At 70.1% G+C, this 57049-nt stretch carries 53 protein-coding genes and 1 pseudogene (1 of these 54 cut by a window edge); 28 read left to right on the forward strand and 26 right to left on the reverse strand.

Going from position 1 to position 57049, the window contains the following annotated elements:
- From FLL47_RS12735 to FLL47_RS12750, 5 genes and pseudogenes are all read right to left on the reverse strand, one after another.
- Positions 1-371, reverse strand: a pseudogene (locus FLL47_RS12735) (aminopeptidase N); the annotation flags it as partial.
- A gap of 18 nt (positions 372-389) precedes the next feature.
- On the reverse strand, positions 390-1703 hold the full coding sequence (locus tag FLL47_RS12740) for a M16 family metallopeptidase (protein ID WP_144120721.1): 1314 nt from the start codon (positions 1701-1703) through the stop codon (positions 390-392).
- Positions 1704-1731: 28 nt separating this feature from the next.
- Entirely contained in the window at positions 1732-3024 is a 1293-nt protein-coding gene (locus tag FLL47_RS12745; protein WP_144120722.1) for a M16 family metallopeptidase, read from the reverse strand.
- Positions 3025-3297: 273 nt separating this feature from the next.
- A complete protein-coding gene (locus tag FLL47_RS42865) occupies positions 3298-3468 on the reverse strand; it encodes a hypothetical protein (protein ID WP_186315695.1) in 171 nt (56 codons plus the stop codon).
- 83 nt (positions 3469-3551) lie between these two features.
- Positions 3552-3731, reverse strand: a complete 180-nt coding sequence (locus FLL47_RS12750) for a hypothetical protein (protein ID WP_144120723.1) — start codon at positions 3729-3731, stop codon at positions 3552-3554.
- Positions 3732-3985: 254 nt separating this feature from the next.
- Here FLL47_RS12750 and FLL47_RS44715 point away from each other — a divergent pair, with 254 nt between their 5' ends.
- The 7 genes from FLL47_RS44715 to FLL47_RS12775 all read left to right on the forward strand — a co-directional run bounded on the left by FLL47_RS44715 (position 3986) and on the right by FLL47_RS12775 (position 8953).
- Positions 3986-4111 carry a hypothetical protein gene (locus FLL47_RS44715; RefSeq protein WP_281286699.1) on the forward strand — a complete coding sequence of 42 codons (126 nt, stop codon included), beginning with the start codon at positions 3986-3988 and terminating at the stop codon, positions 4109-4111.
- 28 nt (positions 4112-4139) lie between these two features.
- Entirely contained in the window at positions 4140-4265 is a 126-nt protein-coding gene (locus FLL47_RS44720; protein WP_281286700.1) for a hypothetical protein, read from the forward strand.
- A 265-nt stretch (positions 4266-4530) separates the two neighbouring features.
- Positions 4531-5685: a 2,5-dihydroxypyridine 5,6-dioxygenase NicX family protein gene (locus FLL47_RS12755; protein ID WP_144120724.1), complete on the forward strand. Its 1155-nt coding sequence runs from the start codon at positions 4531-4533 to the stop codon at positions 5683-5685.
- Entirely contained in the window at positions 5682-6500 is an 819-nt protein-coding gene (locus FLL47_RS12760; protein ID WP_144120725.1) for a phytanoyl-CoA dioxygenase family protein, read from the forward strand. Before FLL47_RS12755 ends, FLL47_RS12760 begins: the two co-directional genes overlap by 4 nt.
- 49 nt (positions 6501-6549) lie before the next feature.
- On the forward strand, positions 6550-7839 hold the full coding sequence (locus tag FLL47_RS12765; RefSeq protein WP_144120726.1) for an MFS transporter: 1290 nt from the start codon (positions 6550-6552) through the stop codon (positions 7837-7839).
- Positions 7836-8672 carry a methyltransferase domain-containing protein gene (locus FLL47_RS12770; protein WP_144120727.1) on the forward strand — a complete coding sequence of 279 codons (837 nt, stop codon included), beginning with the start codon at positions 7836-7838 and terminating at the stop codon, positions 8670-8672. The genes FLL47_RS12765 and FLL47_RS12770 overlap by 4 nt, the downstream gene beginning before the upstream one ends.
- 11 nt (positions 8673-8683) lie before the next feature.
- Positions 8684-8953, forward strand: a complete 270-nt coding sequence (locus tag FLL47_RS12775; protein WP_144120728.1) for a hypothetical protein — start codon at positions 8684-8686, stop codon at positions 8951-8953.
- 2 nt (positions 8954-8955) lie between these two features.
- Here FLL47_RS12775 and FLL47_RS12780 read toward each other — a convergent pair whose 3' ends face one another.
- The 3 genes from FLL47_RS12780 to FLL47_RS12790 all read right to left on the reverse strand — a co-directional run bounded on the left by FLL47_RS12780 (position 8956) and on the right by FLL47_RS12790 (position 11456).
- Positions 8956-9954: a LuxR C-terminal-related transcriptional regulator gene (locus FLL47_RS12780; RefSeq protein ID WP_144120729.1), complete on the reverse strand. Its 999-nt coding sequence runs from the start codon at positions 9952-9954 to the stop codon at positions 8956-8958.
- Positions 9955-10290: 336 nt separating this feature from the next.
- A complete protein-coding gene (locus tag FLL47_RS12785) occupies positions 10291-10449 on the reverse strand; it encodes an alpha/beta fold hydrolase (protein ID WP_222106052.1) in 159 nt (52 codons plus the stop codon).
- Positions 10450-10475: 26 nt separating this feature from the next.
- A complete protein-coding gene (locus FLL47_RS12790) occupies positions 10476-11456 on the reverse strand; it encodes a helix-turn-helix transcriptional regulator (RefSeq protein WP_144120730.1) in 981 nt (326 codons plus the stop codon).
- Positions 11457-11521: 65 nt separating this feature from the next.
- Here FLL47_RS12790 and FLL47_RS12795 point away from each other — a divergent pair, with 65 nt between their 5' ends.
- From FLL47_RS12795 to FLL47_RS12805, 3 genes are all read left to right on the forward strand, one after another.
- Complete coding sequence (locus FLL47_RS12795) at positions 11522-11983, forward strand: hypothetical protein (RefSeq protein WP_144120731.1); 462 nt, start codon at positions 11522-11524, stop codon at positions 11981-11983.
- A gap of 99 nt (positions 11984-12082) precedes the next feature.
- Positions 12083-13234 (forward strand): sensor histidine kinase, encoded by a 1152-nt coding sequence (locus FLL47_RS12800; RefSeq protein WP_144120732.1) that lies wholly within the window; start codon positions 12083-12085, stop codon positions 13232-13234.
- The gene (locus FLL47_RS12805) at positions 13231-13917 is read left to right on the forward strand and encodes a response regulator (RefSeq protein WP_281286701.1); all 687 of its coding nucleotides are present in this window, start codon (positions 13231-13233) and stop codon (positions 13915-13917) included. The genes FLL47_RS12800 and FLL47_RS12805 overlap by 4 nt, the downstream gene beginning before the upstream one ends.
- Here FLL47_RS12805 and FLL47_RS12810 read toward each other — a convergent pair.
- The 7 genes from FLL47_RS12810 to FLL47_RS12840 form a co-directional block, all read right to left on the reverse strand.
- Complete coding sequence (locus FLL47_RS12810; protein WP_144120733.1) at positions 13914-16463, reverse strand: ABC transporter permease; 2550 nt, start codon at positions 16461-16463, stop codon at positions 13914-13916. The two genes, FLL47_RS12805 and FLL47_RS12810, sit on opposite strands and share 4 nt — an antisense overlap.
- 3 nt (positions 16464-16466) lie before the next feature.
- The gene (locus tag FLL47_RS12815) at positions 16467-17225 is read right to left on the reverse strand and encodes an ABC transporter ATP-binding protein (protein ID WP_144120734.1); all 759 of its coding nucleotides are present in this window, start codon (positions 17223-17225) and stop codon (positions 16467-16469) included.
- Positions 17226-17310: 85 nt separating this feature from the next.
- Entirely contained in the window at positions 17311-18174 is an 864-nt protein-coding gene (locus FLL47_RS12820) for a sugar phosphate isomerase/epimerase family protein (protein WP_144120735.1), read from the reverse strand.
- Between the two features lie 69 nt (positions 18175-18243).
- Positions 18244-19428 (reverse strand): substrate-binding domain-containing protein, encoded by a 1185-nt coding sequence (locus FLL47_RS12825; protein WP_144120736.1) that lies wholly within the window; start codon positions 19426-19428, stop codon positions 18244-18246.
- A 46-nt stretch (positions 19429-19474) separates the two neighbouring features.
- Positions 19475-20488: an ABC transporter permease gene (locus FLL47_RS12830; protein ID WP_144120737.1), complete on the reverse strand. Its 1014-nt coding sequence runs from the start codon at positions 20486-20488 to the stop codon at positions 19475-19477.
- A gap of 64 nt (positions 20489-20552) precedes the next feature.
- On the reverse strand, positions 20553-21554 hold the full coding sequence (locus FLL47_RS12835; RefSeq protein WP_144120738.1) for an ABC transporter permease: 1002 nt from the start codon (positions 21552-21554) through the stop codon (positions 20553-20555).
- A complete protein-coding gene (locus FLL47_RS12840; RefSeq protein WP_246157857.1) occupies positions 21551-23068 on the reverse strand; it encodes a sugar ABC transporter ATP-binding protein in 1518 nt (505 codons plus the stop codon). Before FLL47_RS12840 ends, FLL47_RS12835 begins: the two co-directional genes overlap by 4 nt.
- Before the next feature lie 450 nt (positions 23069-23518).
- On the opposite strand from FLL47_RS12840, the gene FLL47_RS12845 reads away from it, so the two are divergent.
- A complete protein-coding gene (locus FLL47_RS12845) occupies positions 23519-27079 on the forward strand; it encodes a ThuA domain-containing protein (RefSeq protein ID WP_144120739.1) in 3561 nt (1186 codons plus the stop codon).
- Positions 27080-27180: 101 nt separating this feature from the next.
- Here FLL47_RS12845 and FLL47_RS12850 read toward each other — a convergent pair whose 3' ends face one another.
- Together FLL47_RS12850 and FLL47_RS12855 are read right to left on the reverse strand one after the other, a co-directional pair.
- Positions 27181-27768 carry a DUF4240 domain-containing protein gene (locus tag FLL47_RS12850; protein ID WP_144120740.1) on the reverse strand — a complete coding sequence of 196 codons (588 nt, stop codon included), beginning with the start codon at positions 27766-27768 and terminating at the stop codon, positions 27181-27183.
- Between the two features lie 37 nt (positions 27769-27805).
- The gene (locus FLL47_RS12855) at positions 27806-29080 is read right to left on the reverse strand and encodes an AI-2E family transporter (protein WP_144120741.1); all 1275 of its coding nucleotides are present in this window, start codon (positions 29078-29080) and stop codon (positions 27806-27808) included.
- 243 nt (positions 29081-29323) lie between these two features.
- Here FLL47_RS12855 and FLL47_RS42870 point away from each other — a divergent pair, with 243 nt between their 5' ends.
- Positions 29324-29479 (forward strand): hypothetical protein, encoded by a 156-nt coding sequence (locus FLL47_RS42870; protein WP_186315696.1) that lies wholly within the window; start codon positions 29324-29326, stop codon positions 29477-29479.
- Positions 29480-29520: 41 nt separating this feature from the next.
- On the opposite strand, the gene FLL47_RS12860 is transcribed toward FLL47_RS42870, so the two are convergent.
- Positions 29521-30180 (reverse strand): ThuA domain-containing protein, encoded by a 660-nt coding sequence (locus FLL47_RS12860; RefSeq protein WP_144120742.1) that lies wholly within the window; start codon positions 30178-30180, stop codon positions 29521-29523.
- 97 nt (positions 30181-30277) lie between these two features.
- Here FLL47_RS12860 and FLL47_RS12865 point away from each other — a divergent pair, with 97 nt between their 5' ends.
- Positions 30278-31093 carry an NAD-dependent epimerase/dehydratase family protein gene (locus FLL47_RS12865; protein WP_144120743.1) on the forward strand — a complete coding sequence of 272 codons (816 nt, stop codon included), beginning with the start codon at positions 30278-30280 and terminating at the stop codon, positions 31091-31093.
- Positions 31094-31179: 86 nt separating this feature from the next.
- Here the strand turns inward: FLL47_RS12865 and FLL47_RS12870 are convergent, their stop codons facing one another.
- Genes FLL47_RS12870 through FLL47_RS12880 form a run of 3 tightly spaced genes read right to left on the reverse strand, consistent with a single transcriptional unit; the run spans position 31180 to position 33212 of the window.
- Complete coding sequence (locus FLL47_RS12870; RefSeq protein ID WP_144120744.1) at positions 31180-31932, reverse strand: class I SAM-dependent DNA methyltransferase; 753 nt, start codon at positions 31930-31932, stop codon at positions 31180-31182.
- A gap of 60 nt (positions 31933-31992) precedes the next feature.
- The gene (locus FLL47_RS12875; protein WP_246157859.1) at positions 31993-32436 is read right to left on the reverse strand and encodes a nuclear transport factor 2 family protein; all 444 of its coding nucleotides are present in this window, start codon (positions 32434-32436) and stop codon (positions 31993-31995) included.
- Positions 32433-33212, reverse strand: a complete 780-nt coding sequence (locus FLL47_RS12880) for an IclR family transcriptional regulator (RefSeq protein ID WP_144120745.1) — start codon at positions 33210-33212, stop codon at positions 32433-32435. The genes FLL47_RS12875 and FLL47_RS12880 overlap by 4 nt, the downstream gene beginning before the upstream one ends.
- Before the next feature lie 127 nt (positions 33213-33339).
- Here FLL47_RS12880 and FLL47_RS12885 point away from each other — a divergent pair, with 127 nt between their 5' ends.
- From FLL47_RS12885 to FLL47_RS12925, 9 genes are all read left to right on the forward strand, one after another.
- Entirely contained in the window at positions 33340-34671 is a 1332-nt protein-coding gene (locus FLL47_RS12885) for a sugar ABC transporter substrate-binding protein (protein ID WP_144120746.1), read from the forward strand.
- A gap of 28 nt (positions 34672-34699) precedes the next feature.
- A complete protein-coding gene (locus tag FLL47_RS12890; protein WP_144120747.1) occupies positions 34700-35677 on the forward strand; it encodes a carbohydrate ABC transporter permease in 978 nt (325 codons plus the stop codon).
- Positions 35677-36528 (forward strand): carbohydrate ABC transporter permease, encoded by an 852-nt coding sequence (locus FLL47_RS12895; RefSeq protein WP_144120748.1) that lies wholly within the window; start codon positions 35677-35679, stop codon positions 36526-36528. Before FLL47_RS12890 ends, FLL47_RS12895 begins: the two co-directional genes overlap by 1 nt.
- 46 nt (positions 36529-36574) lie before the next feature.
- Positions 36575-37498 carry a 5-dehydro-4-deoxyglucarate dehydratase gene (locus FLL47_RS12900; RefSeq protein WP_144120749.1) on the forward strand — a complete coding sequence of 308 codons (924 nt, stop codon included), beginning with the start codon at positions 36575-36577 and terminating at the stop codon, positions 37496-37498.
- A gap of 225 nt (positions 37499-37723) precedes the next feature.
- Positions 37724-39031 (forward strand): glucarate dehydratase family protein, encoded by a 1308-nt coding sequence (locus FLL47_RS12905; RefSeq protein ID WP_144120750.1) that lies wholly within the window; start codon positions 37724-37726, stop codon positions 39029-39031.
- A complete protein-coding gene (locus FLL47_RS12910; RefSeq protein WP_144120751.1) occupies positions 39025-40140 on the forward strand; it encodes a hypothetical protein in 1116 nt (371 codons plus the stop codon). Before FLL47_RS12905 ends, FLL47_RS12910 begins: the two co-directional genes overlap by 7 nt.
- 28 nt (positions 40141-40168) lie before the next feature.
- The gene (locus FLL47_RS12915) at positions 40169-41503 is read left to right on the forward strand and encodes an aldehyde dehydrogenase family protein (RefSeq protein ID WP_281286706.1); all 1335 of its coding nucleotides are present in this window, start codon (positions 40169-40171) and stop codon (positions 41501-41503) included.
- 66 nt (positions 41504-41569) lie between these two features.
- On the forward strand, positions 41570-42055 hold the full coding sequence (locus tag FLL47_RS12920) for a hypothetical protein (RefSeq protein WP_144120753.1): 486 nt from the start codon (positions 41570-41572) through the stop codon (positions 42053-42055).
- 162 nt (positions 42056-42217) lie between these two features.
- A complete protein-coding gene (locus FLL47_RS12925) occupies positions 42218-44551 on the forward strand; it encodes a cellulose binding domain-containing protein (protein WP_144120754.1) in 2334 nt (777 codons plus the stop codon).
- Between the two features lie 163 nt (positions 44552-44714).
- Here the strand turns inward: FLL47_RS12925 and FLL47_RS12930 are convergent, their stop codons facing one another.
- The 3 genes from FLL47_RS12930 to FLL47_RS12940 form a co-directional block, all read right to left on the reverse strand.
- Positions 44715-45488 (reverse strand): hypothetical protein, encoded by a 774-nt coding sequence (locus tag FLL47_RS12930; RefSeq protein WP_144120755.1) that lies wholly within the window; start codon positions 45486-45488, stop codon positions 44715-44717.
- An 84-nt stretch (positions 45489-45572) separates the two neighbouring features.
- Positions 45573-46094, reverse strand: a complete 522-nt coding sequence (locus tag FLL47_RS12935) for a GNAT family N-acetyltransferase (RefSeq protein WP_144120756.1) — start codon at positions 46092-46094, stop codon at positions 45573-45575.
- Between the two features lie 328 nt (positions 46095-46422).
- Positions 46423-48903, reverse strand: coding sequence for a DUF7617 domain-containing protein (locus FLL47_RS12940; RefSeq protein WP_222106053.1), 2481 nt, complete (start codon positions 48901-48903; stop codon positions 46423-46425).
- Positions 48904-49124: 221 nt separating this feature from the next.
- Between FLL47_RS12940 and FLL47_RS12945 the strand changes: the two genes are divergently transcribed.
- Positions 49125-49844: a sulfotransferase-like domain-containing protein gene (locus tag FLL47_RS12945; RefSeq protein ID WP_144120757.1), complete on the forward strand. Its 720-nt coding sequence runs from the start codon at positions 49125-49127 to the stop codon at positions 49842-49844.
- Position 49845: 1 nt separating this feature from the next.
- Here FLL47_RS12945 and FLL47_RS12950 read toward each other — a convergent pair whose 3' ends face one another.
- Complete coding sequence (locus FLL47_RS12950) at positions 49846-50745, reverse strand: aminotransferase class IV (protein WP_144120758.1); 900 nt, start codon at positions 50743-50745, stop codon at positions 49846-49848.
- Between the two features lie 197 nt (positions 50746-50942).
- On the opposite strand from FLL47_RS12950, the gene FLL47_RS12955 reads away from it, so the two are divergent.
- Together FLL47_RS12955 and FLL47_RS12960 are read left to right on the forward strand one after the other, a co-directional pair.
- The gene (locus FLL47_RS12955) at positions 50943-51614 is read left to right on the forward strand and encodes an acetoacetate decarboxylase family protein (protein WP_144120759.1); all 672 of its coding nucleotides are present in this window, start codon (positions 50943-50945) and stop codon (positions 51612-51614) included.
- 23 nt (positions 51615-51637) lie between these two features.
- Positions 51638-52429, forward strand: a complete 792-nt coding sequence (locus tag FLL47_RS12960) for a toll/interleukin-1 receptor domain-containing protein (RefSeq protein WP_186315697.1) — start codon at positions 51638-51640, stop codon at positions 52427-52429.
- Positions 52430-52489: 60 nt separating this feature from the next.
- Here the strand turns inward: FLL47_RS12960 and FLL47_RS12965 are convergent, their stop codons facing one another.
- Positions 52490-54283: an SIR2 family protein gene (locus FLL47_RS12965; protein WP_144120761.1), complete on the reverse strand. Its 1794-nt coding sequence runs from the start codon at positions 54281-54283 to the stop codon at positions 52490-52492.
- A gap of 228 nt (positions 54284-54511) precedes the next feature.
- On the opposite strand from FLL47_RS12965, the gene FLL47_RS12970 reads away from it, so the two are divergent.
- From FLL47_RS12970 to FLL47_RS12980, 3 genes are all read left to right on the forward strand, one after another.
- Positions 54512-55495 (forward strand): cation diffusion facilitator family transporter, encoded by a 984-nt coding sequence (locus FLL47_RS12970; RefSeq protein ID WP_144120762.1) that lies wholly within the window; start codon positions 54512-54514, stop codon positions 55493-55495.
- A 56-nt stretch (positions 55496-55551) separates the two neighbouring features.
- A complete protein-coding gene (locus FLL47_RS12975; RefSeq protein ID WP_425457689.1) occupies positions 55552-55890 on the forward strand; it encodes an ArsR/SmtB family transcription factor in 339 nt (112 codons plus the stop codon).
- A gap of 208 nt (positions 55891-56098) precedes the next feature.
- A protein-coding gene (locus FLL47_RS12980; protein WP_144120764.1) for an Acg family FMN-binding oxidoreductase crosses the window boundary here: on the forward strand, positions 56099-57049 show its 5' portion. 48 nt of this gene lie beyond the right edge of the window; 951 of the gene's 999 nt are visible here — the first part of the coding sequence; its start codon is at positions 56099-56101; its stop codon lies beyond the right edge, outside the window.

Consider the following 57049-nt stretch of genomic DNA (forward strand, 5'->3'; position numbering starts at 1 on the left):
AGGTAGACCTCCTTGTCCGCGGGGTCGACCGCGCGGTGCAGGCCCTGACCCTGCTGCGAGAACGGGAACTCCGCCTCGACGACGAGCGTGTTCTGCTCGGCGAGCTGCGGCAGCACCAGACCGGTCTCGGCGGTCCAGGCGCTGGTGTCCAGTGCGGTGCCGTTCAGCTCGGCTCGCAGGATCTTGCTCGCGGCGACCTCGACGAAGGTGCCCGCCCCCGGGGTCGCGGCGGTGAACTTCACCGTCGTCACGCTGCGGAAGGTGCCGTCGCCGGGATTGCCCGCCCCGTCGGTGAGGTCCAGCGAGATGTCGTACGAGTTGACGTCCACCAGCCGGGCGCGTCCACCGGCACGTAGCTGGGTAAGCGGCATGATCGATCCTCGTCGGGTTCACAGTGGGATTGGGGCGACCGGGACGATCTTCGCTAGGTCGTCTTGAACGCGGGTGCTCGCGCCGAGTACAAGCGAGACCGCTTGTGTCGGCGCCATGTATGTTGCGGCTGCGCGGTGTACGTCGTCGACGGTGGCATCTGTCAATCGCTGCGCGTGCTCGCGCAGGTAGGGGAGGCGCAACCCGGATCCGGCGAACTTGATCGCCAGCCCCGCGATGCCCGCCTGAGTCGACATGCCCAGCAGCAGCGAGCCGAGGGCATACTGGCGAGCCTGCTCCAGTTCCTCTTTGCGGGGTGGAATGGTGGCGAGCCGTCCCAGTTCATACAGGGTCTCGACTAGCACAGGAGCAGTGACCTCGGTCGCCATCTCAGCCGTCAGCAGCATCAAGGAGCCGGCTGGGTTGTGTTCGATGGATGAATGAGGGCTGTAGGCGTACCCCATGGTCTCGCGAATGTTCTCCACCCAACGGGAAGGGAAGTACCCACCGAAAATGAGGTTTGCCAGTTGCAGCGGTGCGTTGTCCGGGCTGTCGCGGGTCGCGGCTGGCAACGCCATACGCAGCGACGACTGGACTGCGTTCGGCCGGTCGACAAGAGTCAGCGGGCCAGGAATTAGTGGTGGCGTTGGGGGCAGGATGCCAGCGGGACCGCGGCCGGACCACGAACTCAGCCGCCGCACGGCGGCGTCGACCGCGTGATCGGGATCGAAGTCGCCGACCAGCACGAGGGTCGCGCCGTGCGGCCGCACGCGCTTGGCGTGTAGCCGTCGGAGCTGGTCGACGTGGACCTCACGCACCTTGGCTGCATCCGGTGTTGGAATCGCATAGGGATGGGTGCCGTAAATCTGGCGATGAAGGGCGGCGCGCGCAAGAAAGCTTGGCTGACTTCGGGCTATGCGGATGCGTTCGGCGAGCCGCTCGCGTTCGCGGGCGACCTCGGTGAGTGGGTAGGCCGCGCTGTTGAGCACCTCGGCGAGTAGCTCGAGCATCCGATCCAGACCCGAGAACAGGCAGTTTCCGCTGATCTGTAGGCGATCGGGGTCGAGGCTCGCGCCCAGGGTGCCGCCGACAGTCTGCAACTCAGTGGCGATTTCGCCAATGGACCTCTTATCAGACCCGGCGAACAGGGTCTGCGTCAGTACGGACCCTACGGCAAGATCATCACCAGCGAAAGGCATATGCAGGCGTAGCTCGACCAACGGAACGGTACGTCGAGCGATAGCGATCACGGTCAGACCGTTGGACAAGATGCGCTCGGCTTGCGGCAGGATCCTGAGGGGGCGGCTAGGGGCTAGATCCGGAAGGCGTCTCATGTCGATGTCCTGGGCTTCCTGCTGAATCTCACCGGCTGATCTGCGGACGCACCGCGATGGAGGCTCGGCTGTGGGGAGGAAACAGAGCGGCGGCGCTTTGTACGTCCTCGACCGTAACGGCACCAATCAGTTGGGGAAGATCGTTGATAAGTCCGGGGTTGGCCCGCTGCAGCTCCAGCACCCCCATACGCACCGCGCGACTAATGACGGCATCAGTGCTGCGCAGCAGGTTGGTGGCGATTCGATTGCTGATACGAGTCAGCTCACTGTTGGTCAGGCCATCCATCGCGAGCCGCGTGAGCTCCTCGTCGATGACGTTCAGCACCTCCTCCGCCGACTCGTCCGGGTTGAGGTATGCCTGCAACACCAGGGCGGTGGGGTGCCGTACGTCGAACGGGTCACCCATGAAGCCCAGGTAGCCGCCGACGCTGGAGACCATGCGCTCCTTGCGGACCAGTCGCCGGACCAGCCGGGAGGCCTCCCCGTCGGTCAGGACCTCTGCCAGCACCACGCAGGCCAGGTATTGGCCGAACTGCCCGATGGGGTCGGGAACCCGCCAGGCCGCAGCGACGGCGGGCGCCGGCGCCAACTGGTCCACGTAGTCGGTGTGGTTTGCGTTTGTCGGATCCGGCTCGGCAAATAGCGACCGTGCAGCTGCCGGCCGGGCCGGTATCGCGCCGAAGTGTTTTTCCACCAGAGTCTGGGCCTCGTCGGTGTCGAAGTCCCCGGCGATGCTCAGCACAGCGTTTCCCGACGCATAGAAGCGCTGGAAGAACTCGGTGGCGTCCTCGACAGTGGCCGCCTCCAGGTCTGCGAACGATCCGTAGCCGTCATGCGCATTGGGAAACGTGTCGAAGAGAACTGGCGGCAGTTTCAACCAGGGAAAACCACCGTAGGGGCGGTTTAGGACATTGACTCTGATCTCCTCCTTGACCACGTCGATCTGATTGCGCAGGTTCTCCTCGGTCAGCAGCGGGGCACCCATGCGGTCGGCTTCCAGAAACATCATGCGTTCGAGCGCATTGCTGGGCACCGTCTGGAAATAGTCGGTGTAATCGAGGTGAGTGGATCCGTTGAAAGTTCCCCCGGCACCCTGTACGTACCGGAAGTGAGCCAATTTCTCGAGATTGGCAGAGCCTTGGAACATGAGGTGCTCGAACAGGTGCGCAAATCCGGTCCGGCCCGGAGGTTCGGAGCGGACGCCGACGTCGTACACGACCGCGACACCCACCAAGGGGACACTGGCATCGCGGTTGAGAACCACCCGCAAGCCATTGGCAAGGGTGAACCGCTCGATGTGATAGTCGGTGCGTGGGATCATGACCTGGACTCCTTGCTCATTTCGGTGATGCGGTCCAGGTCGGTGCCGCATCCGGGCGCTGAAGCGCAGCCTGGTCGATGTCAGGAGGGTGCGTTGCCCTGATCGGATCGTCAGGTCGGAGTTGCTGGGCCGCAACTCTGCCGGTCGGCAGGTGCAAGCCGGCGGATTGTCAGAGGTCGGGCCGAAGCCGAAGCCGAAAGCTCATGCCTTGTGAGCTGGGGATTGCCGCGAGATCGGGTCCACGCGCAGCTCGTTTCAATCCGGCATCGCAGCTCACGCAGAAAGCGTGGGTTTCGTGGTGACGTAGGTGCACACCCCGTTGGAACCGAATGTGGAAGCGTCGAACTCTGGCCCCACGGTCGTCACGACAGGAGATCCGTGGGGAGCGCCTGGAACAGAGATGTGGGTGATGCCATCGTTCAGGTCCGTATCGTTGGTTTTCATCGATGTTCCTCCGCGTTGTCGTGTTCTGGTCTGCTGACCTACGGTTGCGGGTCGGGTTATCCCGTTCGGATCTCGCGACTGGGTCAGTCCCAGCCGAAGCTGTCGTCGTCAGCGGGTTCGCCGTCCCAGCCGAAGCTGTCATCGCCGGTCGCAGTGACCGAAGCCGGCGCCTCGGCGACCGCGATGTCGGAGGCCCATGCCATGCCAATAGGAATGATGCCGAGAATCGCGGCAAGGACCATTGCTTGCGTGAGATTGCGCATTTGCTTCGCTCCATTTCTCGTTTCCGGTCTCATCCTGGGCTTGTGAGAAAGTTTCTACCGCGCTCCACGACGTCAAGTCCATGCGTTTGGAATGGACTGATAAGGCAAACGCCGAAATAGGCCGTCGAGCCGGGACGTGGCCGGTTCCGTCCATATGCGGCGCTGGCCTAAAGTGCCCACTTCTGCCGCCGCATTCGATCGTGCATGCTCGATCTCGGCAGCAATCGGCTGGCAAGGATCACATGGAGGAAGACATGGCCGCAGAAGAGGTCGAGAAGCTCATCGCGAAGATGGCTGCGGTGGAGCCGCCGGCGGAGGATGGCGAGAAGGACGAGTCCCTGATCCAGTGGACGATCGCGTACACGACCTACCGCAACTGAGCCGCGAAGATCACCCGAAGGAGGAGTCATGGCTGCAGAAGAGGTTGAGAAGCTCATCGCGAAGATGGCTGCGGTGGAGCCGCCGGCGGAGGATGGCGAGAAGGACGAGTCCCTGATCCAGTGGACGATCTCGTACACGACCTACCGCAACTGAGCTCCACGGTGAGGGTTGGCGACGGCGATTAAGGCCGGAACAGATATTGGAAAAACTCTGATCCTCCTGAATGGCTGTGCCAACTGAGGGCGCTCTTCCCGGGCAGACGCGTCGTGACGTATCTGCATCGGGAGGAGCGCCCTAACATGTTCGGCACGATTCGTCCCGCGGCCGAGCAGAAACGTTTTGAGCGCGCAAGTTACATGAATATACGGCTACTACTGAGACTAATGGTTGTACGGCTATCCGAGACTAGGAGACAGCGATGACGATGCAGGAACTCGATGCGGGCGTCGTTAGCGGAGTGGACACGCTCCTGGACGACTACATTCAGATCAATCCCACCGATACATTCGTCCTGGCGTACACGCCAGACAGCCGGGAGGCCGCAGCGTGGCTCGCCGTGGCACTCAAGCATCGAGGTTTCAGCGCCGCGATCGTGGCGATGAGGCCCTTGAAGGACGCCACCTTCGGCGAACGCTTCCAGCAGGCGCTGCCTGACCCGGACGCACTGGCCGGCCGCCTGGTGGTGGTGACACTCGAGCGTGACACCATGTCGCATTTCAACGTGTTCGAGTCGGTGTTGCGCCAGGTGGGCAACGACCGGTGCATGATCCTGCGCATCATCAGTGCGGGAAGGGACTTCTTCACCCGGGCGCTCAACGTGACCCCCCAGCAGCTGTCCGCTTTGAACGCCACGCTGTTGCACCGGATTCAGCCGGTCACGAAGATCAGGGTGACGTCGAAGAGTGGCACCGACCTGGCCATCCAGATCGACTCGGAGAAGTTCCAGTGGGTCAGTAACCGGGGCATGTGGCGTCCGGGCGGCTTCACCATTCTGCCAGCGGGTGAGATTGCGACCTACCCCGCCCGCGTCGACGGCGTACTCGTTGCCGATGGCGCTTTCAACGCAAACATCATCACCCCGCTCAACGCCAGCCTGGCTGCCAACCCGGTTCGCATCGAGATCGTCGACAGCAAGGCGGTGAGCTTGTCCTGCGCCGACGCCGACCTGCAGAACATGTTCCAGTTGTGCCTGGACAGTCCCAACGGCCGCAACGTTGGTGAGCTGGGGCTGGGCACCAACCACGGCATCACGGAGTTCATTGCCACCAACTCGCACATCAATGAGCGGCGCTGCGGCGTGCACCTCGGGTTCGGGCAGCACAACCAGAGCCTGACGCGGGTTCCGTACGTGGCGGACGTGCATCTGGACCTGATCACCGACGGGGCCCTGGTCTACGTCGACGACGACCCGGAGCCCATCGATCTGTCGCACGTGGTGCCACTGGACGTGCCGCACCCGGTCGACGCGCTCGACGAGGACATCACGGGTGACTGCTGTGGGCTCGGTTACGGGCAGCTGGAGGCTCTGGCAGCGTGCCCGGTACCCGGCAGTGTTGCGAGGGTGGGGCAATGACTGCAGCCACCAGCCTGGCCGACGAGTTCGCCGCGCATGGCTACGTTGTCCTACGCGGTGTCCTGAATGCCGACGAGGTCCGTACGGCTCGGGCATTGTGCAAACAGCACCTGGCCGTGGCAGGCGTTCAGGAGATGATGACCTGCGATTTCCTGGCGAATGAGTTCCTGGCCGGAATAGCACTGCGGCCTCTGGTTCTCGACACCGTCGCGCAGTTGGTAGGCCCACAGGTCGTCATGTATCCCAACTGCACCGCCCGCATGAATGTCTACGTGCCGTGGCACGTGGACACAACGTTCGTCGGGGCCGATACCGAGTACGTATGGGCGCCCGGGTTCGTGCACGTGCAGGCCGGTCTGTACCTGCAGGACAACGGACCGGCGACCGGCGGGGGCATCGACGTGATCCGCGGTTCACACCTGATGTCCTTTGACGGTTACGGCAGGATCCCCGCCGACTTCAGCGCGGCGTCTCGCACGCTGGGCCGCAGCGTCTTGCGCGAGACGGTCGATACCAGGGCGGGTGACATGATTCTTTGGCACGGTCGGCTGATGCACTCCAGTACTGAGGGACACGCGGCGCCTGAAGACGAGAAGTTCGGCGCGTTCTTCAGCTACGGACGCAAGGAATTGCAGGAAAACCACCGATTCCTGTGTCGGATCGCCCGAGACTCGGTGCGGACGATGAACGGCGTATCAGCACGCATCCCTCGGCTCACGGAGATCGCCGCGATGACTTACCCCGGCAGCTTTCCAGAGTGGTTCGTCAAGCAGGCCAGCGCTGCTGGAGTCGAGATCGTCACTCTGCTGCCGTAGATGTGAGCCTCGGAGAACACGAACCTCTCGATCGAAAGGCGAAGTGCCCATGACCGCGATAATTGCCGACAAAACCACGCCGCAGCCAGGAGGCGGACTCCGCGGCGCCAGTTTCCGCGCGCTGTGGGCCGCTGTCAGCACTTCGCAGGTGGGCTCCACCGTGACCGCAGTGCTCATCCCACTGATCGCGGTGGTCAACCTGGGCGCATCCGCCAGTGACATGGGATGGCTGGTGGCCGTGGGCATGACCCCAGCCATGCTGGTCCGGCTGCCTGTCGCCGCCTGGTCGGATGCATGGCGAGGCAGTCGGGTTGCGCTCATGGTCGTCTGCAATATCGTTCAGGCGGCCGTCATAGGGCTTATCCCGTTGCTGTGGTGGCAGAACGTACTGACCTTCCCGATTCTTATCAGCTTGGTCGGCGTCGCCTCCCTGTTGACCGGCCTCTACGCTTCGCTGTCCAGCCCCGTACTTGTCGAGGTGGTCGCCAGGGAACACCTCGTCAGCGCCAACGGAAAGATCAACGCAAGCAGGAGCGTGGCTGATGTCACTGGGCCGGCGATCGGCAGTGCCCTGCTGACGTTCCTGGCGGCGCCGCTGGTGGTGCTGATCGACTCGCTGTCCTTCCTGCTATCGGCATTGTTGCTAGGCCGGGTCCGGGTGAGGAAGGGAGCTGAGGAGGCGACGGCGCCGCAAGGCCCCGCAGCCGGGTCGCGCAGTGCGTGGCGCGACACGACCAGCCTGGCCCACCGCCTACTTCAGTGCTCTGGAGTGCAGGCGATGCTGGTGGTGGCCTTCGTCAACGGCATTGTAGACACGGTGCTGGTCCTGTTCATGGTCGACGTGCTGAAGCTGCCATCGCCCTTGATCGGGTTGCTGCTGGGCTTGGGGGCGGTCGGTGGCATCGCCGGCGGCATGTTGGTAGGCCGGGTCCTGAACCGTTATGGGCCCGGTCTGACCCTGGTAGCCGGCGTGGTGAGTACGGTGTTCTCCCTGTCACTGCTGCCGTTCGGCGTGGCCGGAGTCTTCGGCGCTGCTGGCGTCGTGGTGTTTGAACTCGCTGGCAGCTTCGGCGGGACACTCATGATTGCCACCGTGTTCGGGACTCTCCAAGGCGCCGCGCCCGATGGCAAGGTCGCGCGCGTCATGGCCCTGGCGGGCATGTCGTTGCAGGTTGCTGGGCTGGTCGGGGTTACGGTCGGCGGCGTTCTCGGCACGGTCCTGGGGTTGCGGCCCACTCTCGTGGGCGCATTGGCACTGCTGGTGCTTGCGCTCACACCTCAAATACTCCGTTGGCATGCCGCGGGCTGGAGCATCGATACAGAAAAGGAAATATCATGACGAATACATGGATGGGGCCAGATTCAAGCAAGCTACTGGAGGCATACGACCGCCATAACAAGGGCGTACTAGGTCAGCTGCGCCAGCGGTTGCTGACACGTGGGCTGTCACTGCACATGCCGACAACTCCGCAGCGTGTCGTCGATGTCGGGGGAGGCGAGGGCTACCAGGCGATCAACCTGGCGCGCCAGGGGCACGATGTGGTGCTACTCGACCCCGATCCGAAGATGTTGGCAGCTGCCGAACAGCGGCTGCAAGCGGAAGCCGAATCGGTCCGCAGCCGAGTCGAGTTGGTACTCGGCTTTGGCGAGCAGGGCGTGGACCTGCTCGGCGAGGGGCGTTTCGACCTGGTCTGCTGCCACGGCATCCTGATGTACGTCGACGACCCCGTCGCGCTGTTGAACAGTGTGGTCGCTCTCGCCCGCCCCGCTGGGCTGCTGTCCGTTCTCGGCCTGAATCGGGAAGCCTCAGCGATGCGTCCTGGCCTGGCCGGACGCTGGACAGATGCCATCGGAGCGCTGGCCACCGGCCTCGACGCCGGCGGCAACAACCTCGATAACCGGCCCGACAAACGCAGCGATGTCGAACTGCTCCTGACCGCCGCCGACGCCGCTGTGCTCGACTGGTACGGAATCAGGGTCTTCTCCGACAATCTAGGAGACACCCCTCCCGGCCTCGACTTCGAAGAACTAGCCGAACTGGAGTGGCTTGTCGGCGCCCAGGACCCTTACCGAAGCATCGCGCGGCTGTTCCACATCGTTGCCCGCCGTGGCTCCGTGGTGGGCGGACAGCACGCGAAGGTGCCTTGGACTGGATGTGCAGCACAAGGCTGATAGGAGTGGATGTGTACCTTGTAATGGTTGCAGTCGATACTCCTGGCTGGCGTGTGGACGTCGGCGAACTTCGCCGCGCGCTGCATGACAGTTCGGCGGTGACCGACAGGTTGCAGCACGCTTATCTGGACGTCGAGGACGAACAGGCGGTGTTCTCGCTCTACCTGCAGGGTGCGGACTTGCAGGACGCCACGACACTGGCGGACCAACTTTGCCGCCGAACCATGGCTGCGGTCGCCCCTTCCGGACAATGGTCGGTGTCGTCGACCCGCACACTCTGACTTCAGCTGAGGTCGTCCTCATCGATCAAGCCTCGAGCAACCGCACGCGCCCCCGCCTGGAAGCGACTCTTCGCGTCCAGGCGGGCTATCAGCTCGGAAGATATCCGTCGGGCCGTCCGTGCGGAGGTGCCCAAACGGCGAGCGATCATCTCATCGGTATGACCTTCGGCGAGAAGCTTGAGCACCTGCTCCTCTTGAGGTGAAAGCGCTTCACCATCACGCCGGCGCCCTGTCCCCAGTGGAGTAGCTGTCCGCCAGACGCTCTGGAACAGTGCCACTAATGCGGTGAGAAGGCCGCTTCCCGAGACCGCCAACGCCACAGCCCCGCTGCGATCGGTGTCGACCGGGACCACGGCAATCTTGCGATCCACGATGACCATACGCAGCGGGAGCGTGGGCGCCGTGCGGACCTCACTGCCCAATTCACCCAGCCACATCGCATAATCCAAGGTCGCTGAGTCGTTGCGGACGCTGTCCAGGTAGATCGTGCGAAGTCGAACCCCGCGATCGATGGCTTCAGCGTCGACCGCCCGGCTTGCGCTCAGGCTCTCCGAGGACTGGGCTCCACCAGGGGCGAACGAAGATGCTTCCCACTCGCAGGTCCCGGCAAGTTCTGTCAGCTTCCCTCGGATGGCATCGATCCCCTCCAGCCGCTCCACGCCGAGGCCAGGTGTATTCGGCTGCATCTCGGCATGCATGGTGATCAGAGTGTTGATCGCCGCCTTGCGCTCCTCATACTTTTGCTGCCGCCTAGCCAGTTCCGCCTGTTCCCGCGCCAAGAGGGCGGTCAGGCTCTCGGGGCTGACCGGGCGCAAGAGCTGTGGATCTGATACCGGAGCACGGGCAAGCGACATCTTGGCGAGTTCATCCAGTGCCTCGCGTACCTTCTCTTCCGTCATACCCAGCAGTTTCGCCACGTTGGGAAGATTGGCATCCGGCGACTTGAGTAGGGCAAGATAGACGGTCTGCGCTTCCTCGCTCAGACCCAACGCCTCGAACACGTAGATCCCCCGCCGAAACGATCTAGTGAAGCTAGAACCATATCGTCACATCGCGATGCGAGTCAATGTTTGCGGCCGCTTTGCATCGGATGTGGTAGATGCGATCCGCTTTGAGGTCCTGAACGCGGTCACGAGATCGCGCTGGCTGGCCTCGAGTCGCGATCCTCGACGAGGACAAGCTCCCGACTGCGCCCCGAGGCGCCGGAGTGCGCGTCGCCGGTGCGACGGCCTTTGCGTACCGGTGATGCCCGTGCCACCACTCAACCGGTTCTTGGCTCGCCGCATCGTCAGACGGGATTGTGCGGAGCACCGGAATGGTCATGAGGCCTGGTAACGCTAGCTGTGGCCCCTTGCGTGGACGCGGCCGAGAAAGTCGCGCATCAGCGGGACCACCTCGTCGAGGTGGGTCTCCAGCAGCCAGTGACCGCCGCCCAGCACGTGCAGCTCAGCCTCGGGCAGGTCGCGAAGGTATGCCCGTGCGGCGCCCTCCGGCATGTAGCCGTCGTGAGGTCCCCACAGGATCAACGTCGGTGGCCGGTGCTGACGGAGGTACGCAGGTACGTGCGGGCCAGTTCCGCGACGGTGGCGGCGATACGCCCGCGCAACGCCGCCGGTTCCAGCACCTCGACCTGCGCGCCCAACCGCAGGAACTGCATCTCGGCGTGGCTGTCGGTCTCGATCGGCACGCGCGCCAGGATCCAGCCGTCGGGCTGTCGCTCGCCCGCCGCCACGGCGTCGACGACGGCGTGGCCCATCAGGTGCGGCAGCAGCTCCAGCGCTTCGGGGGAGAAACGCGCCAGCGCCTCGCCCCGGACCAGCCGGGCGCGGAAGTCGGCGATGTGCTCGTGCCAGTGCGCGACCAGGTCGAACCCGTCCGGCCAGGCGAACTCCTCCGGCAGCACGGTCAGTTCGCGGATCTGGCTGACCCGGAACGTGCGCAGGCCTCGCGCGGCGCGGGCCACCAGATACCACTTGCCCGCTTTGAGGACCAGCCCGTACGGCTCCAGCCGGTGCTCGGCGGGGCCGGTCCAGTTCTCGTAGCGGACGGCCAGGGCGTGCTGGCGCCATACCGCATCGGCGAGCGCGGCGAGGTGTTCGGAGCTGTCGCGGTCGGCGTACCAGCCGGGGGTGTCGAGGTGGAAGCGCTGCCGCATGCGGGCGGTGCGCTCGCGCAGCGCGTCCGGTAGCGCGGCGGCGAGTTTGAGCTGTGCGGCGGCCACCGCCTCGGCCAGGCCCAGGTCCGCGGCGACCCCGGGCAGCTCGGCCAGCACGAGGCCGCGGGCCTCGGCGGCGGTGAGCCCGGTCAGCTGGGTGCGGTAGCCGTCGATCAGGCCGTAGCCGGTCGCGTCGCCGTAGACGGGGATGCCGGCGGTGCCCAGCGCCTGCATGTCCCGGTAGATGGTGCGGGCCGACACCTCCAGCTCGGCGGCCAGCTGGTGCGCGGTCTGCCGGCCGCGGCTCTGCAGCAGCAGGACGATGGAGAGCAGTCGGTCGGCACGCATGTCCGCCAAGTCTGCCGCCGGGCACTGACACAACGTGTCAGGGGTACGGAATTAGCGTCCTGCGCATGACGAACACAGATTTCGACTTCCTCGCCGGCACGTGGGACAGCCGCCAGCGCCGCCTGGTCAAGGCGCTGGCCGGTCAGGACGAGTGGTACGAGTTCGACGCGACCCTCGACTGCCAGGTGCTGCTCGACGGCACCGGCGTCTTCGACGTGCTCCGAGCCCCGGAGCGCGGCTTCGAGGGCCTGACGCTGCGGCTGTTCAACCCTGATGAGCAGGTGTGGCGCATCTGGTGGGCGTCGAAGATCAGCGGCGGCATGCTCGACGTGCCGGTGGTCGGCCGCTTCGAGGACGGCGTCGGCACGTTCGAGTGCGACGACGTGTGGGAGGGCACCCCGATCCGGGTCCGCTACCGCTGGACGCAGACCGACACCGAACATCCCCGCTGGGAGCAGGCCTTCTCCACCGACGACGGGGCCACCTGGGAGGTCAACTGGACGGCCGACTTCACCCGCCGCGCCTGACCCGTGCCGCCCGGTCCTTGCGGCGATGATCACCGTCCCGGGTCGGAGGCCCTGGTCTGACCAGATCTCCGACCCGGGGACGGCGGCTACTCTGGGCGCGTGCCTGCTGTCCTGTGGACCCGCCGCGCGCTCGCGTTCGACCTGCTGGTCGGGTTCGGCGTGCTCGGCCTGACCCTGCTGGAGATCCGCAACCCGCTGTCACCGCCCAGCCTCATGTGGCTCGGCGCCGTGATGTCGGCCGCGATCGTGCTGCGGCGGCGGCTGCCGCTGACCGCGCTGGCGGTGGTCTCGACCGCGGCCCTGGCGCAGGTGGTGTTCTACGCGCCGGAGAACCACCCGCTGCCGTTCGACCTGGCGGTCCTGGCGGGCATGTACGCCGTGGTCAAGTACGGCCGCAGGATGTGGCACGGCTATCTGGCCGCGGCCGTGATCGCGCTCGGCGTCGCGGTCGTGGTGGTCCGCCAAGGCGACGTGACGCGGTGGTGGGCGCTCGCGTTGTGGTACGTCGGGGTGTGCGGCGGGGTGTGGCTGATGGCGTACACGATGCGCCAGCGGCGTATCTATGTCGCCGGGCTGGAGGAGCGGGCGGCGACGCTGGAACGCGAACGCGGGCACCTGGCCCGGATCGCGGTCGCCGACGAGCGCGCCGCGATCGCCCGCGAGCTGCACGACGTGGTCGCGCACAGCCTCGCCGTCATGATCGTGCAGGCCGACGGGGGCCGCTACGCCTTCGACGCCGATCCGGGCAAAGCCCGTGAAGCGCTGGCGACGGTCGCGGCGACCGGCCGCGACGCGCTGGAGGACATGCGCCTGCTGGTCGGCGTGCTGCGCGGGGCGGGCCCGGAGGCCGAGCCGGAGTCCCGTCGGCGGGTCACCCTGGCCGAGATCGACGCCCTGGTCGACGGGGCCCGGTCGGCCGGGTTGGCGGTGACCGTCGACGCGCGCCTGCCGCAGACCGTGGCCCCCGCCGTCGAGCTGGCGGTCTACCGCATCACCCAGGAGGCGCTGACCAACGTGCTGCGTCACGCGGGCCCCGGCGCGGCGGTGACGCTGTCGCTGATAGAGCAGGGCGGTGCCGTGGCGGTGTCCGTGGACGACGACGGCGGCGCCCGCCCGCACGTGCCCGCCGCGCGCGAGGCCGGGCACGGCCTGACCGGGATGCGCGAGCGGGTGGCCGTGCACGGCGGGGTGCTGACGGCCGGGCCGCGGCCCGGGGGCGGCTGGAGCCTGCGGGCGGAGGTACCGCTGTGAGGGTCCTCATCGTCGACGACCAGCCCCTGGTCCGCGCCGGGCTGGAGATGATCCTGTCGTCGCAGCCGGACATGACCGTGGCCGGGCAGGCCGGCGACGGCGCCGAGGCGGTCCGCCTGGTCGGCGACCTCGCCGGGACGGCGGCCGCCGTCGACGTGGTGGTCATGGACATCCGGATGCCGATCATGGACGGGGTGGAGGCCACCCGGCTGCTGAGCGCCGCCGGGCCGACCCCGCGGGTGATCGTGCTGACGACGTTCGACGCCGACGCGGACGCGTTCGCGGCGCTGCAGGCGGGCGCGAGCGGGTTCCTGCTCAAGAACGCCCCGCCCGAGGAACTGCTCGCCGCCGTGCGCGCGGTCGCCGGCGGCGACGCGGTGGTCGCGCCGCGGGTGACACGGCGGCTGCTGGAGCACTTCGCCGGCCGGTTCGTTCCGCCGCCCGCGCAGGACTCCCGGGTGGCCGCGCTGACCGACCGCGAGCGCGAGGTCGTGCTCGCGGTGGCCGCGGGGCTGTCCAACGCGGAGATCGCCACGGAGCTGGTCGTGGCGGAGGCGACGGTGAAGACGCACGTGGGACGGATCCTGACGAAATTGGGCCTGCGGGACCGGGTCCAGGTCGTCGTGTTCGCCTACGAGACCGGCCTGGTGCGCCCGGGTCCGGGCGCACCAGGCGGGCGCTAGAGGTCGGCCATCGCCGCCACGATCGAGGCCTTCGCCGCGCGCCGGGCGGGCAGGACCGCGGCCGCCGCAGCCGCCGCGGCGGCGAGCGCGACGAGCCCGGCCAGCCAGTCCCACGGCACGACGACGATCGGTCCGATGGCGCCGAACTGGGCGACGACGATCAGCGGGCCGTAGATCAGCCCGAAACCGATGCCGATCACGGCGCCCACGACGCCCATCAGCAGCGCCTCGATGAGCAGGGTGCCGCGTAGCTGGGCACGGGTCAGGCCGATGGCACGCATGGTCGCCGACTCGCGGGTGCGTTCGACGACCGACAGCGAGAGCGTGTTGGCGATGCCGAACAGCGCGATGAGCACCGCGATGCCCAGCAGCCCGGCGAACAGGCCGAGCAGGGCGTTGATCTGCGTGTTCAGGTCGCTGGTCAGGTCGGCGATGCTGTTGATCTCCATCAGCGGGTAGGCCGTGGCGACCTGTTCCAGGGCGTCGCGCGAGCTGGCAGCGCTGACCTGCGGGGCGGCCTTGGCCAGGACGACGGTGTCGTCGCCGGGGCCGGCCAGGTCGGTGAACCGGTCCCAGGAGACCAGCGCGTCGATCTGCTCGATGCCGGGGATCGACAGCGGCGCGGTGCCGGCCACCGTCAGGGTCTGCGTCCGCGGGCCGACGGTGACGGTGACGGAGTCGCCGACGCGCAGGTGCTGCGTGACGCGGTTCGCACTGGAGACGACGACGGTGCCCGCGGCGAGGGTGTGCGTGCCGGTGGCCGTCGCGGGTGTGATCAGCGTGCCGTATGCCGACGGGTCGACGGCGGCGATGACCGCGCGGGCGCCGTCCAGCTGCGCCTTGCCCTCCCGCGCCTGCGCGACCCCGCTGAACTCGGGCCGGGCGCGCAACTGCTGGGCGAATCCGGCCGGGATGGCGGCCTGGCGGGCGTTGTCGTAGCGGACCCCGGCCATGGCGTAGTCGACGGGGTAGTGGCCCACCAGCTGGTCCTCGGCGGTGGCCTTGAGGCTGCCCAGCAGGACGCTGCACAGCGCTATCAGGCCGATACCGATCATCAGGGTGGCGGTGGTGGTCGCGGTGCGTCCGGGATTGCGCCGGGCGTTGGCGACGGCGACCTTCGCGGGCGTCCCGAGCGCGGCCGCCACGGGCAGGCCGACGGCGGCGGTGACCGCGCCGATGTACAGCGGGGCGGCGATCAGCACGCCGAGGAACGCCAGCACACCCCCGCCGACGATGGTGAACGTCGCGGCCTGCGAGTCGCTCATGCCCGCACCGACGACCGTGACGGCGGTCCCGGCACCCACGGCCAGCAGCGCCGCGACCGCGCGGACGATACGCCGGCCGCGACCGGTGACCCCGGCGTTGGGCAGCACCCGCAGCGCCGCCAGCGGCGAGGTGCGGGTGGCCCGCAGCGCCGGCAGCAGCGCGGCCACCACGGTCACGCCGAGCCCGATGCCGAGCCCGGCGAGCACCGGCCCGGTGCCGACCACGACCGCGTGCGCGGGCAGATTCGCGTGCACGGCGTCGTTGAGCAGCCCGAACAGCGCGTGGGCGACGCCGATGCCGAACAGGATTCCGCCCGCCGCGCCGACCGTGCCGATCAGGGCGGCCTCGGCCAGCGTCGCGGTGAACACCTGCCTGCGGGTCGCGCCCAGGCAGCGCAGCAGCGCGGTCTCCCGGATGCGCTGCGCCAGCAGGATCGCGAACGTGTTGTAGATGACGAACGCCGCCACGACCAGCGAGATCGCGCCGAAGAGGAGCAGCGCGGAGGTGAACTCCGTCGCGACGGACGTCGCCTCGTCGGCGAGGTCGGTGCGGCGCTGGTCGCCGGTGTACACCCGCGGCCCGGACCCCAGCGCGGCCTGGACCTGCCGGGCCAGGGCGTCCTGCGCGACGCCGTCGGCCGCGGTCACCGTGATCTCGTCATAGCCGTGTACCCCGGTGAGGGTGGCCAGCTGCGTCGCGGGCAGGCCGACCACGGTCGAGCCGGAGTAGGTCATCGACACCCCGAAGTCGATGAGCCCGACCAGCGTGTACGAGTGCCGGGCCCCGGCGGCGTCGACCACGACGACGGTGTCGCCGGTACGGTAACGCTGGTGCGACGCGGTGTCGGTGTCCAGCACCGCCTCGCCCGGCTGCGCGGGCACCCGGCCGTCGATGTCGAACGGCCGGGTGCGCGGATCACCATCGGTGGACACCCCGACCCCGACCCGGCTGAAGTTCGTGATCGGCCGCCCGGCGGGGTCCAGCAGCGCCAGCGGCCCGCTGGAGCGCCCGTCGGCGCCGGCCACGCCCGGCACGGCCCGTACGGCGGCCAGCTGGGCATCGGTGAGCAGGCCCGGCTGCCCGCCGGAGCCGGTCGGGGCCAGCACGGCGACGTCGACGTTCTGGGCGAGCCGGGCGAAGGTGTCGTAGAAACCGGCCCGGGCGGTGTCGCCGAAGATCAGCGTGCCGGCGACGAAGCCGACGCCGAGCACGACCGCGATCAAGGTGGCCATCATCCGCCGGGTGTGGGCGCGCAGGCCCGCCAGGACTGTCCGCAGCACCGCTCACGCTCCCAGATTCTTGAGCGCGTCGAGCACGCTGTCGGCGGTCGGGTCGGCGAGGTCCCCGGCGAGCCGGCCGTCGGCGAGCAGCACGACCCGGTCGGCGAACGCGGCGGCGTTGGGGTCGTGGGTGACCATGACGACGGTCTGGCCCAGCTCGCGCACGCTGTGCCGCAGGAAGCCGAGCACCTGCTGCCCGGCGCGGGAGTCGAGGTTGCCGGTGGGCTCGTCGGCGAAGATCACATCAGGTCGGGGCAGCATCGCCCGCGCGCACGCCACGCGCTGCTGCTGGCCGCCGGACAGCTGGCTGGGCGTGTGCCCGAGGCGGTCGGCCAGTCCGAGCACCTCGACCACCGTCGCCTCCCACGCCGGGTCGGCGCGCCGGCCGGCCAGGTCGAGCGGCAGCAGCATGTTCTGCCGGGCGGTGAGCGTCGGCAGCAGGTTGAACTGCTGGAACACGAACCCGATCCGGGTACGCCGGAGCCGGGTCAGCGACGTGTCGTCCAGGCCGGTCAGGTCGGTGGCCGCACCGGCGGCGTCGAACAGGCGCACCGTGCCGGCGGTGACCGTGTCGAGGCCGGCCGCGCAGTGCATCAGCGTCGACTTGCCGGAGCCCGACGGGCCCATGATCGCGGTGAAGCGGCCGGCGTCGAAGGTGACGCTGACGTCGTCGAGGGCGGTGACGGCGGTGTCGCCGCTGCCGTAGACCTTGGTGAGGCCGGTGACCGCCACCGCCGGGCGGGTGATCGTCGCGGATGTCATGGTTGTCGACCGTAGGCGGGTGTGCGTGGGCCCACATCCGCAGCGAGGACGTACCGCTCGTACGACCTGAGGCGTACGGGTGGGGTCAGGGCTGCAGGGCGGCGGTGACCTGACGGAGGTAGGCGAGGCCGCTGGTGGCGAGCTCGTCCTGGGTGGGAGCCAGCGGGCGCCAGATGGCGGCGGCGACCGCGATGGCCTCGTTCTCGCCGGTGAACGACTCGATGCAGATCGGGCCGCGGTATCCGGTGCCGGCCAGCGCGCCGAGCCAGCGCGGCCAGTCGAGGTGGTCGCGGCCGGGCGCGCCGCGGTCGCTGCCGGAGACCTGCACGTGCACGATGCGCGGCCCGGCCAGGGTGACCGCGGCGTACGGATCGGACTCCTCGATGTTCATGTGGTAGCTGTCGAGCATGATGCCGACGTTGCCGGGCAGGCCGTCGATCGCCTCCAGGGTCTGCGCCATGGTGTTGACGACCGAGGTCTCGTACCGGTTGAGCGCCTCGATGCCGACGGCGACGCCCCGCTCGGCGGCGTACTCGGCGACCGGCTCCAATGCCGAGCGCAGCTGCCGGTAGCAGTCCACCCGCTCGTCGGCCGACATGCGCCAGAGCCGCCCGACGGCCGCGTAGACGGGACCGCACACGCTGGGCGCGCTGAGCACGGCGGCCGCGTCGACCAGCCCGCGCAGGTAGTCCTGCGAGCTGCGTACCGTCGCGGCGTCGGTGCAGACCAGGTCGCGGCCGGGCGGGGTGACCGCGAGCACCGCGGCGGCGGCCAGGCCGTGTTCGGCGAGCAGGTCGCGGACCAGGCCGGGGGACCAGTCGCCCGGGTTCTCCACGGGGATCTCGATCGCGTCGAAGCCCCAGGCCGCGATGCGGGGGACGAGCTCACGCAGCGCGCGGTCGTCGACGGGGGAGGTCCAGATCCACGGGTTGGCGCCGACGGCGAACACAGCACACCTCTTTCGCTGGTGAAGGCGGCCGCCCCGGGAGGAGGGCGGCCGCCGCGGTGACGCAGGGAGTTACTTGCCGCCCCAGTCCTTGGGGTAGCCGGGCAGGGTGGCGCAGCCGCACATGGCGTAGTGCAGCGGCGGCATGTCCGCCTGCACGTACTGGCCCAGGTTGTCCTGGGTGATGGTGGGCTGGGGCAGCTTCCAGGGGCTGGCCACGGCCTCGCCGTTGAGGATCTTCAGCGCGGCGATGACCGGGGTGCGCCACTGGTAGGTGGGGTAGGTCGGGGCGATCGCGGTGAGCTTCTTGTCCTGCCACATCTTGAGGAAGTCCTGCTGGTCCTCGCCGACGATGGCCGGGAACGGCTTGCCCGCGTCCTCGAACGCCTCGGCCGCGGCGACGGCGGTGGCGCCGGCGTCCATCCAGATGCCGTCGATGTCGCCGAAGCGCTGGATGTAGTTGCTGACGATGGTCTTGGTCTTGGCCGCGTCGCCGTCGGTGAACTCGACGCCGACGACGTCCAGGTCGGACTTGTCGAAGACGACCTTCGCCGCGCCCCAGCGGGCTTCGAGCACGTCGACGCCGGGCAGGATGCGCAGCGCGAGGATCTTGCCCTTCGGCTTGACCTTCTCGACGAGGAACTCCGCGCCGGTCGCGCCGAACGCGTACCCGCCGATGGGGTTGATGAAGGTGACCGGGCACTTGGTGTTGACGCCGCGGTCGAACACGATGACCGGCACCTTCGCGCAGGCCTGCTCGACCGCGGGGGTCAGCGTCGCGGTGGTGTTGGGGGAGACGATCAGGGCGTCGCAGCCCTTGCCGAGCAGGTCGGTGATGTCGGAGATCTGCTTGTCGTCCTTGCTCTCCGCGTCGGCCACGGTGAACGTCTTGATCTCCGGGTGCAGCTTGACCTCGGCCTGCATGTTCTTGAAGCCGACCTGCCGCCACGGGTTGCCGACGCCTGCGTTGGAGAAGCACAGGTGGTACGGGCCGGCCTTCTTGTACTTGGCGGTCTCCACGGTCTTCGGGTCGAGCGCCTGCTCCCACGGCTTGTCCGCGGGGCCGGTGGCGGACTTGGTGCGCAGCGCCAGCTCGTTGTCGTGGTCGGCCTGGACGAAGAACTTCGACGTCTCGCCGGTGCCGGCCCCGCTGGGTCCGGCGCTCGGCGACGCGCCGGGCACGTCGCTGGTGCAGCCGACCACGCCCACCGCCACGGCGGTGCACACGGCCAGCAGGAAGGGTGTGCTTCTCCTCATGCGCGTTCCTCTCGGTTCGGTTTCAGGGCGGTTCAGGTACAGCGGTTCAGGTACGGCGGCGCAGCGTGCCGACGGCGACGGCCGCGAGGATGATCAGGCCTTGCACGGCGGAGCTGAGCGCGCCGGATACGCCGAGCAGGTTGAGCAGGGTGAGCAGGGTCTGCAGGGTGAGCGCGCCGAGCATGGCCCCGGCGACCGAGCCGCGCCCGCCGCCGAGCACCACCCCGCCCAGCACGACCGCGGTGATGGCGGTGAACTCCAGCCCTTGCCCGACCTGGAAGGACACCCCGCCGAAGCCGCCGAGCAGGATCGCCGCGACGGCCGCGGCCAGTCCGCTGGCCAGGAACGCGATGGTGCGCACCCGGGCGGTGCGGGCCCCGGTGACCCGGGCCGCGCGCGGGTTGTCGCCGACGGCGAGCAGCACCTTGCCGAAGTCCGACCGCATCGCCAGCACGGCGAGGACCGCGACACCGGCCAGGACCAGCACCGCGTACGGCAGCTGCCCCAGCACCGGCACACCGTCGATGCCGCGGCGGCCGAACAGCCGGAACTCCTCCGACAGCGCGCCGCGCGGTGAGCCGCCGGTCCAGGTGTAGACCGCGCCGACGAGCACCAGGTACATGCCGAGCGTGGTGATGAACGAGGGCACCTGCAGCAGCGTGGTGACCACGCCGTTGACCAGGCCGATCAGCAGGCCGAAGCCGAGCAGCAGCGCGATGACGGGCCAGGTCGCGTTCGGGTCGCCGTCGATGAGCCGGGCGGCGATGACGACCTCGGCGGTGACCAGTGAGCCGACGGACAGGTCGAAGTCGCCCGCGACGATGACGAAGTACTGCCCGGCGGCCAGGATGATCAGCGGGGCGGCGCGTTTGAGGAACGCGAGCAGCACGGGCGGGTCGTAGAAGTCGGGCTGGCGGATGCCGACCGCGATCAGCAGCAGTACCAGGATGATCAGCACGGGCCGGATGCTGCCCGGGCCCCAGCCGCTGCGGCCGCCGCCGCCGAGTCCGGACGGGACGGCGGGAGCGGAGCCGGTCGGTGTCGCCAGGTCGGTGCTCATGCCTGCTCCTCGCTGCGCTCGTCGGCGGAATCATCAGGCCTGCTGATTCGCTCGCTGCGCTCGCTCATGCCACCGCCGCCTTCCGCCGGTCGGAGGTGCGGCGCAGGCGCAGCGCGTACACCGCGACCGCGGCGACGATGACCACGCCGCGCACCATCTGCTTGAAGAAGGAGTCGACCTCGAGCTGGTTGAACACGCCGTCGATGACGGCCAGCAGCAGCACCCCGCCGACGGTGCCGGTGACCCCGCCCCGGCCGCCGGCCAGCACCGTGCCGCCGAGCACGACGGCGGCGATCGACTCCAGGTCGTAGCCGCCCTCCGCGCCGACCCGCGGCGCGCCCGCGCCCAGGCGACTGGCCAGGTAGAGCCCGGCGATCCCGGCGCACAGCGAGCAGATGACGTGGGTGCGGATCAGCACCCGGTCGGTGCGCACCCCGGACAGCCGGGCGACGTCGAGGTCGCCGCCGGTCGCGATCAGGTGGTGGCCGTAGCGGGTGCTGCGCAGGGTGAACCAGATGGCGGCGGCCACGGCGGCGAACAGCAGGAACGACAGCGGCACCGGGCCGAGGCGGTCGTAGCCGAGGTGCTGGAACGAGGTCGGCACGCTGCCCGCCGGTCCGGCGTACCCCTGTTCGAGGTAGCCCTTGATGAGCAGGCCGACGCCGAGCGTGGCGATGAACGCGTTGATCCGCAGCTTGGTGATGAGCAGGCCGTTGAGCAGCCCGATCGCGGCGGACACGGCCAGCACGGCGAGGATGGCCGGGAGCACCATGCCGTCGGATCCGGCCATCGTCTCGGCGGCGACCAGCGAGGTCAGACTGATCACGTACGCCACGGACAGGTCGAGCGAGCCCGCGAGGATGGCGATGGTCTGCCCGACCGCGACGATGCCGAGCCCGGCCGCCCGTTGCAGCAGGCTGATCATGCTGGACTCGGTGAACAGCGAGCCGCCGTCGAGGGCGACCAGTGTGCCGCCGACGATCAGCGCCACAGCGAGGGCCGGCCACACGCCGTTGGTCGCGTCGAGCTGCGGCAGCCGCAGTCGGCGCACCGTGTCCGTGCTCATGCCGGCACCTCCGTGCTCGTGGTGGCCCCGGTGGCCAGGCCCATCACGGCCTCCTCACTCGACCCGGCGGGCAGTTCGCCCGCGATGGCGCCGTCGCGCATGACGACGATGCGGTCGCTCATCCCGATCAGCTCGGGCAGCTCCGACGAGATCATCAGGACTGCCGCGCCGTCGGCGGCGAGTTGGCGGATCAGATCGTGGATGGCGGCTTTCGCGCCGACGTCGATACCGCGGGTGGGCTCGTCGAACAGCAGCACCCGCGGTTTCATCGCCAGCCAGCGGGCCAGGATCACCTTCTGCTGGTTGCCGCCGGACAGGTAGCGGATCTCCTGCTCGGTGCCCGCGGCGTGCACCTCGACGGCGTCCAGCAACTCGCGCACGGTGGTGGTCCGGTTCGTGCGGCCGAACCAGCGCGGCCGCACGGAACGCTGCGCCAGCAGCGCGTTGTCGAGCACCGACTGACTGAGCGCCAGGCCTTCGCCCTTGCGGTCCTCGGTGACGTACGCAATGCCCGCCCGCACGGCCTGGCGCGGTGAGCGCACCCGCACCGGCACCCCGTCGAGCAGCAGTTGCCCCGTGCGGAAGCCGTCGATGCCGAACACGGCGCGCGCCAGCGCGGAGCGGCCCGAACCCTGCAGGCCGCCGACGCCGAGCACTTCGCCCGACCTCAGTTCCAGGTCGACCGGGCGCAGTCGGCCGTTGCCCGCGGCGGACAGCTGGAGCCGGGACGCACCGGCACTGCCGGGGGCAGCGCGCTCGGGGAAGTAGTGCGACAGCTCGCGGCCGACCATGTGCCGCACCAGGGTGTCCGCGGTCGCCTCGGCGGTGTCCAGGGTGGTCACCCGGCGGCCGTCCTTGAGCACGGTGATCCGGCCGGACAGGTCGAAGACCTCGGCGAGCCGGTGCGAGACGTAGAGGATGCCGATGCCGCGCTGCTGCAGCCGCCGGACCAGCGCGTAGAGCAGCTCGACCTCGTGGTCGGCCAGGGAGGCGGTGGGCTCGTCCATGATGAGCACCCGCGCGTCCAGGGCGAGCGCCTTGACGATCTCGACGACCTGCTGCTGGGCGACGCTGAGGCGGCCGACCCTGGTCTGCGGCGCGATCGTGGCCTCGCCGATGCCCGCCAGCAGTTCGGCGGTGCGGGACTGCATGGCCCGGCGGTCGACCAGCCCGCGGCGCATCGGCTCGCGGCCGAGGAACACGTTCTCGGCGACGGTGCGCTCCGGGAGCAGGTTGAACTCCTGGTGGATGATGCCGATCCCGGCGGTCTGCGCGGCCCGCGGGTCCGGCAGCGCCACCGGCCGGCCGGACAGCTCCAGGGAGCCGGAATCGGGCTGGTACACCCCACTGGCGATCTTCATGAGGGTGGACTTGCCGGCGCCGTTCTCGCCGACCAGCGCGTGCACCTGTCCGGAGTGGAGGTCGAGGTCGACGTCGTCGAGCACGCGCACCCCGAAGAACGCCTTGCCGACGCCCCGCATCCGCAGCAGGGGCTGCTCGCTGTCTGGCTGCACCGCACCTCCTCGATCAGTTCGGGTTGAGGCCGGAGGCTTCCGCACTTTCGTTGGCGTAGCAAGAACTTTTGCTGTCCCGATCGGAAGTCTTGGCGTCGGACGTTAAACGTTGACGCTCGATCTAGCAAGCCTGTAACGAGCGGGAAATGGTCACGGTTCGGCATTGATGCATCTAGCAGGCGCGATGCGCCGAGCGATTTTGAGCTTTCCCCGAGGTGGACCGTAGTTTCGCCTGGCAGGCAACAAACTTTCTCTGATTATTTTAAAACTGGCAGAGGCAGGATATTGACGGGGCCCGCTGGCTCGGGCCATGCTCGGCTTCGCGCTCCCCGTTAACGGGACCGACACATGTCGATGCCGAATCCCTGTCCGGCATCGGAGCGCTGCACGGTCATGCGTCGCGGCGGACGCATGAGAACCCCGCCCGTCCTTTTCCACGAAGGAGACGGCATGAGCCGCCGCAGACCTGTCCTTGGCGCGTTCCTCGCGCTGGCCACCGCAATAGCCGTAAGCGTGCTCCCCACGGGCACCGCCTCGGCCGCACCGGCGTTCCGCGCGCTGGTGTTCAGCGAGACCGCCGGCTACCGGCACGGATCCATCGCCTCCGGTGTCACCATGTTCAACCAGCTGGCCGCGGCCAACAACTTCGAGGTCGTGTTCAGCGAGGACTCCACCGTGCTGAACACCGCCAACCTCAACACGTTCGACGTGCTGGTCATGTTCCAGACCTCCGGCATGATCTTCGACAACGACGCCCAGCGCACCGCCACGCAGAACTTCCTGCGCAGCGGCAAGGGCATCGTGGCCATCCACAACGCCACCGACATGGGCATCGAGTCGGCCTTCCCGTGGTGGGACGCCACCATCAACGGCGGGGCGCACATGCCGGAGCACTCGCCCGGCTCGCTGCAGGGCTACGCGCGGGTGGCCGACAAGGTGCACCCGTCGACCGTGGGCCTGCCGGACAACTGGCAGCGCACCGAGGAGTGGTACAACTTCGACGTCAACGCACGCGGCCAGGTGCACGTGCTGGTGACCGCCGACGAGCGCACCTACAACCCGGGCGGCGCGGCGATGGGCCCCGACCACCCGATCTCCTGGTGCCGCGAGGCCGAAGGCGGCAAGGTGTGGGCCACCGCGATGGGCCACGACAACGCGTCCTACAGCGAGACCAACTTCCGCAACCACATCCTGGGCGGCGTGCGCTACGCGGCGGGCAACCTGCCCGGCGACTGCGGCGGCACGGTGTGGAGCAACTTCGAGAAGGTCACCCTCGACTCCAACACCGTCGACCCGATGGCGATGGACATCGCCCCCGACGGGCGGGTCTTCTACGTCCAGCGCGGCGGCAAGGTCAACGTCTTCAAGCCCGCGCAGCAGCAGACCGTGCAGGCGGCCCAGCTGTCGGTCTACACCGGCGGTGAGGACGGACTGGTCGGCATGGCGCTCGACCCCAACTTCGCCACCAACGGATGGATCTACCTGTACTACTCGCCAGCGTCGAGCACGACCGACGTCAACCGGCTGTCCCGGTTCACCGTCAGCGGCGACACGGTGAATCTGGCCAGCGAGCAGGTCCTGCTCAACGTGCCTGCCTACCGCGACCGCACCTTCAGCGAGCCGGGACACACCGGCGGCTACGTCGCATTCGGGCCGGGCGGCAACCTGTACCTGTCCACCGGCGACGACTCCCCGCCCAACCTCGACCCGGCCTGGCAGGGCTACGCGCCGCTGGACTGGCGGGCCGGCAAGAGCTTCCTCGACGCCGCCCGCAGCGCCGGCAACACCAACGACCTGCGCGGCAAGCTGCTGCGCATCCACCCGGAGAGCAACGGCACCTACACCATCCCCAGCGGCAACCTGTTCGCGCCGGGCACCGCGCTGACCAAGCCCGAGATCTACGTGATGGGCTTCCGAAACCCGTTCCGGTTCGAGGTCGACATGCAGACCGGCTGGGTGAACCTGGCCGACTACGGCCCCGACCGCGGCGGCGCGACCACCAACCGGGGCCCCGAGGGCCTGGTCGAGCTCAACGTGATCAAGCAGGCGGGCAACTTCGGCTGGCCGTTCTGCCACGGCAACAACCAGGCCTACGCGCCGTACAACCCGACGACGGGCGTGGTCGGGGCGAAGTTCAACTGCAACGCGCCGGTCAACGACTCGCCGAACAACACCGGCCTGCGGGTGCTCCCGCCGCTGGTCCAGCCCCAGATCTGGTACGGCTACGGCGTCTCGCCGAACTTCCCGGAGATGGGCGAGGGCGGCTCGGCGCCGATGGGCGGTCCGGTCTACCGCTACAACGCGGCCAGTACCTCGGCGACGAAGTTCCCGGCGTACTACAACGGCGTGCACTTCTTCTACGAGTGGGCGCGCAACTACATCAAGGAGATCCATTTCGACGCCTCGGGCAACCTGGTGAAGATCAACCCGTTCATGCCGGGTGGTGGCTTCATCAAGCCGATGGCGATGCGCTTCGGTGCTGACGGGTCGCTGTACGTGCTCGAATGGGGTTCGGAGTTCAACGGCGGCAACAACGACTCCGGGCTCTACCGCATCGACTACGTGCACGGCGGACGCGCCCCGATCGCCAGGGCCACCGGCACCCCGACCAACGGCCTGGCCCCGCTGAACGTGGCGTTCTCCAGCGCCGGCTCCGCCGATCCGGACGCCGGTGACACCCTCACCTACGCGTGGGACTTCGACAGCAACGGCAGCACCGACTCCACCGCCGCGAACCCCACCCGGACGTACTCCACCAACGGCAACTACACCGCGAAGCTGACCGTCACCGACAACACCGGCCGGTCCTCGTTCGTCAACGTGCCGATCACGGTGGGCAACAACGCCCCGGTCGTGAACATCACGTCGCCGCCCAACGGCGGCATGCTCGACTTCGGGCAGAACGTGGCCTACAACGTCAGCGTCACCGACGCGCAGGACGGCACCATCAACTGCACGCAGGTGTTCACCAACCCGGCGCTCGGCCACGACGACCACGCCCACCCGACCACCGACCTGCCCGGCTGCTCCGGCACCGTCAACACCGGCAACCTCGGCGGCCACCCGGACGGGGCCAACCTGTTCTACCTGCTCAACTCCCGCTACCAGGACAACGGCAACGGCTCGGTGGCGCGGCTGACCGGCTATGCCAACGTGGTGCTGCAGCCCAAGCACAAGCAGGCGGAGTACTTCACGAGCCAGTCCGGCATCCGGGTCGTCGCGCAGGCCGGGGCGGAGAGCGGCAACCGCATCGGTGACGTCAGCAACAACGACTGGATCATGTTCGATCCGATGAGCGTGCAGGGCATCACCAGCGTCAGCTACCGGGTCTCGTCGCCGAGCGGCGGCGGCAGCATCGAGCTGCGCGCCGACTCCCCGACGGGCACCCTGCTGGCGACCAACCCGATCGCGGCGACCGGCGGCTGGGACACCTACGTCCAGCAGGCGTCCGCGAACGTGGCGGCGCTGTCGGGCACGCACAAGCTGTACATGGTGTTCAAGTCGAGCGCGAACAACGGCTTCGACCTCGACTCGTTCACCTTCGCCGGAGCCGGGGTGGGCACCAACCCGACCGGTGGGATCGCGGGCAAGACGTACACGATGACGGCCCAGCACAGCAGCAAGCTGGCCGACGTCAGCGGGGTGTCCACGGCGGACAACGCGACCGTGGTGCAGTGGTCGGCGACCGGGGCCAACAACCAGCGGTGGCAGGCCGTCGACGCGGGCGGCGGCTACGTCTACCTCAAGGCGGTGCACAGCGGCAAGTGCCTGGCCGCGACCGGCGGCTCGACCGCTGACGGGGCGGCGATGGTCCAGCTGACCTGCACCACGAACAACAACATGAAGTGGCAGGCGCTGACCACCTCGACCGCTGGGGTGTACCAGCTCAAGGCCGTACACAGCGGCAAGTGCCTGGACGTCAACGGCGCCTCCACGGCCGACAACGCCGCGGTCATCCAGTGGGCCTGCCACACAGGCACCAACCAGATGTGGCGGCTTACCCAGGTATGAGGCCCGCCGGCCTGGTCACACCTGGGTGACCGGGCCGGCGCCCGCGGCGGGCAGGACGACTCAGGCGTCCTGCCCGCCGCGTTTCACCGAACGAGGCCGGGTCAGCCGGTGGTCGTCATACGGGCGCGGTGCCGATCGAAATCCCTGGCGTTCTGGGGGAACAGCGCTTCCAGACGCGGCAGGTGCCAGCCGGTCTCGGCCGGCTCCGTCCACGGGTGCGCTTCGGCGGGTGTGTAGTCGTCCCTGGCCGCCCACAACCCGTCCTCGATGCCGGTGGCCCTCTCATACGCCTCGAACGCGCCGAACTCGAACGTCTCCATCATCAGGGCGTTCTCGTCGACCGTGCCCGCGGCGACACCCTGGACCGCAGGATGGTCGGCCAGCGCGTCGACGTCGGCGACGATGCGCTCGTACCACTCCCGGCCGAGGCCGACCAGCCCGGCGCGGAAGCGGCTGAACGAGTCATCGCCACAACCGCGCTGGATCAGCCAGGCCGCCTTCCAGACGCGGTCGGAGGACACTTGAAACTGCAGGCCGTCGAAGTAGTGCTGGAAGACGACGATGTCGGCGGGCGGCAGCGCCGCGAGCCGTTCGATCATCGCCTCCCCGAACTCCCAGTCCATGTCGTCCCACGAGTTCACGTGGGCGCGTTCCGACTCGATCAGTGCCCAGCACTCGTCCAGATCCACGCGCGGATTATGGCGACGGGCTATGACACCCGGGCCCTCAAGGCGTCGGGCCGGCGCTGACCACGACCGCCTCCGGCGGGCTAGGCGGCTGCCGGTGCATCAGGTGGCGCAGCGCGGTGTTGAGCACCGCGACGATCGGCACCGCCACCAGCGCTCCGATGATCCCGGCGACGGCGACCCCGGCGGCCAGTGCCAGGATCACGGCCAGCGGGTGGATCGCCACCGCCCGGCCCATGATCAGCGGCTGGAGCACGTGGCCCTCCAGCTGCTGCACCAGGATCACCGCGGCCAGCACGATCAGCGCTGTGAGCGGCCCCTGGTCCACCAGCGCGACGAGCACCGCCACCGCGCCGGACACGGTCGCCCCGATGATGGGGATGAACGAGGACAGGAACACCAGCGCCGCCAGCACGAACGCGAACTCGACCCGCAGCAGGACCAGGGCCAGACCGATGCCGACGGCGTCGATGAACGCCACGATCACCGTGGCGCGCACGTACGCCACCAGGGTCAGCCACCCGGCGTCACCGGCCTCCAGCATGGGCCGGCGCGCGCGACGCGGCAGGGCGAACGTCGCCAGATGCCACAGCCGCCCCCCGTCGCGCAGGAAGAAGAACGTCACGACGACGACCAGCATCGCGGTGATCAGCACCTCGAACCCGGCGCCCGCCGTGGCGAACACGCCGCTGGTGAGGTTCTGCCGGTTGTCGCTGACCCAGGTGCCGGCTGCGTCGAACGTGCCGTCGAGCTGGCGGGTGGACAGGTGCAACGGGCCGGTGCGCAGCCATTCCCGGACCTGCTGCAGACCGGCGGAGGCGTTCTCGGCCAGGCCGGGCATGCCGTCGACGAGCTGGGTGACCAGCAGGGTGAGGAAGCCGACGGTCAGCAGCACCCCGCCGAACAGGACGATCGCGGTGGCCAGCGAGGCGGGCAGCCGCAGCCGCTCGTGCAGTAGCCGCACCATCGGCGCGAGCAGCGCCGACAGCAGCAGCGCGATGGACAGGGGCACGAGCACCTGGGCGAGCCGCCCGGCCAGCGACAGCAGCACCCAGCCGACCCCGGCGAGCACGAGCAGCCGCCAGCCCCACGCGGCGGCGACCCGTAACCAGTACGCGACGGCGAGGTCGGGGTTCTGGTGCTGGTCGTCCGCGGTGTCCTGGACGTCCACGGTGTCGGGCAGCAGCAGCGGCGGCACGGAACGGGCCGACTCCAGCCGTTGGCGGGCGGCGCGCAGACCGGCCCGCCACCGTGCTGCCTCGGTCGACGGGGGAGCCGGGGGAGCCGGGGTGGCGGTGGGTTCGGACAGCGACATAGGGGCCTCCGGGCAGCGGTGCGGGGGATCGGCGACGGCCGCCCGGCACGAGGGGAGGGTGACCGGCTGTTCCCACGGTTACCCACCGCGACGGCCCGCAAACGGAGACCGGCTGTCCGATGGTTTCCGTTACCGGCTGTTATCTGTCGCACATCCCGGGTACCGTCGTCGGCAGGTGCCCCGGATTTCGGGCCCTGCCCCCGGCTGTTGATCCACTTGGAGCCTGCGTTGTCCGCTGCATCCGTGAACCGTCCCGACCGGCCCAACCCGCCGGCCACGCTGGTCTTCAGCGCACCGGAGGAGCCCCGGACCGACACCCGAGACGCGGCTGAGCCCCGCCCCGTCGTGCTCGACCCGTTCGCCGTGCCGGCTGCCGGCAATGCCCACGCCGGAGCCTGATCCACAGCGAGACCAGGGCAGGCCGCTCGACCGTGTGAAGGTCAGGAGCGAGCGGCCCAGAGCAGCCCACGCTCGGTGAGCGTGCGGATTTCGGGGATGTCCAGGTCGGGCAGGTGGTGCCCGACCGTCGAGACGAAGATCCGGCCCAGACCCCATTGCCTGGTGTACACCGCCGGATGGGTCACCGGTTCACCCCAGGGCTCGCCGTCCTCGACGCCGAACGTGATCGTCGCCAGCACGTCGTTGAGCGGGTCGGCGAGCATCCAGTAGCGCTCGGTGTCCAGCTCCACGCTGCTGAGTCCGGCCACGATCGGATGCCCGGCATGTTCGGGTCGCACCGTGAGGGTGTGCGGGACGAAGCTGCCCGGGTGGCAGGTGAACCAGCCGCCGGTGAGCCATTGATAGCGGCGTTCGGTGAACGCGGCGACGATGCCGCCGTGCCAGCCGGCCAGGCCGGTGCCGGCGCGGACGGCTTGATCGAGGTTGCGGGCGCGGTCCGGGGTGAGCGCGTCGCCGCCCGCGGTCCAGCAGTTGACGATCAGGTCGGTCCGGGCGAGTAGCCCGGCGTCGTCGTAGACGGCGAGGTCGTCGGCGGTGTCGACGGTGAAACCCTGGTCCTGGAGGAACGGCAGGAAGCTGTCGGTGGTGCCGACGGGGTCGTGGAACTCGGCTCCGCCCCGGACGATCAACGCGCTGCGCATGACGGCCAGCCTAGACGCGCGACCGGATAGCGTCTACATATGTGGACTAGATGCTTCATCTTGGCAGGTCATTGGAATGCTGGCTATGCTGCTCGCCATGCGACGTATCTTGATCACTGGTGGCGCCGGCAAGGTGGCGACGCTGGTGCGTACGGGCCTGGCCAGAACGGACCTCGTACTGCGCCTGCTCGACATCCGCGAGCCCGCGCCCCTGGCCGGGGTCGACGGCTCCCGCGAGGAGATCATGCTCGGCTCGGTGACCGACCCCGACGTGCTCGCCGAGGCCATGCGGGACGTCGACGCGGTGGTGCACCTGGGCGGCCAGAGCCGCGAGTCCGACGTGCGCGACGTCATCGAGTCCAACATGTACGGCACGTACCTGCTGTTCGAGGCCGCCCGCGCGGCCGGGGTCAGCCGCGTCGTGCTGGCGTCGTCGAACCACGCCGCCGGCTTCCACCCCCGTGGGGACGAGCCCGCGCCGGCCGACCTGCCCGGACGCCCCGACACGCTCTACGGGTGGAGCAAGGTCGCCATGGAGGCGTGCGGGCAGCTCTACGCCGACCGGTTCGGCTTGGACGTGATCTGCCTGCGGATCGGGCTGTGGTGCCCGACGCCGCCGAGCCTGCGCGGGCTGGCGCTGTGGATGTCGCCGGACGACGGCGTACGCCTGATCGAGGCGTGCCTGTCCGTGCCGTCGCCGGGTTTCCGCATCGTGTGGGGGATCAGCCGCAACACCCGGCGCTGGTTCTCGCTGGCCGAGGGCGAGGCGATCGGCTACTTCCCGCAGGACGACGCGGAGGTCTTCGCCGAGCAGCTGATCGCCAAGCACGGCGAGCCCGACTTCGCGTCCGACCCGGTGCTGACCCGCCTCGGCGGCCAATGGTGCGACCTCCCCCTGGGTGTCAGCTACTGAGCCCGAGGTGCGCCGGGTCCACTCGACACCACGTTCGCCTGCACTGCTCGCCGGTGTGCCGGGTGCGCTGACCGCCGCGCGGTCAGTCAGCTCCCGGAGGCGTCCACCGGCTTGCGCCAGACCGAGACGTGGCTTTCGCTGTCGGAGGTGAAGGGCTCCTGTGCCCAGTTCGCCACGCGCTGTTCGAGCACCAGGCCGGCCAGCCGGGCCATCAGGTCGCACTCGGCGGGCCAGATGTAGCGGAAGTTGCTGGAGCCGTAGCGGGCGCTGCCGTCGTCGAGCCGCCGGTAGTGGTGCGAGGTGCCCTGCTGCGTGACCATGTCGTAGGTGTCGAAGCCGACGTGCCGGTCGGTCACCGCGAACGGCACCGCCGACTGTCCCGGCGGGAACCTCCGGATGCCCGGCACCCACAACTCGATGACGAAGCGACCACCCGGCGCGAGGTGCCGCGCGGCGTTCTGGAAGCACCGCACCTGCTCGTCCTGGGTGCGCAGGTTGCCGATGCTGTTCCACACCACGTACACGAGCGAGAACTCGCCGGGGACGGTGGCGGTGGCCATGTCGCCGACGACGACCGGCAGCTCATCCGCCGACGCCTTGCGCCGTAGCTGGTCCACCATCGGCTGCGACAGCTCGATCCCGCAGACGCGTACGCCCCGGGCCGCGAGCGGGACGGCCACCCGGCCGGTGCCGATCGCGAGCTCCAACGCCGGGCCGCCACCGGCCAGCCGGGCGAGGAAGTCCACGGTGGGGTCGAGCACGTCGGGTGCGAACATCTCGGCCGAGGTGTCGTCGTACCGCGCCGCCGTGTCCTCGTCCCACAGGTCACTACTCGTCATGGGCGTGAGACTGCCCGCCCCGGCGCCCTTTTGCCATCGGTTTACGACGAGCCGGCGCGCTCAGCTGCCGTCGACGGCCAGGCCTTCTCGCTCGTCGTCCCAGGCGGCGGCGCTGATCCGCCAGCCGGCGGAGGTGCGGACGAACTGCATCGTCTTCATGCCCCGGCCGGTGAAGGGCGTGCCGTCCTGCGCGCCGGACTTGCCGTAGGCGCAGAAGTGCTGGGCGATGTCGCCGAACACGTCGGTGCGCCCCGGCAGCTCCCACTCCCGGAAGTCGGTCAATGTGTCGCCTGCGAGCAGGGCCTGCCGGGGTGCGATGAAGTCGTCGACGCCGTACCGGGTCGGCTCGCCGCCGCAGGTGCGCACGATGACCGCGCCGGGCAGGAACAGGTCGCGGAGCGCGTCGAGCCGGGCGGTGCCGTCCGGGCCGGAGGTGAAGGCGGCGAAGAACGTGTGCACGATGCCTTCGATCGCCGTCCGATCGGCGTCCTGGCGGGCGATCACCGGATGCCGTGGCGGCGCAGGGTGCCCGCGAGCGCGGTGGCGGCGCGCATGATCGCGGCGGCGACGCGTTCCACTTCGGCGTCGGTGGCAAGGTCGGCGGGCATGGAGCAGCTGATCGCGTCGGTGGCCGGGATGCGGTAGTGCACCGCGGCCGCGACGCAGGCCACGCCCTCGGTGCCCTGCTCGTGCTCGTGCGCCCAGCCCCGGTCGCGCACCCTGGTCAGCTCCTCGTGCAGGGCGTCGCGGTCGGTGATCGAGTGGCTGGTGAAGCCGATCAGCTCGTCCGGCAGGATCTTGTCGACCTCGACCGGGGTCAGCTCGGCCAGCAGCGCCTGGCCCAGCGCGGTGATGTGCGCGGGCAGCCGGCGGCCGATTCGGGAGACGACCCGCACCGCATCACGCGACTCGCGGCTGCCCAGGTAGAGGACGTGTCCGTCGTCGCGACGTGCGTAGTGCACGGTGTAGCCGATCTCGGAGCGCAGGTCTTCCAGGGCTTCGTAGACGTGGGGGAGCGCCGGGTCGCGGTCGAGGTAGGCGGTGCCCGACAGCAGGGCGTGCGGGCCGACGCCGAACAGCGAGCCGCTGTCGTCGGCCTCGACCCATTTGAGCTCGCGCAGGGTGCGGACCAGGGCATGCAGGCTGCTACGCGGGTATCCCATGATCTCCTGCAGATCGGAGATGCTCAGCCTGACGGGCGAGGCCGCCAGGGTCTCCAGGATGCGGACCGTGCGCTCGGCTGACTTCACCAGCGAGCTGTCGGGCTGGGTTGAGCTCATGGGTCCCACCGTCCACGCGAATTGTTTCGGGAGTGTTGACGGTCATAGTACCGGACGCTAACTTGTCGTTGCACCACTTGCACATAAGAGGAATCCGTCCACATATGTAGACAGGAGGCAGCGTCCGATGCTCAGTCGAAATGCGACCAAGCTCGTGGCGGCGCTGGCGGCCGTGTTCGCACTCGCGACCGCGGCCGGCTGTGGTGAAGACACCCCACCGGCGGCAGACAGCAAGGCTCCGCTGGAGATCTGGGTGCGCAAGCCCCCAGGCTCGAACACCGAGAAGACCCACCAGGCGCTGGCGGCGAAGTTCACCGAGGCCACCGGCATCCCGGCCAAGGTGACGGCCCTGTTCGAAGACTTCGAAACCAAGCTGCAGCAGGCCGCGGCCCAGAAGAAGCTGCCCGACATCGTCGTCAACGACACCGCGCAGCTGGGCACCCTGGTCAAGCAGGGCCTGGTCCGCGATGTGAACCAGGGCGACATCGCCGGCGGCGACCAGCTCACCCCGGCCTCCTGGGACGCCGCCCGGGGCGCCGACGGCAAGATCTACGCGGTGCCGTTCTCGGCGCAGTCGTTCGCGCTGTTCATCCGCAAGGACTGGCGGGAGAAGGTGGGCGCCGCCCAGCCGGCCAGCTGGGCCGAGCTGGACGCGCTCGCCACCTCCTTCACCACGAAGGACCCCGACGGCAACGGCAAGGCCGACACCTACGGCTACGTCATCCCCGGCTCCACCAAGCGCGGCTACCTGGACTGGTACTTCTCCAGCTTCCTGTGGGCCGCGGGCGCGGACTACTTCTCCGGGTCGGCGGGCAGCCTCACCCCGGCGATCGGCTCCGACAGCTCGGTGGCCGCGGTGCAGTGGCTCAAGGACCAGTTCTGCGGCGCGAAGAACGTCGTGCCCGGCGCGGTGACCTCGGAGACCACGCAGGCACACCCGCTGTTCGAGTCGGGCAAGGGCGGCATCTACTTCACCGGCCCGTACAACATGGCGCGTTTCGACAAGAACCTCGGCAAGGACAAGTACGAGGTCGTCGCGCTGCCGGCCGGGCCTGGCGGCAAGTCCGCGTCGCTGGCCGAGGGCGAGAACGTCTACCTGATGGCAGGCTCGGCCAACCCGGCGGGCCAGCAGAAGTTCGCCGAGTTCCTGATCACCGAGCAGGGCCAGACCATCGGCATGGCCGGTGACACCGACGGCAACGTGGTCCGCCTGCCCGTCAACAAGAACGTCGACCTGGCCAAGGTACGCACCGACACCCGCTGGCTGGTTTTCGACAAGGTCTACAAGGAGGCCGGCAAGTACGCGCCGGTGGTGCCCGAGTGGACCCCGTTCCGCACCGCGTCGGCGGAGAGCCTGAACGCGATCGTCGCCAACTGCTCCTCCGACCCCAAGGCCGAGCTGGCCAAGCTGGCCGCGAAGTTCGGCGAGGAACTCAAGAAGCAGAAGGCCGGCGCATGAGCAGCCGCGTGACGGGCTGGAGCGACTGATGAAGGCCACCGGTTCCGGGGCCGCGGCGACCGCCGTGCGCCCCGGCCGGCGGCCCGGGCAGTCCGCCCCGCCGCCGGCCCCCGCCAAACGCGCCGGGCGCTGCAACGTCAAAGCAGCGCTGATCCCGTGGCTGTTCCTCGCCCCGGCGCTGGTCATCTTCGCGATGTTCAAGTTCTGGCCGATGGCGCAGGCCGTGAAGATGAGCCTGTACGAGGTCCGGCCCTACCTCGGCGACCGCTGGGTGGGCCTGGACAACTACCGGCAGATGCTCACCGATGAGGACTTCCTCGCCGCGATCGGCCACACCGTGGTGCTCGCGGTCGGCCAGACCGGCGGCGCGATCGTGCTCGGCATGGGCCTGGCGCTGCTGCTGGAAGGCTCGGCCAGGCACCTGTGGGTGGTGCGCACCGCGGCCTTCCTGCCGACCGTCGCCGCGATGGCCGTCGTCGCAGAGGTGTGGCGCATCCTCTACTTCCCCGCGCCCGACGGCGCGGTCAACTCCATCCTGAGCTGGTTCGGGGCGGGGCCCTCGCAGTTCCTGAACAGCGAGGACAGCTCCCTGCTGTCGGTGATGGCGGTCGGCATCTGGCGCGGCGCGCCGTACGACATGATGATCTTCCTGGCCGGGCTGGCCGGGGTCGACCGCAACCTCTACGAGGCGGCCGCGGTCGACGGCGCGAGCGTCTTCCGCCGGATCTGGCACGTCACCTTCCCCGCGCTGCGCCCGGTCTTCGCCATCCTGTTCACCCTCGCCGCGATCCGCGGCCTGCGCGTGTTCACCGAGATCTTCCTGCTCACCAACGGCGGCCCCAACGGAGCGACCGAAGTGATGATGACGCTGATCTACAAGCTCGGTCTGGAACGCGGTGAGCTCGGTATCGCCGCCGCCGGGTCGATGCTGCTGCTGGCGGCGACGGTGCTGCTCACCGTCGTGGTCCGCGCCGTGCAGGCCCGCTCGTCGCGGCAGGTGGCGTGATGGCGTCCGGATTCGACAGCGCGCTCGGCTTCAGCGGCCGCCGCGGGCCGGTCGCCGCCGTGGCCAAGGTCGTGGTGTACACGATCGTCGTGGCGGTCTTCGCCGGGCCGCTGCTGGCGCTGATGGTCGGCGCGTTCACCCGGGTGCCCGACCCGACCTCGCTGTCGCTGACCTCGGGGGAGTTCACCTTCGACAACTTCACCCGTGCCTTCGATCGCGGCGTGCTGGGTTACCTCGCCAACTCGTTCATCGTGGTGGGCGGCGGGCTGCTGCTGCAGATCGCGGTGAGCGTATCGGCGGCCTACTCGCTGGCGCGCAAGAAGTTTCCGCTGATGAAGCTGGTGTTCCTGCTCATCCTCAGCACGATGATGCTGCCCGAGGAGGTGCTGGCCATCCCCCTGTCGCTGGTGCTGTCCGAGGTCAACCTCACCGGCTCGCTGCTCGGGATGATCGTGCCGGTCGGCGCGTGGGCGTTCTCCATCCTGGTGATGACCGAGTTCATGAAGGAGATCCCGGTCGAACTGGAGGAGGCGGCCCGCCTCGACGGGGCCGGTGACCTGCGCGTGTTCTGGTCGGTGGTGCTGCCGCTGTGCCGCCCCGCGCTCGGCGTGATCGGCATCTTCGGCTTCACCATGATCTGGGACCAGTACCTGCTCCCGCTGCTCGTCGCCACCGACGCGCAGCAGTTCACCCTCCCGCTGGCCCTGCGCACGCTGCGCTCCGACGAGGAAGTGGGCGTCGGCGTGCTGCTGGCCGCCGCACTGCTCGCGCTGCTGCCCAGCGTGCTGGCCTTCCTCGCCATGCAACGCCAGTTCATGCGCGGCCTCACCTCCGGCGCCGTCAAGGGCTGACGCCGCCACCCGTAAGTCTGGTCAGCCACTACCGAGGAGATCCACCATGCGCCTGCAGGGGCTGCTCTCGTTCCCGCTCACCCCGTTCACCGGCGACGACAAAGTGGACCTCACCGTCTTCGCCGAGCACCTCGAACGCCAGATCGCGGCCGCGCCCAGCGCGCTGTTCGTGGCCTGCGGCACCGGCGAGTTCACGGCACTGAGCGCCGACGAGTACCGCGACGTCGTCGCCACCACCGTACGGGTGGCCGACGGGCGGCTGCCGATCTTCGCGGGCTGCGGCGGGGGCCCGCAGGCCGCCCGCGAGTTCGCGCAGATCGCCGCCGAATGCGGTGCGAACGGGCTGCTGCTGCTCCCGCCGTACCTGGTCACCTCGACGCCGGCCGGGCTGGTCGAGCACGTACGCTACGTCGCTTCGGCGACCGCGCTGCCGATCACCGTGTACCAGCGGGCCAACGCCGTGCTCGACACCGCGGCCGCGGTCGCGCTGCTGGACATCCCGACCGTGGTCGGCATCAAGGACGGCCGCGGCGACGTCGACGCGATGCTGCGCCTGGTCATTGCGGTGCGCCAGTCCGGGCACCCGCGCGCGCAGGAGTTCGGGTTCCTCAACGGCCTGCCCACGGCCGAGATGTCGGTGCAGGCGTACGAGGCGATCGGGGTGGAGAGCTACTCCTCGGCGGTGCTCTGCTTCGCGCCCGACATCGCCACCGCGTTCTACCGCGCGGTCCGCGCCGGGGAGAAGGCCGCCGTGTCCCGGCTGCTGGCCGAGTTCTACCTGCCGCTGGTCGCCCTGCGGGACCGGGTCCCCGGGTATGCGGTCGCGCTGGTCAAGGCAGGGGCCCGGCTCGACGGCCTGGAGGTCGGGCCGGTGCGCCCGCCGCTCGTCGACCTGTCGCCCGAGCACCTGGCCGAGCTGAAGGCGATCATCGCCCGGGGCCGCGCCGCGCTGGCGGAGGTGGCCGCATGAACGCCGTCGACCACGGCGGGCGATCCACCCCCCTCAGGCGCCGTGGGACGCCGGCATGAGCGGGCAGTCGAGGGCCGTGGCCGGTGTCACGTTTCGGGACGCGGACACGAGCGGACGGTCGGGGGACTATGTGGTCCAGCGCGTGTCGCGTTTCGGGACGCTTGAGCGTCCCGAAACGCGACAGGCCGGAATGGACATGTGCCCGGAGCGTGGTAAGGAGCAGTCATGAGCAGGCGCGATGTACGCATCCGCGAAGTCGTGATCACGCCGGTGGCGTTCCCTGACCCGCCGATACTCAACTCGGCCGGGGTGCACCAGCCGTGGGCGCTGCGTGCGATCGTGGAGCTGAGCTGCGGCGACGGGCTGATCGGGCTGGGTGAGACCTACGGCGATGCCCCGCACCTGGAACTGCTGCGCACCGCCGCGGCGACGCTGGTCGGCCTGGACCCCTTCGATACCAACGGCCTGTGGCGGCGGGTGTGCCGCGCGCTCGGCGGCACCGACTCGCCTGACCGGCATGGACTGACCGGCGGCTCCAGCCCGCAGAAGACGGCGTTGCGGGTGTTCAGCCCGTTCGAGGTGGCGTGCCTGGACCTGCAGGGGCACCTGACCGGGCGGCCGGTGGCCGACCTGCTCGGCGGGGCGGTCCGCGACCGGGTGCCGTTCTCGGCGTACCTGTTCTACAAGTGGGACGCGCATCCGCCCGCGGACGGGCCCGCGTCGCTGGTCGGCGGGCTGCCGCCGGTCGACGACCCCTACCCGGAGGCGATCGACCCGGCCGGGATCGTCGCCCAGGCCCACCAGCTGATCGACCAGTACGGCTTCGGCTCGATCAAGCTCAAGGGCGGGGTGTTCCCGCCCGACGAGGAGATCGCCGCGATCCGGGCGCTGCGGGAGGCGTTCCCCGACCTGCCGCTGCGCCTGGACCCCAACGCCGCGTGGAGCGTCGAGACGTCGCTGCGGGTCGCCGAGGAGACCGACGGGCTGCTCGAATACCTGGAGGACCCGACCCCGGGCATCCCCGGCATGGCGGCCGTCGCGGCCAAGGCCCCGATGCCGCTGGCCACCAACATGTGCGTGGTCAGCCCCGACGACATCGCACCCGGGTTCACCCAGGGCGCGGTCGGGGTGGTGCTCGCCGACCACCACTACTGGGGCGGGCTGCGCCGCAGCGCCGAACTGGCCGCGATCTGCCGCACCTGGGGCGTCGGAGTGTCCATGCACTCCAACAGCCACCTCGGCATCAGCCTCGCCGCGATGACGCAGCTCGGCGCGGCGCTGCCGGAGCTGACGTACGCCGCGGACACGCACACGCCCTGGCAGTGCGGGGTCGACGTGCTGGAGCGCCCACTGCCGATCGTCGGCGGCGCGGTGGCGCTGCCCGACGGGCCGGGACTCGGCGTCAGCCTCGACCGCGACGCGCTCGCCCGGCTGCACGAGAACTTCCTGCGCTGCGCGATCCGCGAACGCGACGACACGTCGTACCGGCGCATCTTCGAGCCCGACTACACCAAGCGGAGGCCGCGATGGTGATCAGCGTGCACGCGTTCCCGTGGGACGTGCTCGGCGACGACGGTTTCGTCGATCGCTTCGCGCAGACCGGCGCGGACGCGGTGACCCTGGCCGTGTCGTACCACTCGACGCGGGCGGCGACGCCGCTGCACCCGACGCGGCGTTTCGTCGACGCCCGGCACGCCGCGCTCTACCGGCCCGTACGCGAGCAGGCCTGGGCGGTGCGGCGCCTCGTGCCGCAGGCGCCGGACTGGACCGGCACCGACGACGCCGCGGGCGAGGCCGCGACGGCGCTGCGCGCGGCGGGCATTGCCGTCAACGCGTGGATCGTGCTGGCGCACGACACCCGGCTCGGCCTGCTGCACCCCGACTTGACCGTGCTCAACTGCTTCGGCGAGCGATATCCGTACGCGCTGTGCCCGGCGCAGGCGGAGGTGCGCGAACACTGCGTGACGCTGGCCGGCGAGGCGCTGCGGGACCTGCCGGTCGACGGGGTGTCACTGGAGTCGTGCGGGCAGATGGGCGTGGCGCACATCGGCTGCCACGAGAAGACCGACGGGGCGTACTCCCCGCTGGTCCAGCGGCTGCTGAGCATCTGCTGCTGCACCGCCTGCGCCGCCTCGTGGGCCGCGCGAGGGCTGGACCCCGAGCAGGTCGTCGCCGCGCTGCGTGATGCCGTGCGCGCTGAGACCCCGCTGCCCGAGCAGACGGCGTCGGCGCTGCTCGCGGCCCGGCACGACGCCACGGCCGACATGCTGGCCGAGGTGCTGGCCGAGGTGCGCCGGCACGCCCCGGACGCGCCGGTTACGTTGCACGGTCACCCCGACCCGTGGGCGGTCGGGCCGTCACCGGGCCTCGCCCCGAAGGTGCTGCCTCTGGTGGACCGGGTCCTGGTGCCCTGCTGGCCGACCGACCCGGCCACGGCGGGCCTGGTGTCGGCACTGGCTGAACGTGTCATCGTGGACGCCTACGTGACCGTGCTGCCGCCGACGTCGCCCGACCGGCTGTCCGAACACGTGGCCAGGTTGCGCGAGGCCGGGGCGACCCGGCTCAGCCTGTACCACCTCGGCCTCGCCTCCGCCGCGTTCCAGCCGCTGCTGGCCGCCCTGACCAAAGAGTTCCGCTCCTGACCGCGGCCCGCGGCGACCGGAACCGACGATCCCGCCGGCCGCTCACCGCGGCCGGCGACGGCAAGGAGAACGCATGAACGTGTCCACCGCGGTGTCGCAGGCCGTCGCCGCCGCACCGCACCTGGCGTCGCTCAGCGGCGAGATGCGCCGCACCATGCTGCACGCGTGCGCGGACGCGCTCGCCGCGGCGGGCGGCGAGATCGTCGCGACCGCGTTGGAGGAGACCGGGCTGACCATGGCCCGGCTGCGCGGCGAGCTCAATCGCACCACCGGCCAGCTGCGGCTGCTCGGCGACCACGCGGCCAAGCCGTGGCGGCGGGTGTCCGCCGGGGTCGCCGCGGGAGGCGGTGACGTGGTGACCGTGCCCGTCCCGGTCGGACCGGTCGCGGTGTTCGCCGCGTCGAACTTCCCGCTCGCGTTCGGCGTGAGCGGCGGCGACACCGCGTCGGCGCTGGCCGCGGGGTGCCCGGTGGTGGTCAAGGCGCACCCGGCGCAACCGCGCACCGGCGAGCTGCTCGGGCAGATCCTCGCCCGCGCCCTGCCCGACGGCGCGTTCTCGCTGGTCGCGGGCGGGCCCGAGGTGTCCCTGGAACTGGTGCGGGCAGCGGGGATCCGGGCGGTCGGCTTCACCGGTTCGCTGACCGGCGGCCGGGCGTTGATGGACGCGGCCGCGGCCCGGCCCGACCCGATCCCGGTGTACGCCGAGATGGGTTCGCTCAACCCGGTGCTGGTGCTGCCCGGCGCGGCCGTCCCGGCGACCGTGTCGGCGCTGGCCGCGGCGGTCACCGGTTCCGCGGGACAGCTGTGCACCAAGCCGGGCCTGGTCGTGACCGGGTCGGCGGAGTTCGCGGACGAGCTGGCGAACGCGGTCGCGGCGGTGCCGGTGCACCGGATGCTGACCGCGGGAATGGCGCAGGCGCACGAGAAGTGGCAGGCGCGCGCGGCGGCGGCGCACCGGGTCGTCGCGGGTGCGGGCTCGCCCGCGCCGTTCGCGGTGGTCGTGGACGTCGACGAGCTGGCGGGGGAGCTGATCGAGGAGCACTTCGGGCCGTCCGTGGTGATCGCCGTCGGCGCCGCCGAGGACGTGCCGTCCCGGCTGGAGGGCTCGCTGACCGCGTCGGTCTTCGCCGACGAGACCGACCGGGACGCGGCCCGCTCGCTGCTGCCGGGGCTGCTGGCGCGGGCCGGACGCATCGTGTGGAACGGCGTGCCCACCGGCGTCGCGGTCTGTGACGCCATGCAGCACGGCGGGCCGTGGCCGGCGACGTCGGCGTCCTGGTCGACGTCGGTCGGCACCGAGTCGATCGAGCGTTTCCGCCGCCCGGTGGCGCTGCAGGGGCTGCCGGCCGATCTGGTGCCGTGACGGGACGTGTCGGGATGGCGTCGAGCACGGGCTTGGCAGGTTCGGGTGGCCCTACGTTGCCGAGGCATGAGACTCCGAATCGCACTCGTCGCCGCGGTCGCGGCGCTGGCATCCGTGCTCGTCGCCCCGGCCGCGGCCCACGCCGCACCGGACGACCTGGCCTGCTCCGCCGTGGGCAGCTACAGCCGCTACGTGGGCGGCACGCCGAAGACGTTCTGGCTGGTCGGATCGGTGGGCAGCTACCGCTACTGGCAGGTGGTGAACGCCGGCTCCGGCTACTACCAGAGCAGTTACGTCGTGCGGTGCAGCGGTGAGGCGATCGCCGCGTCCGCCGACCTGGCCGTGAGCGCCACCGGCGGCGACCGCTGCGGCTCCACCACGACCAGCCAGTACCGCTACGTCGGCGCGCAGGTCGCGCTCGTCGCCCACCTGCCCTACCCACTCGAGTACGACTACCGGTACTGGCACGTGTACCGGTGGGTGAACTCGGGGTTCTTCGGGTTCTGGACCTACGACCACTCCGAACTCGCCGGGTGCCCTTCGCCGTTGTGACATCGGCCTTCAGCTGCGCATACACATATATGTAAGATCCTCGGCGTCCACGTATGTGGACGCCGAGTCAATTTGTGTCTGCCTATTGACCAGCTGGATTCATGTCAGCAAACTGTTCGATCACAGGAGTCCATTGGAGACCCCCATCCCCGGAGGCACCTGATGTCTCGACGATCCGTCCCCAAGCCGATGCTGGCCGGAGTCACCGCGGCCCTGCTCACCACAGGGCTGCTCATGGCGGTGCCCGACCGCCCGGTGCCGACCCCCGTCCTCGCGCTGACCACACTCGACCTGTCCGCCGCCAACCGGCGCGCCCCGATCACCGGCCTCTACGACTGGTCCAAGGCCGGCTACCGGGGCGGCGCGAACCTGCCCGGCACCGCCGAGACCAACCCCGACGCGGCCTGCCAGATCACCCCGGCCGAGCTGGCCGCGACGTACGCCGTCACCCCGAACGACGGCGTCGACGACTCCACCGGCCTGCAGGCCGCCATCGACGCCGTACGCACCGGCTGCTCACCCGGCGCGAGCTACACCAAGCTCTCCCTGATCACCCTGCCCGCCGGCACGCTCAACGTGTCCCGCCAGCTCGCCGTCGACGCCGACTACCTGATCATCCGGGGCGCGGGCAGCGGCACCGGCGGCACGAAGCTGGTGTTCCGGCCCGACGCGAACACCCGCTACGACGCGCTCACGGCCGACGGCTCGGACTGGGACGAGGACGGCATGACCTCGGGCTCGGCCAAGGGCGGCTGGATCTGGCCCGGCCGCGGCCTGTTCCGGGTGCAGTCGCGCGGCGTGCACACCAGCTACGCGAGCGAGTACGCCGCCGCGCCGGCCAACCGCAAGGACCTCTTCGAGGGCACCGTCAACGTGCACTGGAAGGCCGGGCTCAAGCTGCGCGGAAAGACCGGCGACACCGGCTTCGCCGCCCGCACCGGTGACACCGTCGTGCACCTGGCGACCAGCGGCTCGCTGAGCGCGTTCACGGTCGGCGGGCTGGTCAACATCCGTGCTGCGAACTCGCTGAACTTCTACGCCCAGCAGGACGTGACCCCGGCCGACGGCACCCTGCAGAACATCCACATGCGCCAGCAGATCTTCACCATCACGGCCGTGAACAGCACCAACCGCACCCTGACCCTCGACAAGCCCCTGGAGTACGACGTCCCGGTCACCTCGACCTCCGACGGCAGCGCCGCGATCGACGGCACGGTGTACGACTCCAAGGCGGCCCCGCTGGTGGACCCCGTGCTCGGCGTCGGGTTCGAGAACTTCGCCCTCACCCAGGACATGCCGGGCCTGAACGCCGCCGACGCGGTGCACAACTACGGCAACATGTCCCCGGCCGACGAGATGCACGGCATCGTCTTCAAGTGGGCCGCCAACTCGTGGGTGCGCGGGATCAGCGCGCAGATGACCGGCTCGCACCCGATCGTCACCGAGGAGGCCTACCACCTGCAGATCGTCGGCAACTCCCTCGACGGGTCCTGGAACAAAGGCAAGGGCGGCAACGGATACTTCCGCGGCTCGCGCGTCTGGGACTCGCTGTATGCCGGCAACACCTCGCGCAACCTGCGCCACTTCACGTTCCAATGGTCGTCGTCGGGCAACGTCGTCATCGGCAACGACTTCGACTCCGACATCAACCTGCACGGCGGCTGGGAGCGCAACAACCTCATCGAGCTGAACACGGTGACCGTGCCGTTCCAGCACCGCTCCGCGAGCTGCACCGCCAACTGCGGTGAGGAGGGCGGCGGCGGCACCGACGCCTCGACCTGGTTCCCGATCTGGTGGGGCGCGGGCAAGAAGGCGGTCAAGTGGTCCGGCTCCACCGGCCCGCGCAACGTCTTCTTCAACAACACGATGTCCAAGCAGGTCACCGCGGGCGCGGCCTACACCGCGTACTACGCCGACCATCAGCGGATCTACCAGTTCGGCTGGAGCGGCACCGGCTGGCAGCACCTGGACCAGGCGGGCACCCGCATCCCGGACTGGGCGGGCCGCGAGCAGCTCGACTACACCGGTGGCCACGGCGTCGACGCCACCCGTACCGACCCGGCCGCGTCGCTGTTCCTCAAGTCGCTGACCGGCGCGCCCAGCCCGTCCCCGACGACCGCTTCCCCGAGCCCGTCCGCCCCGGCGTCACCGTCGCCGTCGCCGTCGCCGTCCAGGTCGTCGAGCCCGTCGCCGTCCGCCCCCGCCGGCTGTCTCACCGTCCGCACCGTGCAGCCCTCGGCCTGGGGCAGCGGCTACGGCATGGACGTGTTCATCAAGAACAACTGCGCCACGGCGACGACGAGCTGGACCGTCGAGTTCGATCTGCCCGCAGGCACCACGGTCAGCAGTTCCTGGAGCTCGACCCGCACCTCGACCGGCCAGCACCACAAGTTCGTCAACGTCGCCTACAACGGCGACATCGCCCCCGGCCAGGAGGAGTCCTTCGGTTTCAACGCCGCCGGCACCGGCCTCCCCCTGAACATCACCGCCCGCTGACCGTACGAAGCAGGGGCACCTTCTTATCGCTCTGCGTGTAAGAAGGTGCCCCTCGGGGCTGCCGGACCACCACTCGTGAGCGTTGTCAGGTGCACGCCTCGTTCGCCCGGAAGCCGTGTCGCGGCACGACCACTGGGCCGGCGCTCGCCGGGCAGCGACCAGGTCAGTGCAGGCCTAGCTGCGGGTAGAGCGCCTCCGGCGCGGGCGTCGCGCCCGGCGGCGGTGACACCGTGACCGGCGCGCCGAAGTCGCTGTAGCGCAGCGTGGCGCTCGGCGCTCCGCCGGTCGCCGGAATCAGGAAACTGACCAGCCGTCCCTGACCATCCAGCGAGGCGCGGAACGGATGGCTGCGCATGCTGTCGGGGAACTGCTGGCCCTTGGTGAGCCGGAAGCTGATCCCGTTGCCGGTGCCGACCTTGCTCAGGTCGATGGTTCCGGTGATCTCGGTGCCGGCGATCTCGGCCGTGACGACCGCGGCGATCAGCCGCGCGGAGCCGCCGGGATCGTTCTTGCCCGGGGCGAAGCCCATCTCGAAGGTCGGCGGCACCTTCACCGGGTCCAGGCTCAGCCAGCCGTCGCCGACACCAGCAACCGCCTGTGTCTTCATGAACAGGGCGTCATCGATCATGCGGATCTCGCTGTTCCTGCCGTTGGCGGAGATGACCGCCTCGCCGCGTTTGTGCAGGTTGTCCATGTGCGACCGGGTGGTGATCTGCCCACCGGCGATGTCGACGTCGGTGCGGAAGCTGGTCTGGTCGATGAACTTCGTGCCCGCGCGCAGCAACTCGATCACGGAGGCCGTCGTTGCGGCGTCGGCGCTCACGACCGGTGCGGGCGTCGGCGCGGCACCCTCCTCGCCGGTGTTCCATCTGATCGAGCAGGCCGTGGTCAGCAGTGCGCCGATGAGCGCCCCGGCCACCAGCAATCGTGATCTCATGGCCGGAGAAGGTATCGCGGGGGCGCAATCCTCGCTGTCCCGCCGCCCGCCGGCCGAGGCCGCCGACGGCGGGACGGCGGAAGGTCACCGGTCCAGAGTGATCCAGTAGCGCCGCACGCGGACGTGTCCGGCGTCGCGGACGCCTTCGAGCAGGCCGCCCTGGCTCTCGATGGTGCGGGCCGAGGCGAGGTTGTCCACCAGGCAGGGAATGAGGACGCGGTCCAGGCCCAGCACGGTGCGCGCCTCGCGGAGCATCTCGCCGAGCGCCCAGCTCGCCAGCCCGCGGCGGCGCGCGGAGGGGCGTACGCCGTAGCCGATCTGGCCGAGGTCGTCGTCGTACTTGTGCCGCAGGGCGATTCCCCCGAGCACCCGGCCGTCCTCGACGATCCACCGGCATGAGGCGTGCTTCTCGTCGGGGCAGGGCTCTCCGGCCGCATGGTCCAGCCGGCGGCGCTCGTGCACCCAGGCGGCGAACCCGTCGGGAGAATCCAGGTCGTCGCCGGGGCCGATGCCGAAGCCGTCCTCGTGGAGACCGGGTCCCCAATCGTCGCGGCACTCCTGGAACGCGACGTACATGCTGGTGGTGGGCGTTATCAGTTCAGGCATGCGGGCCACCGTAGTCATGCTCCGACCCTTCGGCGAGCCCTCCGATTCGGTTGTGGATGATGCCCACAGCTCGCCGTTGCCTCCAGGAATGCCATCCCGTTCAGGGGAGTACGAGTGTGCATCGCTGGGCGCGCGTCGGTGAACCCAGGGACCTTGAAGGGCGGTCCGATCGGAGTCGGCCCCTGGCGCGAGACTGCATCCCGGCGGCCATCGGTGTGATCTGCGCCACAGAAGGAGTCGCGGCACCCGGACAGGTGCCGCGACTCCCGGTTCTACGGAGCGTTTCCGCTGCTCTCCGCCGAGGAGCACCCGGCGGGGAGGATCAGGATCAGCGGTCGCGCAATTCCGCGGCCCGGTCGGGGGAGCCGAGGATGCACAGCAGTGAGCAGGCCGTCGCCGACGACGTGCCCGACGTGCTCGGCGGCGTTCCCGAAGGTGCGCCGGCCGCGCTGTAGTCGACACTGGCCGTGTTGGTCAGCGGCAGCAGCAGCAGGAACGTCGAGCAGTGGATCTGCTTGCTCGCCCCGGCGGCCAGGGTGAACGTCCCGCCCGCGGTGACGCAGCCCGGCGCGACCGAGTCGTTGACGGTCACCCCCACCGCGTCGACCGGGCCGGAGTTGGTCACCGTGATCCGCCAGTACGCCGTGCCGAGGATCCCGAGCAGCCCGGCCGGGCTGACCTTGCCCCATGGTCCGACGCCGCCCGGTCCGCACCGCGAGGCCCGGCTGTCCTTGCAGATCTCCTTGTTGACGGTGATGTTCGGCTGGCAGGCCTGGCCGGGGTTGATGGGCTGCTGGACGGTGTTGGAGGTGAGCGCACCCCCGGCATCGGTGCCGGTGGCGGTGTTGGACACGGAGTACACGCCACAGTCGCTGCTCAGCTTGGTCTGGAAGCAGATCTGCGGCGGGTCGCCGTCGAAGCCCGCGACGAGGTGCGGCTCGTTGCCGCCGCCGAAGTCGTCGACGTTGAGCAGCCGCAGGCTGGCGTCGATGACCAGGGCCGGGTGCGTGCTCGGCGAGATGCCGGACAGGTCGACGCTGCCGTCGGCGGCGAACGGCAGGGTCGCGATCACCGTGTTGTCCGGCTTGCTGATGGTCGCGGCGGAGTTGGCCAGGTCGATGTTGGCGATGTCGATGTCGACCAGGCGCGCGTCCTGGTAGCCGGAGATGTGCCCGGAGGCCCCGTCGCAGTAGAAGTCGGGCGTGGCCAGGGTGAGCGACGCCCCCGCGCGGAAGCAGGGCGACGCGCCGGTGATCGGGTCCATGGAGAAGAGCAGACCCGCGTCACCGAGCCCGAGGAGGCACTCGCCGGCCTCGTCGTAGTCGTAGCCGTAGTCACGGGTGTAGCCGCTGCCGCCGACGCCCGGGTGGGTACGCGGGAAGGCCATGCCGGCGCAGGCCGCGTCGGTGTTCCAGTCCCAGCAGCCGGTCGCGCCGAGGATCGGCCCGTTCCAGAACGGGAAGTAGCTGCGCAGGTGCCCGTCGGGACCGGTGATGACCTTCGGGTTGAAGGTGTACACGCCGTTGGGCATGGGCGGGAACGCGGGCGGGGTCAGGGATGCGCCCGCGATCGTGTAGCAGTGCAGCTGGTAAACCCCGTTCGCCGGGGGCACGCACACGCCCTCGTCGTCACCGGTGGTGGTGTACGTGGTGAAGATGCCGTAGGTGATCAGGCCTGCCGGACCGGCGGCCTTGGGGGTGGCCCAGCCGGTGCAGGCGCTGTTGGTGGCCGGGTCGAAGCAGGCGAGCTTCGCGCCACTGGTCGGCGAGGAGGAGATGAAGATCTTCCCGCCGGCCAGTGTGGTGGAGCCGAAGAACTGCAGGACGGTGTTGGGAGAGGAGTCGCTGTGCGGTGCGACGATCCCGGTGTACGGCTGCCCGGCGCACGGCGTCCGGGTGGACATGGTCAGGCAGAGCACCGATCCGTTGGTGGACGCGGCGTACAGGTTGCCGTTGGTGTGGGCCAGTCCGGCGATGTTGTTGCTGGCCGACGGGCTGCCGCCGGTGGGGGTGAGCGGGAAGAAGCCGCAGTTGGCGCGGGCATCCAGGTCGAGGCAGGCGACGCCGAGCGCGGCGGTGGTGTGGGCGGGGAAGTAGACGACTCCCGGCCGCTCGGGGTCGAAGACGAACTGCGGGGCCATCGGGCTGCCCAGGTCGCCGGTGCTGCCCGTGCCGAGCGGCCCGGCGGTGCTGTTCAGCGGCCGCGGCCAGGGGCCGCCCGCGCAGGGCTGGGCGGTCAGCAGGTTGATGCAGACCACCTTCGGGGCCGCCGGTACGAGGTGGTGGTAGATGTTCCACGACTCGACCGCGCCGTTGGCCGACCGGTAGAGCACCGGGGTGAACCCGTCGCCACCGGTCGCGGTGGTGGTGGGCTGCACCGGCGGCAGCAGCAGGCGGGTCAGGCTGGTGCCGCCGGGCTGCAGGTCGGGATTGGTGGCGCGGACCGCGACCGTGCCGGACGCCGGTTCGGTGGTCGAGAACGTGCTCCCGTCGGTGGACCAGGACTTGACCCAGTCCGGCGGCACCCGCAAAGAGCCGGGCACGAGCGCCTGGCCGGAGCCGATCGGGTCGGTGACCGTCACCGAGCCGCCCGCGCCGGGGTCGTCGTAGGACATGACCCAGTTGACGACGTCGCCGTGGTCGGCCGGGTTTGAGCCGGGATCGGTGACGTTCTGCACTGATTTGGCCAATGTGCCCGGTGCCAGCGGCGGCGGGTCGGCTGCCGCCATCACCGCGGGCGGCGCGAAGGTCAGGGCCAATGCGGTGGCCAGGAGCAGGATGGGCCGGGTACCGACCTGTGATCGTGGCACGGGGACGCCTCTCTCGAGGGGAGCCGTGGCGTGTGTGCGGGCGGTGGCCCGTCACGGTGCGCCAGGTAGTGGACGCCGACCGTAACCCGCTTAAATGTGTGGATTGATGAATGAGATCATGAATGGGCACCCTCTTCACCGGTTCGAGTGTCGTGCCCGGCGTGGCGCCGCCCGCACGTCGGTGATCATTGGCGGGTACGCTGCGTCACGAGGAGGCGGCGATGGTGACTCGAGTGGCGATGTGGTCGGGGCCGCGCAACGTGTCGACGGCGCTCATGCGCAGCTTCGGTGCGCGGGCGGACACGCTGGTCGTGGATGAACCGCTGTATGCGCACTACCTCGACGTCACCGGCCTGGACCACCCGGGCCGTGCCGAGGTCCTGGCGAGCCAGCCGCGGCGCTGGCAGGACGTGGCCGCGGCGCTCACCGGCCCGCTGCCGCCCGGCGTCGACGTGTACTACCAGAAGCACATGACCCACCACCTGCTGCCCGAGATCGGCCGTGGCTGGCTGGCCGAGCTGGCCAACGCGTACCTCATCCGCGACCCGGCGCACGTCGTCGCGTCGTACGCGAAGGTGCGCGGCGAGCCGACGCTGGCCGACCTCGGGTTCACGCAGCAGGCCGAGATCTTCCGGGCCTACGGCGGCCCCGTGGTCGACGCCGCGGACCTGCTCCGGGACCCGGCCGGGGTGCTGGCGAAGCTGTGCGCGGCGCTGGGCATCGGCTGGGACCCGGCGATGCTGAGCTGGCCGTCCGGCCCGCGCGACACCGACGGCGTGTGGGCGCCCCACTGGTACGCCAATGTGGAGTCGTCGACCGGCTTCGCCGCCTACGACCCGTCCCCGGCCGTGGTGCCCGACCGGCTCCGCCACCTGGTCGACGCGGCCCGGCCGTACTACGACGAGCTGCACGCCCACCGGCTGACCGCCGCCGCGGCGTGACTCAGACGACCGGGGTGCCCGAGCTGCGGGCGTGCGCGAGGTAGACGTCCGCCAGGCGCTTGGTGACCGGGCCGATCGCGCCGTCGCCGATGACGCGCCCGTCGATCTGCACCACGCCCGCGATCTCGCCCATGGTGCCGGTGCAGAACACCTCGTCGGCGGAGTACATCTCGGCCAGTGAGATGTCGCGCACCTCGACGTCGATGCCCGCCTCGGCGGCCAGGGCCAGCACGGTCTCCCGGGTGACGCCCTCGGGGCAGGCGACCGTGCGCGGGGTGGCCAGCTGCCCGCGTACCACCGCGAACAGGTGGGTGGCGTTGGTCTCGGCGACGAAGCCGCGCCCGTCGAGCATCAGCGCGTCGTCGGCTCCGGAGAGAGTGGCCTCCATCTTCGCCAGGATCGAGTTGATCAGGTTGTTGTGGTGGATCTTCGGGTCGAGCACGTCCGGGCCGGGGCGGCGCACGCTGGAGGTGGCCAGCTTCAGGCCGCCGGTGTCGTACACGGGTGCCTTGTGCTCGGCGAGCACGATCAGCGTGCAGCCGGACTGGTTGAGCCGCGGGTCCATGCCGCTGGTGACCTTCACGCCGCGGGTCAGGGTGAGCCGGACGTGTACACCGTCGGTCATCTCGTTGGCCCGCAGGGTCGCGGTCAGTGCCGCGGTGATCTCCTCGTCGGAGGGCACGGCGGCGAAGCCGAGCGCGGCGGCCGAGCGGCGCAGCCGGGCCAGGTGCGCGTCGAGGGCGAAGATCCGGCCCTGGTAGAGCCGCAAGCCTTCCCATACCGCGTCACCGCCCTGCACGACGGAGTCGAACGGGGAGATCCCCGGCTCGTCGCGGTGGCGCAGCACGCCGTTGACCCAGTACTTCAGGTCGGCGTTGCGCTGGTCGTAGCGCTGAAGCATGGCGGAATCCTCCCGGTGTCGACGCCCCAAGGAGATCATGTCGGCCGGTCGGGCGTCGAGGGGACCCACCCGCCGCCGGTGACGCAGGTCGACGCGGTGCTATCGGTATGTCGACAGTAGTCGATATTCGATTGCCGGGCAGGACGTGCGGCTCGTAGCTTTCTGGCTACACACAGCAACGTCCAGGAGAGTTCTCGATGCCTGATCTCGAAGCCCCTCAGCTCGTCGTCAACAGCCGCATGCTCTACTTCGGCTGGGTGCCCGCCGACCCCGACGCGGTTGCGGCGCTGGTGCCCGGGGGCCTGAAACCCATGGCCAACCGCCAGGTCTTCATGAACCAGTACGTGGTCGACTCCCCGGAGCAGACCTCCGGTTTCGGCGCGTACTCGCTGACCTACATCGGCCCCGACCTGGAGGACGCGTACGCGCCCGACGGCGTCACCCCCGGCCGCTGGTGGACGCACTACTTCAACTCCAGCGCGGTGGTGCGCGACTACGCCTCCGCCCGCGGCGTGCCGGCCACCGTCGGCACCACCGCCATCGAGATCCACGGCCGGAAGCTGACCGCGACCACGACCTCCGACGGCGTGCCGGTCATCCGCACCACCGTGCGAGTCGGCCCCCAGCTCGGCGAGACCGCCCGCGGCCAGCTGCGATACCTCACCGAGGTCGACGGGAGGTTCGTCGCGGGCAACTACCCGTTCATCTCCGAGCCGGTCGCCGACTTCGAGGTCGAGAAGCTGGAGTTCCTGGACAAGACCCATTCCGTGTACGCGCTGCGCCCGGCGAGCCCGCTGGAGGTCACCTGGGGCTTCTACGCCCCGAGGGCCTCGTTCGCCTACCCGGGCGGTGAGTCCATCCTGGATTGAGCCCGGCAGCTACCATGCGGCGCATGAGCGGGCCGGTGTTCATCAGTTTCAGTCGTGAACACGACGCTGCCTACGTCGGGCGGCTGGCCGCCCACCTCGTGGCAGGCGGGCTGTCCATGCGGTACGACACGCAGCCGATGACGGACGGCTGGTGGTCCACCTACACCCGGGCACAGCTCGACGGCAGCTCGGCCGTCGTCGTGGTGATGACGCCCGCCGCGTCGCACGACGGCTGGGTCGCCCGCGAGATCGACCACGCCCGGCTGCTCGGCCGGCCGATCGTGCCGCTGCTGCTGGCGGGCGAGCCGTTCCCGGCGCTGTCCGGGTACGCGCACGAGGACGTCACCGGCGGCCGCCTGCCCGGCCCGGAGCTCGTCCGGCGACTGCACAGGGCGCTCGGCAACGTCCCGCCGCAGGCGGCCGAGCCCACGGCGAGCAGCGCGTTCACCGTGCCGATCCGCGGCGGCGCGACGGGCCTCACCGTCGGCATCGAGGTGCGCGGCGCGATGTTCATGCCGCTCATCGAACGCGGTCAGGCCGTGCCGTGCGCGCGTACGGAGGTGTTCACCACCGCTGACGACGACCAGCCCGTCATCCAGGTGCGCGTCTTCCAGGGCCAGAGCCCGGCCGTCGCCGCGAACGAGTCCCTGGGCGCATACGAGCTGCTGCTCGAACCGGCCCCGGCCGGCGTGCCGCAGATCGGGGTGAGATTCGAGGTGACGGAGTCGGGGGCCTTCCGCCTCACCGCCGCGCACGCCGACGGCCGCGAGGTGCCGGTCAGGCTGCTGCCGGGCAAGGCCACCGCTTCTCACTGAACCGCGCGTGCCGACGACGGCGCACGAGCGGGTGCGACCGGCCTGATCCGGTCGCGACGGTCAGCCGTCCTGTCCGCGCAGCTGTTCGGCCAGGGCGGCCAGTCGGCGGCCGTAGGCTTCGCCGTCGCGGCGGCCCAGCGGCGTACGCTCCCAGATGTCGCGGTCGGCGTTCTCGCGGAAGTCGGCCTCCCAGTACAGGGTGCCGTCGGCCGCCCACTGCGAGTCCACGGCGAACCCGCCCGGTGCGGGCCCCAGTCCGTCGCCGACCCCGAACAGCGACTGCGCCAGCGCGGTGCGGTATTCGGTGCGGTGGTAGAGCTGTAGGAACGAGTCCTCGTCGCCGACCAGGGGCAGCAGCACGGGCAGGGTCTCCTCGCGCAGCAGGCGGCTCTGCGGATACTGCCAGGTGACGCCCTGCCAGCGGGGGAACGCGTTGACGGTGTCGAAGTCGAGCACCCGGCAGTCGTGCAGCGCGTCCATCGCGGCGACCGGCCGGTGGCCGTTGCCGGCCCGGATCCGCCAGGTCGGCCGGCGCAGCAGCCGCAGCAGCACGTCGTCGTGGTAGGACGCGACCGCGGCCAGGCTCGCCGTTTTCAGTGCCAGCAGCGCCGGGTAGTGCTGCAGGTCGGTCCAGCGTGGGTCCGGCTCGCCCTCGGGGCGGCGGCGGGCGCGCATGAGCTGCTCGATGACGCGCACCCACAGGGCGGTGTGCTGGCGGTCGCGGTCGAGGTAGACCCCGTGGGCGAGCAGCCGCATCAGGGTGTCGCAGCGGGCGCGTACGTCGTCATGGACCCGCTGCCAGGTCGCGGGATCCTGGGCGGGTGGCTCGGGCGGCATGGTGCGCAGGTAGTCGCGCAGCCGCCGGATCTCGGTGTCGAACAGGTCGGCGACCTCGATGTGCTTGACCGGGTCGGGCAGCAGCCGCTTGAGCCGGGCCACCGCCATGGCTTTGGTCAGCGGCGGGTCGGCGAGGTCGTCGAGGGCTTCGAGCCGGTTGACGAGGTCGGGGAAGAACTGCTCGGCGGCGGCGCCGGTGATGACGTGGGCGCGGTGCTGCGCCACGAGGCGCTTGGCGATCTGGCCGAGTTCGCCGCGGGACGCCCAGAACAGCGGGTAGCGCCGGGAACGGGTGCCTTCGAGGGCGGCGACCAGGCCGTGGTCCCAGTCGCCGGACCAGCCGTTGACGATAAGGCCGTATTCGTCGAGCACGCGTTCGAGCAGCCGCTGCCATGGCGCGGAGTAGGCGCTCAGCTCTTCGACGGTGTTGAGCTGGTCGGTGCGGGCGTAGTCGCCGTGCAGTTTGATGACGGTGCAGCGGGCGTGGGGGAGCGGCTCCATGCCCTCGATCGCGGCGGGGCTGGCGATGACCTGCGGGAAGATGCCCTCGGCTTCGAGTGCCTGTTCGATGAGCCGGTCGAAGTTGGTGGTGATGATGACGCGCACCGCGCCGCGGGCGACCAGCGCGGCGATGGCGCGGTGGGCGGCGCCGGGGACCTTGACGCCCTGCTGGCGCTCCTCGGCGGTGGGCTCGAAGAACGATGCGAGCAGCGCCCGCCGTGCCGCGGGGGTGCTGGCCAGCGATTCCAGCAGCGCGGAGTAGCCCAGTGGTGCGCCGTCGCCGTGTTCGGTCCACCACTTCTCGATGTCGGCGTCGGTGGGCATGGCCTCCCCGGCGGCGGCGGCGACCTTCGCGACCAGTGCGGTCACGACGCCCCAGCCGGTGGGCACGCCGGCCGCCGTGGACGTGCCGGAGCCGAGCAGCAGGGCGTACACGCCGGGTTGTGCGTGTACGGCGGTGGCCAGGCTGATCCGGGCGTCGAAGACGGGTCGGCGGGGGGCGAGGAGGTCGTCCATGGCGGCAACCATAGACATCCGTGGCGACAGAGTGGGGAGTGCGTCCGCGGGCCGACAGCGCGCAGTCGTGTCATTGCGTACGGTGGTGCGGCGATGACATCCGTTGCCATGTTCATGTTGCAATGAATTCATGGTTCGCTGTACTGTCGGCGTGCCGCGCGCGTCGGCGACACTATTTCCGCTGCTGGGGCGCACGATGTCAGCATTCCGGGCACGAGGTGGACGACGATGCATGACGACCATGGGCACCACGGGCACAACCGCGACGGGCACGCTCATGAGGGGCGCGGCCACGACGGGCACTCGCACGCAGTGAGCCGCGACGCCGACCGGCGCTGGCTGGCCATCGCGCTGTCGGTCATCGCCGCGTTCATGGCGGTCGAGGTCGTCGTCGGGGTCCTCGCGCAGTCGCTGGCCCTCATCTCCGATGCCGCGCACATGCTCACCGATGCCGCCGCGATCGTGCTCGCGCTGGTCGCCATGCGGTTCGCCGCCCGGCCCGCCGGCGGGCGCTACACGTTCGGCCTGGCCCGGGCGGAGATCCTGTCCGCGGCGGCCAACGGGCTGAGCCTGCTGCTGCTGGCGGGCTGGCTGGGCTACGAGGCGATCGCCCGGCTGGCCGAGCCCACCGAGGTCACCGGGTGGATGGTCGTCGTCACCGGCCTGCTCGGCCTCTCCGTCAACGTGCTGGCGGCGTGGGCGATCGGCAAGGCCAACCGGTCCAGCCTCAATGTCCAGGGCGCCTACCAGCATGTGCTGATGGACATGTTCGCCTCGGTCGCGGCGACGGCTGCGGGCCTGGTGGTGCTGCTGACCGGCTGGGCGCGCGCCGACGCGGTCGCCACGCTGGTCGTGGTCGTACTCATGATCAAGGGTGGCTGGACGCTGCTGTGCGAGTCCGGCCGGGTGCTGCTCAACGCCGCGCCCGCCGGGGTGCGTCCCGAGGTGATCGGGGTGGACATGCTCGCCACCGAGGGCGTCGTCGAGGTCCACGACCTGCACGTATGGACGATCGACTCCGGGCAGGCGGCGCTGTCGGCGCACGTGCTCGTCGACGAGCCCGCCGACTGCCACCTGGTGCGCCGCGAGCTGGAGCGGCTGCTGGCGGCGTCGCACGGGATCACCCACACCACCCTGCAGGTCGACCACCAGGTCCGGGAGAGCGCCGACGAGCACTGCGAGTCCGCGCACGGCCAGGTCCACCGCCGCTGAGGGTGTACACCAGGCGATTTGTTCATCCTGCGATGTACTATTCGGCCGTGGACACGATCGCCTCGCCGCCGACGTACGGGCAGGTGCTGGCCCGCTTCGGGCACGCGCTGTCCGACCCGACCCGCGCCCGGCTGCTGCTCGCCCTGCGCGACGGCCCGGCCTACCCGGCGGACCTGGCCGACCTGCTCGAGGTCAGCCGGCAGAACATGTCCAATCACCTCGCCTGCCTGCGCGGCTGCGGCCTGGTCGTCGCCGTGCCCGAAGGCCGCCGCTCGCGTTACGAGCTGGCCGACCCCCGCCTCGCCCACGCCCTCGGCGACCTGCTCGGCGTGGTGCTGGCCGTCGATCCGGCCGCCTGCCACGCCCCGGAGACCGGCGACCTGCTGCGAAGCTGACCCGTACCGCATAGACTGAAGGAGCCTCGCTGTACGCGTCCGGAGACCGTGCGGCGGGGCTTTCTCATGTCACGGATAGTGCGAACCTGCTGCACATGGCAGGTCCGGGCGGGTATTCGTAGGGAGCAGGGCCGGTGCGGCCGGGGCGCCCGCGTTTCGCCTCCGGCCGCGGCGGCCACGGGCTGACGAGGCACGGGAGGCAGCCACCATGAACACCACCGCCGGAGAGCACGACCGGTCGCCCGCGGCCGCGTACGCCCAGGCGGCCGAGGCTGCCGGCCGCGCCCCCTCGATCCACAACACCCAGCCCTGGCACTGGCAGGTCCACGCCGACCGCCTCGACCTCTACGCCGAGACGTCCCGGGCGCTGCCCGGCATCGATCCCGACGAGCGGATGCTGCTCGTCAGCTGCGGTGCCGCGCTGCACCACGCGCAGGTCGCGCTGCTGGCGCAGGGCCACACGGTCGAGGTGCGCCCGCTGCCGGACCCCGCGCAGCCGGCACACCTCGCCACCCTCACGATCAGCGGCGACGCGCCGGTGACCGCGGAGGCCGTACGCCTGGTCCAGGCGCTGCGGTTGCGGCACACCGACCGCCGCCCGACCGTCGACACCCCGGTCACCGCGGAGCAGGTCGACGAACTGCGCCGGATCGCGGGCGAGTTCGGTGTGCATCTGCACCGGCTCACCCCCGACCAGGTCAGCGAGCTCGCCGTGGCCGTGTCGCACGCCGAGGAAGCCGCAGCGGCCGAACCGGCCTGGCAGGCCGAGACCGCACGCTGGACCGGCCCCGGGCGTCCGGCCGGCGCCGGGATTCCGCCGGAGGTCCTGCCCGACAAGCGTCCCGAGACCGATGTCGGCGAGCGCGACTTCGGCGCCCGTGGCGCGCTCGCCGTCGGCGGCGGCCACGACAAGTCCTCGACCTACGTCGTGCTGTTCGGCGACGGAGACGACCGGGCGGCGTGGTTGCGCGCCGGGCAGACGCTGTCCGCGGTGTGGCTGCACGCCACCGGCCAAGGGCTGGCCGTGCTGCCGTACAGCCAGGTCATCGAGATCGACGGCACCCGGGCGATGATGCGCCGCATCCTGTCGAACCTGGGATACGCCTACATCGTGCTGCGGCTCGGCGTAGCCGATCCCGACCATGCGCTGCCCGGCCAC

Origin of the sequence: Catellatospora sichuanensis (assembly GCF_007483665.1) — a bacterium.
GTDB classification, from domain to species: Bacteria; Actinomycetota; Actinomycetes; order Mycobacteriales; family Micromonosporaceae; genus Catellatospora; species Catellatospora sichuanensis.

Coding starts and splice junctions, on each gene's coding strand:
- FLL47_RS12740 (WP_144120721.1), bottom strand. CDS start 1,703: ATGAGACGCCTTCCGGATCTAGCCCCTAGCCGCCCCCTCAGGATCCTG.
- FLL47_RS12745 (WP_144120722.1), bottom strand. CDS start 3,024: ATGATCCCACGCACCGACTATCACATCGAGCGGTTCACCCTTGCCAAT.
- FLL47_RS42865 (WP_186315695.1), bottom strand. CDS start 3,468: ATGAAAACCAACGATACGGACCTGAACGATGGCATCACCCACATCTCT.
- FLL47_RS12750 (WP_144120723.1), bottom strand. CDS start 3,731: ATGCGCAATCTCACGCAAGCAATGGTCCTTGCCGCGATTCTCGGCATC.
- FLL47_RS44715 (WP_281286699.1), top strand. CDS start 3,986: ATGGCCGCAGAAGAGGTCGAGAAGCTCATCGCGAAGATGGCTGCGGTG.
- FLL47_RS44720 (WP_281286700.1), top strand. CDS start 4,140: ATGGCTGCAGAAGAGGTTGAGAAGCTCATCGCGAAGATGGCTGCGGTG.
- FLL47_RS12755 (WP_144120724.1), top strand. CDS start 4,531: ATGACGATGCAGGAACTCGATGCGGGCGTCGTTAGCGGAGTGGACACG.
- FLL47_RS12760 (WP_144120725.1), top strand. CDS start 5,682: ATGACTGCAGCCACCAGCCTGGCCGACGAGTTCGCCGCGCATGGCTAC.
- FLL47_RS12765 (WP_144120726.1), top strand. CDS start 6,550: ATGACCGCGATAATTGCCGACAAAACCACGCCGCAGCCAGGAGGCGGA.
- FLL47_RS12770 (WP_144120727.1), top strand. CDS start 7,836: ATGACGAATACATGGATGGGGCCAGATTCAAGCAAGCTACTGGAGGCA.
- FLL47_RS12785 (WP_222106052.1), bottom strand. CDS start 10,449: ATGCCGGAGGGCGCCGCACGGGCATACCTTCGCGACCTGCCCGAGGCT.
- FLL47_RS12790 (WP_144120730.1), bottom strand. CDS start 11,456: ATGCGTGCCGACCGACTGCTCTCCATCGTCCTGCTGCTGCAGAGCCGC.
- FLL47_RS12795 (WP_144120731.1), top strand. CDS start 11,522: ATGACGAACACAGATTTCGACTTCCTCGCCGGCACGTGGGACAGCCGC.
- FLL47_RS12815 (WP_144120734.1), bottom strand. CDS start 17,225: ATGACATCCGCGACGATCACCCGCCCGGCGGTGGCGGTCACCGGCCTC.
- FLL47_RS12825 (WP_144120736.1), bottom strand. CDS start 19,428: ATGAGGAGAAGCACACCCTTCCTGCTGGCCGTGTGCACCGCCGTGGCG.
- FLL47_RS12830 (WP_144120737.1), bottom strand. CDS start 20,488: ATGAGCACCGACCTGGCGACACCGACCGGCTCCGCTCCCGCCGTCCCG.
- FLL47_RS12835 (WP_144120738.1), bottom strand. CDS start 21,554: ATGAGCACGGACACGGTGCGCCGACTGCGGCTGCCGCAGCTCGACGCG.
- FLL47_RS12845 (WP_144120739.1), top strand. CDS start 23,519: ATGAGCCGCCGCAGACCTGTCCTTGGCGCGTTCCTCGCGCTGGCCACC.
- FLL47_RS12855 (WP_144120741.1), bottom strand. CDS start 29,080: ATGTCGCTGTCCGAACCCACCGCCACCCCGGCTCCCCCGGCTCCCCCG.
- FLL47_RS12860 (WP_144120742.1), bottom strand. CDS start 30,180: ATGCGCAGCGCGTTGATCGTCCGGGGCGGAGCCGAGTTCCACGACCCC.
- FLL47_RS12865 (WP_144120743.1), top strand. CDS start 30,278: ATGCGACGTATCTTGATCACTGGTGGCGCCGGCAAGGTGGCGACGCTG.
- FLL47_RS12870 (WP_144120744.1), bottom strand. CDS start 31,932: ATGACGAGTAGTGACCTGTGGGACGAGGACACGGCGGCGCGGTACGAC.
- FLL47_RS12880 (WP_144120745.1), bottom strand. CDS start 33,212: ATGAGCTCAACCCAGCCCGACAGCTCGCTGGTGAAGTCAGCCGAGCGC.
- FLL47_RS12885 (WP_144120746.1), top strand. CDS start 33,340: ATGCTCAGTCGAAATGCGACCAAGCTCGTGGCGGCGCTGGCGGCCGTG.
- FLL47_RS12890 (WP_144120747.1), top strand. CDS start 34,700: ATGAAGGCCACCGGTTCCGGGGCCGCGGCGACCGCCGTGCGCCCCGGC.
- FLL47_RS12895 (WP_144120748.1), top strand. CDS start 35,677: ATGGCGTCCGGATTCGACAGCGCGCTCGGCTTCAGCGGCCGCCGCGGG.
- FLL47_RS12900 (WP_144120749.1), top strand. CDS start 36,575: ATGCGCCTGCAGGGGCTGCTCTCGTTCCCGCTCACCCCGTTCACCGGC.
- FLL47_RS12905 (WP_144120750.1), top strand. CDS start 37,724: ATGAGCAGGCGCGATGTACGCATCCGCGAAGTCGTGATCACGCCGGTG.
- FLL47_RS12910 (WP_144120751.1), top strand. CDS start 39,025: ATGGTGATCAGCGTGCACGCGTTCCCGTGGGACGTGCTCGGCGACGAC.
- FLL47_RS12920 (WP_144120753.1), top strand. CDS start 41,570: ATGAGACTCCGAATCGCACTCGTCGCCGCGGTCGCGGCGCTGGCATCC.
- FLL47_RS12925 (WP_144120754.1), top strand. CDS start 42,218: ATGTCTCGACGATCCGTCCCCAAGCCGATGCTGGCCGGAGTCACCGCG.
- FLL47_RS12930 (WP_144120755.1), bottom strand. CDS start 45,488: ATGAGATCACGATTGCTGGTGGCCGGGGCGCTCATCGGCGCACTGCTG.
- FLL47_RS12935 (WP_144120756.1), bottom strand. CDS start 46,094: ATGCCTGAACTGATAACGCCCACCACCAGCATGTACGTCGCGTTCCAG.
- FLL47_RS12945 (WP_144120757.1), top strand. CDS start 49,125: ATGGTGACTCGAGTGGCGATGTGGTCGGGGCCGCGCAACGTGTCGACG.
- FLL47_RS12950 (WP_144120758.1), bottom strand. CDS start 50,745: ATGCTTCAGCGCTACGACCAGCGCAACGCCGACCTGAAGTACTGGGTC.
- FLL47_RS12955 (WP_144120759.1), top strand. CDS start 50,943: ATGCCTGATCTCGAAGCCCCTCAGCTCGTCGTCAACAGCCGCATGCTC.
- FLL47_RS12960 (WP_186315697.1), top strand. CDS start 51,638: ATGAGCGGGCCGGTGTTCATCAGTTTCAGTCGTGAACACGACGCTGCC.
- FLL47_RS12965 (WP_144120761.1), bottom strand. CDS start 54,283: ATGGACGACCTCCTCGCCCCCCGCCGACCCGTCTTCGACGCCCGGATC.
- FLL47_RS12970 (WP_144120762.1), top strand. CDS start 54,512: ATGCATGACGACCATGGGCACCACGGGCACAACCGCGACGGGCACGCT.